This is a genomic window from Streptomyces sp. 2A115, assembly GCF_052245575.1.
Lineage (GTDB): Bacteria > Actinomycetota > Actinomycetes > Streptomycetales > Streptomycetaceae > Streptomyces.
This window is the reverse complement of record NZ_JBQQCG010000086.1, coordinates 1-51,015: the sequence shown is the minus strand read 5'-3', so window position 1 is coordinate 51,015 and position 51,015 is coordinate 1. Positions and strand designations below refer to the sequence as shown.

The 51,015-nt window shown below is 68.3% G+C and carries 47 protein-coding genes and 8 pseudogenes; 24 read left to right on the top strand and 31 right to left on the bottom strand.

All coding sequences use genetic code 11. The features are described from left to right. Window positions 1-136: 136 nt before the first annotated feature. On the top strand, window positions 137-574 hold the full coding sequence (locus ACTWQR_RS45270; protein ID WP_443233146.1) for a winged helix-turn-helix transcriptional regulator: 438 nt from the start codon (window positions 137-139) through the stop codon (window positions 572-574). Window positions 575-1,033: 459 nt separating this feature from the next. Next, the gene (locus ACTWQR_RS45265; RefSeq protein WP_443233145.1) at window positions 1,034-1,489 is read left to right on the top strand and encodes a peptidoglycan-binding domain-containing protein; all 456 of its coding nucleotides are present in this window, start codon (window positions 1,034-1,036) and stop codon (window positions 1,487-1,489) included. 253 nt (window positions 1,490-1,742) lie between these two features. On the opposite strand, the gene ACTWQR_RS45260 is transcribed toward ACTWQR_RS45265, so the two are convergent. Continuing rightward, complete coding sequence (locus ACTWQR_RS45260) at window positions 1,743-2,072, bottom strand: hypothetical protein (protein WP_443233144.1); 330 nt, start codon at window positions 2,070-2,072, stop codon at window positions 1,743-1,745. 43 nt (window positions 2,073-2,115) lie between these two features. On the opposite strand from ACTWQR_RS45260, the gene ACTWQR_RS45255 reads away from it, so the two are divergent. The 4 genes and pseudogenes from ACTWQR_RS45255 to ACTWQR_RS45240 all read left to right on the top strand — a co-directional run bounded on the left by ACTWQR_RS45255 (window position 2,116) and on the right by ACTWQR_RS45240 (window position 4,878). Beyond that, a complete protein-coding gene (locus tag ACTWQR_RS45255; RefSeq protein WP_443233143.1) occupies window positions 2,116-2,379 on the top strand; it encodes a hypothetical protein in 264 nt (87 codons plus the stop codon). A 309-nt stretch (window positions 2,380-2,688) separates the two neighbouring features. Then, window positions 2,689-3,006, top strand: a pseudogene (locus tag ACTWQR_RS45250) (DUF5131 family protein); the annotation flags it as partial. A gap of 79 nt (window positions 3,007-3,085) precedes the next feature. Then, window positions 3,086-4,237 carry a DUF5131 family protein gene (locus ACTWQR_RS45245; protein ID WP_443233142.1) on the top strand — a complete coding sequence of 384 codons (1,152 nt, stop codon included), beginning with the start codon at window positions 3,086-3,088 and terminating at the stop codon, window positions 4,235-4,237. Beyond that, window positions 4,234-4,878 carry a DUF5131 family protein gene (locus ACTWQR_RS45240; protein ID WP_443233149.1) on the top strand — a complete coding sequence of 215 codons (645 nt, stop codon included), beginning with the start codon at window positions 4,234-4,236 and terminating at the stop codon, window positions 4,876-4,878. Before ACTWQR_RS45245 ends, ACTWQR_RS45240 begins: the two co-directional genes overlap by 4 nt. On the opposite strand, the gene ACTWQR_RS45235 is transcribed toward ACTWQR_RS45240, so the two are convergent. After that, the gene (locus ACTWQR_RS45235; RefSeq protein WP_443233141.1) at window positions 4,822-5,922 is read right to left on the bottom strand and encodes an endonuclease/exonuclease/phosphatase family protein; all 1,101 of its coding nucleotides are present in this window, start codon (window positions 5,920-5,922) and stop codon (window positions 4,822-4,824) included. The genes ACTWQR_RS45240 and ACTWQR_RS45235 overlap by 57 nt on opposite strands. 398 nt (window positions 5,923-6,320) lie before the next feature. On the opposite strand from ACTWQR_RS45235, the pseudogene ACTWQR_RS45230 reads away from it, so the two are divergent. Next, window positions 6,321-6,518, top strand: a pseudogene (locus ACTWQR_RS45230) (helix-turn-helix domain-containing protein); the annotation flags it as partial. A 20-nt stretch (window positions 6,519-6,538) separates the two neighbouring features. Here the strand turns inward: ACTWQR_RS45230 and ACTWQR_RS45225 are convergent. Continuing rightward, on the bottom strand, window positions 6,539-7,516 hold the full coding sequence (locus ACTWQR_RS45225) for an aldo/keto reductase (RefSeq protein ID WP_443233140.1): 978 nt from the start codon (window positions 7,514-7,516) through the stop codon (window positions 6,539-6,541). Between the two features lie 98 nt (window positions 7,517-7,614). Here ACTWQR_RS45225 and ACTWQR_RS45220 point away from each other — a divergent pair, with 98 nt between their 5' ends. Further along, window positions 7,615-8,205, top strand: a complete 591-nt coding sequence (locus ACTWQR_RS45220) for a TetR family transcriptional regulator (RefSeq protein ID WP_443233139.1) — start codon at window positions 7,615-7,617, stop codon at window positions 8,203-8,205. A 90-nt stretch (window positions 8,206-8,295) separates the two neighbouring features. Here the strand turns inward: ACTWQR_RS45220 and ACTWQR_RS45215 are convergent, their stop codons facing one another. From ACTWQR_RS45215 to ACTWQR_RS45200, 4 genes are all read right to left on the bottom strand, one after another. Next, window positions 8,296-9,297 carry an alpha/beta hydrolase gene (locus ACTWQR_RS45215; RefSeq protein WP_443233138.1) on the bottom strand — a complete coding sequence of 334 codons (1,002 nt, stop codon included), beginning with the start codon at window positions 9,295-9,297 and terminating at the stop codon, window positions 8,296-8,298. Between the two features lie 150 nt (window positions 9,298-9,447). Next, a complete protein-coding gene (locus ACTWQR_RS45210) occupies window positions 9,448-10,761 on the bottom strand; it encodes a replication-associated recombination protein A (protein ID WP_443233137.1) in 1,314 nt (437 codons plus the stop codon). A gap of 120 nt (window positions 10,762-10,881) precedes the next feature. Next, the gene (locus tag ACTWQR_RS45205) at window positions 10,882-11,250 is read right to left on the bottom strand and encodes an MmcQ/YjbR family DNA-binding protein (protein ID WP_443233136.1); all 369 of its coding nucleotides are present in this window, start codon (window positions 11,248-11,250) and stop codon (window positions 10,882-10,884) included. Beyond that, window positions 11,247-11,642 carry an MmcQ/YjbR family DNA-binding protein gene (locus ACTWQR_RS45200; RefSeq protein ID WP_443233135.1) on the bottom strand — a complete coding sequence of 132 codons (396 nt, stop codon included), beginning with the start codon at window positions 11,640-11,642 and terminating at the stop codon, window positions 11,247-11,249. Before ACTWQR_RS45200 ends, ACTWQR_RS45205 begins: the two co-directional genes overlap by 4 nt. A gap of 127 nt (window positions 11,643-11,769) precedes the next feature. Here ACTWQR_RS45200 and ACTWQR_RS45195 point away from each other — a divergent pair, with 127 nt between their 5' ends. Then, the gene (locus tag ACTWQR_RS45195) at window positions 11,770-12,705 is read left to right on the top strand and encodes a helix-turn-helix domain-containing protein (RefSeq protein ID WP_443233134.1); all 936 of its coding nucleotides are present in this window, start codon (window positions 11,770-11,772) and stop codon (window positions 12,703-12,705) included. A gap of 102 nt (window positions 12,706-12,807) precedes the next feature. Here ACTWQR_RS45195 and ACTWQR_RS45190 read toward each other — a convergent pair whose 3' ends face one another. The 4 genes from ACTWQR_RS45190 to ACTWQR_RS45175 form a co-directional block, all read right to left on the bottom strand. Then, on the bottom strand, window positions 12,808-13,236 hold the full coding sequence (locus ACTWQR_RS45190; RefSeq protein ID WP_443233133.1) for a VOC family protein: 429 nt from the start codon (window positions 13,234-13,236) through the stop codon (window positions 12,808-12,810). A gap of 147 nt (window positions 13,237-13,383) precedes the next feature. Then, entirely contained in the window at window positions 13,384-13,815 is a 432-nt protein-coding gene (locus ACTWQR_RS45185; protein WP_443233132.1) for a YybH family protein, read from the bottom strand. 68 nt (window positions 13,816-13,883) lie between these two features. Next, on the bottom strand, window positions 13,884-14,906 hold the full coding sequence (locus ACTWQR_RS45180) for an alcohol dehydrogenase catalytic domain-containing protein (RefSeq protein ID WP_443233131.1): 1,023 nt from the start codon (window positions 14,904-14,906) through the stop codon (window positions 13,884-13,886). 129 nt (window positions 14,907-15,035) lie between these two features. After that, window positions 15,036-16,472 carry a carboxylesterase family protein gene (locus ACTWQR_RS45175; RefSeq protein WP_443233130.1) on the bottom strand — a complete coding sequence of 479 codons (1,437 nt, stop codon included), beginning with the start codon at window positions 16,470-16,472 and terminating at the stop codon, window positions 15,036-15,038. A gap of 775 nt (window positions 16,473-17,247) precedes the next feature. On the opposite strand from ACTWQR_RS45175, the gene ACTWQR_RS45170 reads away from it, so the two are divergent. Together ACTWQR_RS45170 and ACTWQR_RS45165 are read left to right on the top strand one after the other, a co-directional pair. Continuing rightward, window positions 17,248-17,502, top strand: a complete 255-nt coding sequence (locus ACTWQR_RS45170; protein ID WP_443233129.1) for a hypothetical protein — start codon at window positions 17,248-17,250, stop codon at window positions 17,500-17,502. A gap of 174 nt (window positions 17,503-17,676) precedes the next feature. Further along, a complete protein-coding gene (locus ACTWQR_RS45165) occupies window positions 17,677-18,024 on the top strand; it encodes a hypothetical protein (protein ID WP_443233128.1) in 348 nt (115 codons plus the stop codon). Between the two features lie 173 nt (window positions 18,025-18,197). Here the strand turns inward: ACTWQR_RS45165 and ACTWQR_RS45160 are convergent, their stop codons facing one another. Next, window positions 18,198-18,563 carry a WD40 repeat domain-containing protein gene (locus ACTWQR_RS45160; protein WP_443233148.1) on the bottom strand — a complete coding sequence of 122 codons (366 nt, stop codon included), beginning with the start codon at window positions 18,561-18,563 and terminating at the stop codon, window positions 18,198-18,200. 931 nt (window positions 18,564-19,494) lie between these two features. Between ACTWQR_RS45160 and ACTWQR_RS45155 the strand changes: the two genes are divergently transcribed. Beyond that, window positions 19,495-20,007 (top strand): hypothetical protein, encoded by a 513-nt coding sequence (locus ACTWQR_RS45155; RefSeq protein WP_443233127.1) that lies wholly within the window; start codon window positions 19,495-19,497, stop codon window positions 20,005-20,007. A gap of 8 nt (window positions 20,008-20,015) precedes the next feature. Here the strand turns inward: ACTWQR_RS45155 and ACTWQR_RS45150 are convergent. From ACTWQR_RS45150 to ACTWQR_RS45125, 6 genes and pseudogenes are all read right to left on the bottom strand, one after another. Continuing rightward, window positions 20,016-20,669: pseudogene (locus ACTWQR_RS45150) on the bottom strand (hypothetical protein); the annotation flags it as partial. A 351-nt stretch (window positions 20,670-21,020) separates the two neighbouring features. Next, complete coding sequence (locus ACTWQR_RS45145; protein WP_443233126.1) at window positions 21,021-22,247, bottom strand: transposase; 1,227 nt, start codon at window positions 22,245-22,247, stop codon at window positions 21,021-21,023. A gap of 163 nt (window positions 22,248-22,410) precedes the next feature. Further along, window positions 22,411-22,668 (bottom strand): transposase domain-containing protein, encoded by a 258-nt coding sequence (locus ACTWQR_RS45140; protein ID WP_443233125.1) that lies wholly within the window; start codon window positions 22,666-22,668, stop codon window positions 22,411-22,413. Window positions 22,669-22,988: 320 nt separating this feature from the next. Next, window positions 22,989-23,576: a hypothetical protein gene (locus tag ACTWQR_RS45135; protein ID WP_443233124.1), complete on the bottom strand. Its 588-nt coding sequence runs from the start codon at window positions 23,574-23,576 to the stop codon at window positions 22,989-22,991. A 37-nt stretch (window positions 23,577-23,613) separates the two neighbouring features. Beyond that, window positions 23,614-26,607 carry an ATP-binding protein gene (locus ACTWQR_RS45130; protein ID WP_443233123.1) on the bottom strand — a complete coding sequence of 998 codons (2,994 nt, stop codon included), beginning with the start codon at window positions 26,605-26,607 and terminating at the stop codon, window positions 23,614-23,616. Window positions 26,608-27,064: 457 nt separating this feature from the next. Beyond that, window positions 27,065-27,397 carry a hypothetical protein gene (locus tag ACTWQR_RS45125; protein WP_443233122.1) on the bottom strand — a complete coding sequence of 111 codons (333 nt, stop codon included), beginning with the start codon at window positions 27,395-27,397 and terminating at the stop codon, window positions 27,065-27,067. Between the two features lie 528 nt (window positions 27,398-27,925). On the opposite strand from ACTWQR_RS45125, the gene ACTWQR_RS45120 reads away from it, so the two are divergent. Further along, window positions 27,926-28,078 carry a hypothetical protein gene (locus ACTWQR_RS45120; protein ID WP_443233121.1) on the top strand — a complete coding sequence of 51 codons (153 nt, stop codon included), beginning with the start codon at window positions 27,926-27,928 and terminating at the stop codon, window positions 28,076-28,078. A gap of 130 nt (window positions 28,079-28,208) precedes the next feature. Here ACTWQR_RS45120 and ACTWQR_RS45115 read toward each other — a convergent pair. Beyond that, window positions 28,209-28,457 (bottom strand): annotated as a pseudogene (locus tag ACTWQR_RS45115) (DUF6207 family protein). A gap of 241 nt (window positions 28,458-28,698) precedes the next feature. Between ACTWQR_RS45115 and ACTWQR_RS45110 the strand changes: the two are divergent. Then, entirely contained in the window at window positions 28,699-28,902 is a 204-nt protein-coding gene (locus ACTWQR_RS45110) for a hypothetical protein (RefSeq protein ID WP_443233120.1), read from the top strand. A gap of 117 nt (window positions 28,903-29,019) precedes the next feature. Here ACTWQR_RS45110 and ACTWQR_RS45105 read toward each other — a convergent pair whose 3' ends face one another. The 3 genes from ACTWQR_RS45105 to ACTWQR_RS45095 form a co-directional block, all read right to left on the bottom strand. Then, window positions 29,020-30,258, bottom strand: a complete 1,239-nt coding sequence (locus ACTWQR_RS45105) for an RNA-guided endonuclease InsQ/TnpB family protein (RefSeq protein WP_443233119.1) — start codon at window positions 30,256-30,258, stop codon at window positions 29,020-29,022. 74 nt (window positions 30,259-30,332) lie between these two features. Continuing rightward, window positions 30,333-31,388, bottom strand: coding sequence for a DNA polymerase Y family protein (locus ACTWQR_RS45100; protein ID WP_443233118.1), 1,056 nt, complete (start codon window positions 31,386-31,388; stop codon window positions 30,333-30,335). 4 nt (window positions 31,389-31,392) lie between these two features. Further along, on the bottom strand, window positions 31,393-34,845 hold the full coding sequence (locus ACTWQR_RS45095; protein WP_443233117.1) for a DNA polymerase III subunit alpha: 3,453 nt from the start codon (window positions 34,843-34,845) through the stop codon (window positions 31,393-31,395). A 201-nt stretch (window positions 34,846-35,046) separates the two neighbouring features. Here ACTWQR_RS45095 and ACTWQR_RS45090 point away from each other — a divergent pair, with 201 nt between their 5' ends. The 4 genes from ACTWQR_RS45090 (at window position 35,047) to ACTWQR_RS45075 (ending at window position 38,424) form a co-directional block, all read left to right on the top strand. Next, a complete protein-coding gene (locus ACTWQR_RS45090; RefSeq protein ID WP_443233116.1) occupies window positions 35,047-35,259 on the top strand; it encodes a hypothetical protein in 213 nt (70 codons plus the stop codon). Continuing rightward, window positions 35,247-36,182, top strand: a complete 936-nt coding sequence (locus ACTWQR_RS45085) for a hypothetical protein (protein WP_443233115.1) — start codon at window positions 35,247-35,249, stop codon at window positions 36,180-36,182. The genes ACTWQR_RS45090 and ACTWQR_RS45085 overlap by 13 nt, the downstream gene beginning before the upstream one ends. Window positions 36,183-36,353: 171 nt before the next feature. Next, on the top strand, window positions 36,354-37,436 hold the full coding sequence (gene ku / locus ACTWQR_RS45080; protein ID WP_443233114.1) for a non-homologous end joining protein Ku: 1,083 nt from the start codon (window positions 36,354-36,356) through the stop codon (window positions 37,434-37,436). 22 nt (window positions 37,437-37,458) lie between these two features. Next, window positions 37,459-38,424, top strand: coding sequence for an ATP-dependent DNA ligase (locus tag ACTWQR_RS45075; protein ID WP_443233113.1), 966 nt, complete (start codon window positions 37,459-37,461; stop codon window positions 38,422-38,424). Here the strand turns inward: ACTWQR_RS45075 and ACTWQR_RS45070 are convergent. Together ACTWQR_RS45070 and ACTWQR_RS45065 are read right to left on the bottom strand one after the other, a co-directional pair. After that, the gene (locus tag ACTWQR_RS45070) at window positions 38,414-38,653 is read right to left on the bottom strand and encodes a hypothetical protein (protein ID WP_443233112.1); all 240 of its coding nucleotides are present in this window, start codon (window positions 38,651-38,653) and stop codon (window positions 38,414-38,416) included. The genes ACTWQR_RS45075 and ACTWQR_RS45070 overlap by 11 nt on opposite strands. A gap of 15 nt (window positions 38,654-38,668) precedes the next feature. Further along, window positions 38,669-39,064: a hypothetical protein gene (locus ACTWQR_RS45065; RefSeq protein ID WP_443233111.1), complete on the bottom strand. Its 396-nt coding sequence runs from the start codon at window positions 39,062-39,064 to the stop codon at window positions 38,669-38,671. A 397-nt stretch (window positions 39,065-39,461) separates the two neighbouring features. On the opposite strand from ACTWQR_RS45065, the gene ACTWQR_RS45060 reads away from it, so the two are divergent. Next, window positions 39,462-39,713: a hypothetical protein gene (locus ACTWQR_RS45060; protein WP_443233110.1), complete on the top strand. Its 252-nt coding sequence runs from the start codon at window positions 39,462-39,464 to the stop codon at window positions 39,711-39,713. Window positions 39,714-40,276: 563 nt separating this feature from the next. Here the strand turns inward: ACTWQR_RS45060 and ACTWQR_RS45055 are convergent. From ACTWQR_RS45055 to ACTWQR_RS45035, 5 genes and pseudogenes are all read right to left on the bottom strand, one after another. Beyond that, window positions 40,277-40,840, bottom strand: a pseudogene (locus ACTWQR_RS45055) (transposase); the annotation flags it as partial. 166 nt (window positions 40,841-41,006) lie between these two features. Then, window positions 41,007-43,865 carry an FG-GAP-like repeat-containing protein gene (locus ACTWQR_RS45050; protein ID WP_443233109.1) on the bottom strand — a complete coding sequence of 953 codons (2,859 nt, stop codon included), beginning with the start codon at window positions 43,863-43,865 and terminating at the stop codon, window positions 41,007-41,009. Between the two features lie 285 nt (window positions 43,866-44,150). Then, window positions 44,151-44,372: pseudogene (locus ACTWQR_RS45045) on the bottom strand (transposase); the annotation flags it as partial. Window positions 44,373-44,394: 22 nt separating this feature from the next. Beyond that, window positions 44,395-45,039: an IS3 family transposase gene (locus ACTWQR_RS45040; RefSeq protein WP_443233108.1), complete on the bottom strand. Its 645-nt coding sequence runs from the start codon at window positions 45,037-45,039 to the stop codon at window positions 44,395-44,397. 131 nt (window positions 45,040-45,170) lie between these two features. Beyond that, complete coding sequence (locus tag ACTWQR_RS45035) at window positions 45,171-45,971, bottom strand: maleylpyruvate isomerase family mycothiol-dependent enzyme (protein WP_443233107.1); 801 nt, start codon at window positions 45,969-45,971, stop codon at window positions 45,171-45,173. Between the two features lie 522 nt (window positions 45,972-46,493). On the opposite strand from ACTWQR_RS45035, the gene ACTWQR_RS45030 reads away from it, so the two are divergent. Then, window positions 46,494-46,949, top strand: a complete 456-nt coding sequence (locus tag ACTWQR_RS45030; protein WP_443233106.1) for an SUKH-3 domain-containing protein — start codon at window positions 46,494-46,496, stop codon at window positions 46,947-46,949. Between the two features lie 12 nt (window positions 46,950-46,961). Further along, window positions 46,962-47,733: pseudogene (locus ACTWQR_RS45025) on the top strand (transposase). 55 nt (window positions 47,734-47,788) lie between these two features. On the opposite strand, the gene ACTWQR_RS45020 reads toward ACTWQR_RS45025, so the two are convergent. Further along, window positions 47,789-48,043, bottom strand: coding sequence for a DUF7677 family protein (locus ACTWQR_RS45020; protein WP_443233147.1), 255 nt, complete (start codon window positions 48,041-48,043; stop codon window positions 47,789-47,791). 1 nt (window position 48,044) lies between these two features. Here ACTWQR_RS45020 and ACTWQR_RS45015 point away from each other — a divergent pair. The 3 genes and pseudogenes from ACTWQR_RS45015 to ACTWQR_RS45005 form a co-directional block, all read left to right on the top strand. Beyond that, window positions 48,045-48,317, top strand: a pseudogene (locus ACTWQR_RS45015) (ISAzo13-like element transposase-related protein); the annotation flags it as partial. 448 nt (window positions 48,318-48,765) lie between these two features. After that, window positions 48,766-49,035, top strand: coding sequence for a hypothetical protein (locus tag ACTWQR_RS45010; protein ID WP_443233105.1), 270 nt, complete (start codon window positions 48,766-48,768; stop codon window positions 49,033-49,035). Beyond that, the gene (locus ACTWQR_RS45005; protein WP_443233104.1) at window positions 49,032-49,985 is read left to right on the top strand and encodes a hypothetical protein; all 954 of its coding nucleotides are present in this window, start codon (window positions 49,032-49,034) and stop codon (window positions 49,983-49,985) included. Before ACTWQR_RS45010 ends, ACTWQR_RS45005 begins: the two co-directional genes overlap by 4 nt. Window positions 49,986-50,006: 21 nt before the next feature. Here ACTWQR_RS45005 and ACTWQR_RS45000 read toward each other — a convergent pair whose 3' ends face one another. Continuing rightward, window positions 50,007-50,294: a hypothetical protein gene (locus tag ACTWQR_RS45000; protein WP_443233103.1), complete on the bottom strand. Its 288-nt coding sequence runs from the start codon at window positions 50,292-50,294 to the stop codon at window positions 50,007-50,009. Window positions 50,295-51,015 lie beyond the last annotated feature (721 nt).

The following is a 51,015-nucleotide window of genomic DNA, read 5'->3' as shown; positions in this document are numbered from 1 at the left end:
GAACCCGCGAGAACGCCCACGCCAGACGATCTCGTGCTAACGATCAGGCCACCTATCAGCGTGAGTACCTCACCGGCGCATCACACCAGCCCCACTGAACTGCGGAAACGAGCTTGGCGCAGCCTCAGTGACGACGATGAAGGCGGCCCAGAAGAGGGCTCAGGCGAAGGTGGAGTACAACGCGTTCCTGGCAGGGTGCCCCAGCCGGCAGCTGCTCGACCGAATCTCGGACAAGTGGGTCGTCCTGATCCTGTGTGCGCTGGGCGGCGACAACAGCCCCGGCCGGCCCGGTGCAGCACACGCAGAGGCTCCGAAGGCGATGCGTTACTCCGAGATCTCTCGTCTTCTGGCCGGGGTCAGCCAGAAGATGCTGACCCAGACGCTACGGTCGCTGGAGCACGATGGTCTGCTCACCCGTACCGTGACGCCAACCGTCCCTGTCACCGTCTCCTACGAGCTGACCGACCTCGGCCTCTCGCTCCACCACATGACGCGCGGGCTCAGAAACTGGGCGCAGGCGCACATGGCCGAGGTCCTCGCAAACCGCGAGAACTACGACGCTCGCACCTCCTGACGGCCTCACATCCAACCGGCCAACAGCTCTTTTGAGCTCAACAAGGTCGCGGCTGTGAACCAGAGGCGGTCTCGACCGCCGCCTTTCCCGTATTCCGGTGTGCGCGGCGGCTGTTCCTTGTGGGGCAAACGACCGGCACACTCAGCGACCGGGCCGGGCTACTGTGCCCGTCGTACGGGGCGGCACCGGCCGTGGCGGTCTCGCATGGCCTCACCCGCAGGGCGACCCTCGCCTGATGCAGCGTCAGCTTGAGGCGGTGCACGACTGACAACGTTCCCTGCACGGATGACAAAGTCCGAAGCCCACGATGATCCTAAAGTCCGTGGATGAGGCCAGCGAAGGGGGGAGCTGGCGGACGTCCCGGCGGTCGGTCTCCTACGGGGTCATGCGTCTGACCACAATTAAGGACTGCGTGGTGTCGATCCTCGCCCCTGTCAGTTACCTACGAACTGGAGAACCGTGAACAGAAACCGTTTCAAGGTCGGCGCCATCAGTGCCATCACCGGCGTGATCTCGACGCTGCTGGTTGGTTTGACCGCGAGCCCTGCCTCTGCCGCCACCCCCGAGTGCAACACCGCCAGGATCTCGACGCTCGCCGCAGACACCCCCGGGCGGTATTTCTACCTGCCTGCGTTCTACCTCGGAGGGGGCGCCAACTACTACTGCTGGATGGCCAAAGGATCCGACAGCTCCGGAGTCAGAGCGCTTCAGGCGGCGATCAACCATTGCTACAACCACATCCCTAATCTTGTGCCCGATGGCATCTACGGGGACGCCACCAAGGCAGCGGTACGCGCTGTTCAGACGCAGCACCGAATCCACGTAGACGGCGAGTACGGCCCCGACACCTACTCCGCCATGCTGCTTCCGTTGTATCGGACTGTCGACAATAGGTTCTCCGGCGCCTGCAAATAGGATCTATGCGGATATCGCCAGCGTTGGCTGAAGGACCCTCCTGCGCGCACCATCGGGCGCGAAGCTTCGCCCGTGTGGGTGATGCCGTTCATGGAGAGTCCGCGGGACGCTCCGCAGAAAGCCTTGAAGACCAGAAGACCACTGGAGAGCCCGGTTCGCGTTGCGCGGCCGGGCTCGCGTCGTGAGGCGGCGCGGTCGCCTCCAAGGCAACCGCGCCGCCCCGGCCCGGCCAGCAGTGCCTCCCAGCGCTCTGTCAGTGTGGGGTGAAGGCGTCGGCTGTCAGGGCGCCGTCGTCGTCCATGCGGACCCGGTCGGCGAGTTGGGCGAGGATCTGCTCCGGGCCAAGGCCGGTGCGGGCGGCAATCACGCGCAGCCGGCGGCTGGTGTCCGCCGGCAGCCACACCTGCGCCTTCAGCTCATCGCGGGCGTCCTGCCGCTCCTTTTCCCATGCGGCACGGCGGGCGATGGTCTCCTCCCGCTGCGCGTCGCGCTCCTGTGCCCACGTGCTGCCCTGGACGTCCCGTTCCGGGGCATAGACCGGCCAGTCATGGGCGCCCATCAGGGCCCGGATCTTGCAGGCCATCCGCAAGCCCGGCAACAGGGGGAAACCGTCACGGGAACCGCTGGTGTGGCCCAGGGCTCTGCGGGAGGGCGTCGCCGAAGACGAGCACTTCCGCAACACCCCCCAGTACCCCGTCGACGACGGCGGACTGGACGATGCCGACTGGCACCGGCAGCAACAGGAGGCCGACATCGTGCACCGCCTCCTCGGCCTGGTCGGCTACGCCGCGAACCCGAGGAACATCGACCTGTCCGACCTTACGGACCTGGCCGCCGCGATCTCGGATCTCCAGAGCGAGTCACAGCAGGCGGCAAAGATCCGCCGTTGATCAATAGGGAGGGTAAGGAGAAGATCGCGTTGGTCACGTTGGAGCTGCCGAAGAGGTCGAACAGCGGCGAGCCGTCGACGCAGCCGGTGAGCCGCAAGCGCCGATGGCACGGCACTGATCGAAAGCGCCCGGACGGACCGAGCCGCTCGGCGACCTTGGCCAGGGTGAGGAGCCGGCGGAGTTCCAGCACGGCCTGCTGCCGCATGGCCTTGGTCTGGGGGAGGGGCCGCGGTTGATGGCAGGTCCAGCGCAAAAGAGTTGGCCGGTTTGCAGCACGCGCACTAGCGCAGGAAGGGGAACGCATGTTCGATGTTCAAAGTAGTGAGTACGGCGCGTGCGTCGGATGGTTGGATGCCAGTACCGGTGGTGCGGCGGTTCGTTGGGCATACAGCGGGCCGCGGCTGCGCCGTCGGGGATGAGGCTCGGTTCGAGGGGATGGAGGGCCGGCCGGTGAGTGACCGCAGCGCGATCGAGTGGACCGAGGCGACATGGAACCCGACCACGGGATGCGACCGCGTCTCGCCGGGGTGCGACAACTGCTACGCGTTGACGCTGTCGAAACGACTGAAGGCCATGGGCTCACCGAAGTACCAGGCCGATGGCGACCCGAGAACCTCCGGGCCGGGCTTCGGCCTGACGGTGCATCCGGATGCCCTGCAGGTGCCGTACGGGTGGAAGAGGCCCACGGACGGTATTCGTGAACTCCATGAGCGACCTCTTCCACGCGCGCGTGCCGCTCGACTACGTGCGCCGCGTGTTCGACGTGATCGCGGACACCCCGCAGCACACCTACCAGGTCCTCACCAAGCGGGCGCGGCGGCTGCGGCAGGTCGCCGACCGGCTGGAGTGGCCGGCAAATCTGTGGATGGGCGTGTCCGTGGAGAGCGCGAAGGAACTGCCGCGCGTCGATGACCTGCGGCAGGTTCCTGCGGCGGTGAAGTTCCTGTCGTGCGAGCCGCTGCTGGGACCGCTGGACGGCCTGGAACTGACCGGCATCGACTGGGTCATCGCCGGCGGCGAGCCGGGCCCCGGGCACCGGCCGCTGGACGAGGCGTGGGTGACGCAGATCCGGGACACCTGCCAGCAGGCCGGGGTGTCGTTCTTCTTCAAGCTTCTCTGCACCAGCAGGGCGCATACCAAGGAGATCGTGAGGGACCATCGCTCGAAATTGCCGAGGGTCAGGACCGTCACTGTGCGAACAGGCCGGTCACAACTGCGTCCAGCCAGTTGCGTCCTGCGACATCGGGGAGAGCCCGAGCTCTCGGCGTGTGGCGGCCAGGAAGTCCCGCTCAGCAGCCCAGAGTGCCTGAAACTCCTCCGGCGGTATGTTGCCTGCGTCGTGTGTGGCACGGGCTGCGGCGATCCTGCGCGCACGATGTACGAGCTGGTCGGCGGCGTTCACGGTCGCGGGCCGCTCGGACACGAGACGGGTAGACGTCTTCGTGGCTTCCATCCGCTCCATGTACGGGCGCCCGAGTTCATCGAAAAACGGCATCATGGCTCCGGGACGCGTCGGGTGCGGGACGGCCGAGATGTTGGCGGCAGGGTCCCGAGTGAAGCCCACGTATTCGCGATACGCCGTAAGGAAGTCGCGGTAGACAGCGAGTCGAATGTCCCTCCACTGACGTGCATGCTCACGCTGCCAAAGTCGATCTTGGTTTCGGGTGGACAGCCAGCCACCGAGGATCACGGCGAGCAACGTGACCATGGCCGTGATCCCGTTGCTAACGAGGTTCACCGGCTTGAGTCTCCTTTCGCGAGCGGGCGTTGGTATCCGAGAACGCTCGGTTGCCGTTGGACAAGGTGGTGCAGCTTGTCAGGTTCATCAAGTCGCCACAATCCGTGGAGTACCCGATGAGCTCTGTTACGAGGATCGAGTGGACCGAGGTCACGTGGAATCCGACGACGGGATGTGACCGGATTTCGCCCGGGTGCGACCACTGCTATGCGCTGACACTGGCCAAGCGGCTGAAGGCGATGGGGCAGGCCAAGTACCAGTGCGATGGTGATCCGCGGACCAGCGGTCCAGGGTTCGCGCTCACGGTTCACGAGGACGCCCTGTTCGAGCCGCTGCGGTGGCGTCGGCCACGCAAAGTGTTCGTGAACTCCATGAGCGACATCGGCCATGCCCGGGTTCCCACGGCGTTCGTGGCCCGGGTCTTCGCGACGATGGCGATGGGACCACAGCACCAGTTCCAGGTGCTCACGAAGAGGCCCCGGCTTCTGCGCCGCCTGCTGGAGTCGCAGAAGTTCGTGGATGTGGTCTGGGCGGAGATGGAGCGGTTGTCGTCTGACGACACCGTTCCGCTGGCCAGGTCGGGTCACGTGCCATCCGGGTTGCCGCGGTGTGCCGAAGATCGTGCAGCGTCCAGTTCGTGCCCAGCTGCTCGCCGGCGCGCTGGAGATCTCGCGCCGCGAGCTCGAGGCCTGCGCGGGCGTCACTCAGCGCAGCTGGAGCACGCTCCGGACGCCGGCGTGGTCGGAGGGCCACAGGCCTGAGGGGGTGCGGTCGGCCTGTGTGTCGCCCACCCGGTTGCTCGTCAGTGCGGTGACGCTGCCGCGGAAGAGCACGTAGTCGATGCGCTGGGCGAGCTTGGAGGTGGGGTTGCGCAGGTCGGCGGCCTGGCAGCAGGTGAAGCCGGGATTGCGGCCGCGGGTGGCGGTCCAGGCGTCGGTGAAGCCGGAGGCCAGCAGGTGGTTGTAGGTCTGAGTGTCGGTCCCTGGTTGGGCGCCGACTCCGCCGGCGGCCGAGTTGAGGTCACCGAGAAGGACGGCAGGAAGTCCCGTGTCCAGCGGGCCGGCGAGCAGTTCGCCCGCCTGCGCCTCCTGGACGGTGCGGGAGAGGGGGTCCAGATGGGTGGTGACCACCCGAGTGGTGCGCCCGCGCACGGTGGCATCGGCAGCGACCCAGCCGCTCAGGAACCGGAGGGGGGCATTGGGCGGGCAGCCCAGCACCGGGCGGCAGATGGGCACGTGGTTCTGGAACTGCGCCGACTGCGCGTTGGCCACGGAGAAGACATGCGCAGGCAGGTCGGTGCGGGCCAGGAGTACGTCGCGGTCGGTGAGGCGGATGTCCTGCAGGCCAACGGGTGTGGACCGCGGTGCCTCGAAGTCGCTGAGGTCGACCGTGGCCACGGCCGCGTAGTGCTTGCCCCGGGTGGAGAGCTTGTCGAGGAGGATCTGCAGGAAGTCGTACTCGATGTGGGTGGCGCTGCCCGGTCCGGCGAGGGTCTGGCTGCGCCAGAGCACGGCTTCCTGCAGGCCCACGAGGTGGGGGTCGCTGTCGGCGATCTCGTCGGCCAGGGCCTCGGCGCGCTCGGGAAAGTTTGTCGCCTGGACGTTCGCGTACGCCGCGGTCACCGCGGCGACGAGCGCCTGTGGGCTGGTGGCGGCGAGGACGGGCGCGAGATCGGCCCCCTGGTAGAGGTTGCGGGTCATGACCCGCAACGTGGCCGGGGACTCGGAGGCCGAGGCCGCGGTGGGTGACCCGGGTGCGAGAAGCAGGATCGCGCACAGAGCGGATGTGAACCAACGGCGAGTCATGCAGGCAGACCTTTCGACGAAGAGCGAGCGAAAGCGCGCATCTTCGGCGAAATCTAAGGCGGTCAGCGGGACGTGGCGATCCAGGTATAGGCCGTCCGGCCGATGCACTTCGCAGGCGAATCGGGTGAGTGTTCAACGGCGACCCCCGGCCACACACACCTCACTTGCGTGCAATTCGAACTCACCGGCCCCCGCCTGATCCTGCTCGCCGGATCCGCCCGCTTCACGCTGCCCACCCTGCCGATCGAGGAATACCCGCAGCTCCCCGAGCCCGGACCCGCTTCCGGCACCCTGTCCGGCGAGATGTTCGCCGAAGCCGTCAGCCAGGTCGCCAGCGCGGTCGGCAACGACACCGCCCTCCCGACCCTCGCCGGTATTTCCCTCGCACACGACCAGCAGGCAAGCCAATACGTGAGCTCATCGACGACCGGCGCCTCCTCGAAGCCCGACGCCTGCTGGGAGGCGCCCGATGGGACGTCCGATCCGTCGCCGCCCACCTCGGCTTCGCCGACTCCGCGAACTTCGGCCGCTTCTTCCGCGACCGCACCGGCCTCACCCCGGCCGCGTTCGCAGTCCGGGACGCAACGCGCGGGTAGGTCTACCAACTGGTCTGGGGTCACACCCAGTTGGGGATGTGCTCTTCGGCGTAGCGGGCGCCGAATCCACCGTTCGGGAGGATCTCGTGGATTGCGGCGAGATCGGCCTCGGTGAGGGTGACGTCGGCGGCGTGGGCGTTTTCCTCCATGCGGGCGGCGCTTCGGGTGCCCGGGATCGGGACGATCTGCTCGCCCTGGGCGAGCAGCCAGGCCAGCGCGAGCTGGGAGACGGTGATGCCCTTGGCCGTGGCCAGCTGGCCAAGTCGCTCCACGGCTTCGACGTTCTTCTCGAAGTTGCCGGGCTGCCAGCGCGGATTGGTCTTGCGGAAGTCGGTGGCGTCGTACTCTGCCGCGGGCTTCGCGGTACTGGTGATGAAGCCGCGGCCGAGGGGCGAATAGGGGACGAAGCCGATGCCGAGCTCCTCAAGGACCGGGAAGAGCTGCTCGACGTCGCGCTCGAAGAGCGAGTACTCGGTCTGCAGGACCGAGACCGGCTGGACGGCGTGTGCCTTGCGGATGGTCTGCGGGCCGGCCTCGCTGAGGCCGAAGTACTTGACCTTGCCCGCGTCGATCAGTTCCTTGACGGTGCCCGCGACATCCTCGATCGGCACGTCCGGGTCGACGCGGTGCTGATAAAGGACGTCGATCTGGTCGACACCGAGGTGGCGCAGGCTGTTGTCGGTGACCTTGCGGATGTTGTCCGGGCGGCTGTTGAGGCCCAGGCCCTGCTCGGTCTGCGCGAAGCCGAACTTGGTGGCCAGGACCACCTCGTCGCGGAAGTCGCTCACCGCCTTGCCGAGCAGAACCTCGTTGTTGCTCGAACCCCAGCCGTAGACCTCGGCGGTGTCGAAGAAGGTGACGCCCAGGTCGTGGGCGCGGCGGATGGCGGCAACGCCCGCCTCCTCGTCACTGGAGCCGTAGCCCTGGGTCAGGCCCATTGCGCCGTAGCCGATCGCCGAGACGGTCAGGCCCTGGGTGCCGAGTGTCCTGTGCTGCATGCCAATCTCCTCATGTCAAACCAAACGGTTCTGTTTGGAGCGTACGCTGATCGTTTTCCAGTGGCAAACCAAACGGTTTGGTCGGGTAGCGTGGAGGCATGAGCCCTTCCACCCGCGCAGACTCGGTCCGCGACCGCATCGTGAGCGCCGCCAAGGCCGAGTTCTCCCAGCACGGGATCGCCGGGGCGCGGATCGACCGGATCGCCAAGGCCGCCAGGACCAGCAAGGAACGCGTCTACGCCTACTTCTCCAGCAAGTTGGCCCTCTACCGGTTCGTCTCCGCGCAGGAGCTGGCGGCCGTGGCCGAAGCGACCCGTATGGACCCCACCGATCTGCCCGGTTATGCCGGCCGTCTCCATGACTACTTCACCGGTCACCCCGACCGCTTCCGGCTCATGAGCTGGGGGCAGTTCGAACTCGACGCCGGTGACTCCCTGCCCCACGACCCCTTCCGGGAATCGGTGGCCCGCAAGATCGAGCAGATCCGCGAGGCCCAGGAAGCCGGCCAGCTGGACGCCCGCTGGGACCCGGTCGACATCCTGGTCCTCGTCCACCAGATCGCCACCGCCTGGGCTGCACAGCCTGACCTGCTGCCTCCGTCCGGCGATGACCGCGCTGTGTTCCTGGTGGCGCGGCGAGCTGCCATCGTCGCGGCTGTCGAGCGCCTGTTTCCCGCGATTGTGAACTGAGAGGTTCCGCGAGTTCTTGAAGCGGCGCCACACGGGATCGAGGCTCGGGCGAGTAATCGAGCTCTGTCGCATCTCGCGTTGTCGCACCGCTCACCGGTCAAGAGCCCGCCGGATGAACTCCTCGCGGGTCGCGTTGGAGGCACGCGACACAGCCGCATCACCCACCGACATGTCGGACCCGTGGAAGCCTCCGCCCCACATGTGGAAATCGACGCTCACGCCCGCCTCGGACAAGCGGCCGGCGTAGATCAGGATCTCGTCGCGGAACCCCTCCGCCGAGCCGGTGTCGATGTACGTGCGCGGCAGCCGGCTGAGGTCCTCGGCGCGGGCCGGCGCGGCGTACTGCGACACCTCCGGGCCGCCGCGCCGCTCGCCCAGTACGGAGGTCCACGCGTACAGGTTGCTGTAGCGGTCCCATACGCCCTCGCGGTCCACCATGCGACTGCTGTGCGTCTCGAAACGGTCGTCGAGCATGGGGCAGATCAGAACCTGGTGGCTGAGCTGGGGAAAGGCGCGGTCGCGGGCGAGCAGCGCGGTGCCCGCCGCGAGGCCGCCGCCACTGACTCCGGCGATCAGGAGCCGCTCGGGGTCGATACCGAGCTCGGCCGCGTTCTTCGCCATCCACACCAGCCCCGCGTAGCAGTCCTCGACCGGCGCGGGATCGGGGTGATCCGGCGCCAGCCGGTACTCGACCGACACGATGACCGCACTCCCATCGATCACATGGGGAAGGAGATGACTCACGTGGTCCCGGCGTCCCCCCATGATCATCCCGCCACCGTGGAGGCTGAGGATGCCTCCCTTGGGACCTCGGTCCTCGACGGGGCTGAGAATCAGCACAGTGATGTCCGGCGCGCCGTCCGGCCCGGGTACCTGGCGCTCCTCCACCCGCACTCTGCCGCCCGCCGTCAGAGCCTCCGAGTCCAGCCCAGGGGAACCCGCGGTGATCTGCCCTCGGATCTCTGCCAGGGTCGCGTCCGACAGGGCCGGAAAAACAGCTCCCCGCGCCTCCTCGACGGGCGCGAGGTCCGGGTCCAATGGGGGCCGGGTGGTCAGGGCACCGAAAAAGTTTGCTGCTGTCTGGTCTGCCATCTGTTCTCTCCTTCGGGGGAAAAACGACGGGGAGTAGGTGAACCTCATCCTCGGATGCGGCGCAAGCTCGGGTGAGTGCACGTCACGGACAACTCGGGCGCGCTGTCTTCACTCCTCCGGCCGTGATGATTCTTCGTGGGCGTCGGCCGGTCAGCCGCGTTGCCGGCGGGCACGCAGAGCGGCCCAGTGGCGCAGGCGCTCGGTGATCTGGGCTTCGTAGCCGTTGCGGGTGGGCTGGTAGTACGTCTCGCGGTCCATGCCGTCGGGGAAGTAGTCGTCACCGGAGAAGCCGTCGGCTGTGTCCGGGTCGTACTGGTAGTCCTTGCCGTAGCCGAGGTCTTTCATCAGTCGGGTCGGGGCGTTGAGGATGCGGGCGGGTGGCATGAGCGAGCCGGTGTGACGGGCTGATCGGTGTGCGGCGTTGAAGCCGCGGTAGACGGCGATGGACTTGGGGGCGGTGGCGAGGTAGACGACGGCCTGGGCGATCGCCAACTCGCCCTCGGGGGAGCCGAGTCGCTCGTACACGTCCCAGGCGGCGAGCGTCTGCTGGATAGCGTGTGGGTCGGCCATGCCGATGTCCTCGTTCGCGAAGCGGACCAGGCGGCGGGCTACGAACAGGGGGTCCTCGCCGCCGTCGAGCATGCGGGCGAGCCAGTAGAGGGCTGCGTCCGGGTCGGAGCCGCGCATCGACTTGTGCAGCGCGGAGATCAGGTTGTAGTGGCCCTCCTGCATCTTGTCGTACAGCGGGGCCCGCTGCTGGATGTGACGGGCGAGCCCGGCGGTGTCCAGGGTGGTTTCGGTGTCCGGGAGAGCTTGGAGCTGTTCGGCCATGTTGAGGAGGTAGCGGCCGTCGCCGTCGGCCATGGCGATCAGGGCGCGGCGGGCGTCGTCGTCCAGGGGCAGATGGTGGCCGGTGAGCTGCTCGGCGCGGTCGAGGAGCGCGGTCAGTGCGGCTTCGTCGAGGCGTTTGAGGACGAGGACCTGGGTGCGGGAGAGGAGGGCGCCGTTGAGTTCGAAGCTCGGGTTCTCCGTGGTGGCGCCGATCAGGGTGACGGTGCCGTCCTCGACGTAGGGCAGGAAGCTGTCCTGCTGGGCACGGTTGAAGCGGTGGATCTCGTCGACGAACAGCAGGGTGCCCTGGCCGATGCCGCGCCTGTTTCGTGCGGCGGCGAAGACCTTGCGCAGATCGGCTACGCCGGAGAAGGTGGCCGACACCGGTTCGAAGGCCAGGTTGCCGGCGTCCGCGAGGAGCCGGGCGATGGTCGTCTTCCCGACGCCGGGCGGGCCCCACAGGATGGCGGAGCTGAGGCGCTGCTGGGCGACCATGCGGCCCAGCGGGGCGTCCGGGGCCAGGAGGTGGTCCTGCCCGACGACCTCTTCCAACTGAGTGGGGCGCAGGCGGTCGGCGAGGGGCCGGGCGGGCTCCTCGCCGAAGAGCGGCAGGGTCGCGTCGGTCGGTTCCATCGGTCTCTCGGGTCGCAGGCGGACGGGTGCGGACGTGTGCGGACGTGTGCGGACGTGGCGAGCCGTGCACAGGGCGCTGACAGGCGTCGGCTCAGCCGCTCGTGGGGAAGCTCGCGGCGTTCATCGGACACCGGGGCGGTCGCGTCGCGGCAGCCGCTCGGCGACCAGGTCGTAGGAATCCTCGACCGCGTCGGTGACCAGTCGCTCGGTGATGCCGGGGCCAGGCCCGAGCGAGATCCAGTGGCGTTTGTCGAGATAGCGGCCCGGTGTGATGGAGGCGTAGCCGTGTACGTGCGCGCGGGCGTGTTCGGGTTCGCACTTGACCGTGATGATCTGATCGTCCGGGTCGTCGGTGACGATCAGGAACACCTTGCCCGCGACCTTGTACACGTCGAGGCCGGGGGTGAAGGGGTAGCCGTGGTTGACGTCGGGGAGGGCCAGCGCCGCCTGGCGGGCGGTGTCCTGGAGCCGGTCACCGGCCGCGCTCACCGGGCCGCCCGCGTGCCGGTGCCGTAGGTGTGCGGGTCGACGGGCCGCTCGGCCCTGGGCAGGTGGGCGACCACGAGCCGGTAGGAGTCGGTGACGAGCTCCCTGACGAGCTCCTCGTCGACGCCCTCCCCGCCCTCCAGGGTGATCCAGTGCTTCTTTTTCATGTGGTAGCCGGGGGTGATGTGGCTGAACTGCTGCCGCAGGGCGTGGGCCTCGCCGGGGTCCGCCTTGAGGATCACGACAGGACGCCCGGGGACCTCGGTCATCAGCATGAACACCTTGCCGCGTACCTTGAAGACCTCCCAGTCGTCACCGAAGGGATGCTCAAGCTGGGCTCCGGGAAGCTCCTCGGCGCAGGCGGCGGCGGTCTTGTGCAGGGTCGTTCCGTTCATGAACGTTTCCTTCATCGGGTGAGCGCGGGCTGGGCACCCCATGACGCGAGTGGCGCGCCGCGCGGTCGTGGCGGCACCTCCCACTCTCTCCCCGAAACCGATAGAAGGTGCAGTAGACTGCGGACACATGATGGTCGATAAGCGACAGCCCAGCCCGAGCGGACAGGCTGAACCGGCCGCGGTTCCGCTGTACGGTTTCCAGCCCCCGGTCGGCACTCCGTACGGCCTGGAGGTGAACACCATCGAGGACTTCTTCGTCCAGCACGACGACTGGCCGTGGAACCCGCCCCGCCCGGTCCGCGCCACCTTCCACTACCTCATCGCCGTCACCGAGGGCGAGCTGCGGCACGACGTCGACCACGTCACGCGGACCGTCGCCCCCGGCCAGTGGCTCTGGGTGCGTCCCGGACACACGCTGCGCTGGCATCCACCCGGCTCCACCCGCGGCCCGTTCATCCTGTTCGAACCGGATGTACTGCGGCCCGACATCGCCCGTCTGCTGTCCCCGCTCACCGCGCACGACGCCCCGGCCGTGCTGAGCCCGCAAGCCGATGACGCCGCCTGGCTCCAGCAGACGGCGCTCCAGCTCCTGGACGAACACCGCGCACTCGGGCGCCGCCCCCTCGACATCCACCACGCCCTGCGCCGCAGCCTGCTCGAATCGCTGCTGCTGCGCCTGACCAACGTCCCAGGCATCGCCCCCACCGGTACGGCCACGGCCGGCACGGGCCGCACCGACAGGTACGGACGCTTCCTGGACGCCCTGGAACTGCACTTCCGGGAGCTGCACCAAGCCGCGGACTACGCCGAGCTGCTCGGCTGCTCGGTCCGCACCCTCAGCCGCGCCGCCCGGGACGCCACCGGCAAGGGAGTACGTGAACTCATCGACGAACGCCGCCTCCTCGAAGCCCGGCGCCTGCTGGGAGGTGCCCGATGGGACGCCCGGGCCGTGGCCGCCCACCTCGGCTTCACCGACCCCGCGAACTTCGGCCGCTTCTTCCGCGACCGCACCGGACTCACCCCGGCCGCCTTCGCCACCCGCGAGGCGAGGACCGGCGCGTGACGCAAACCCGGCGCAGGCGCCTTGCCCGTCAGGAGGAGATGGCTGCCTTCGCGGTCTGGGTGAACGCCCAGTAGGAGTGCCCGACGTGCCACTCGCCGTCGATCAGCCGGTACGCCTCGCGCCGGCCGTGCGGAGGTCGCGTTCGCAGACGGCAAGAACGTTGCCGGAGGGGTCGGTGAACCAGGCGAACCAGGGGCCGTTGGCGCGGTAGATCCCGTCCGAGTCGATCTGCACTCCCTCATACTGGTCGAAATCCACGCCCCGTCGGGTGAGGTCCGCGACAGTACCGGGGAGGTCAGGGACGACGAAGTTGAGGATGGTGAATCGTGCCGGTTGGTGGTTGCGGGAGGCGTACGCGACGGTGCTCGCACCGCCGGGGAGGCGGATGGTGAGCATTGCGTCCCGGTCTTCGACTTGCAGCCCGAGTACGTCGTGGTAGAAGGTGCGGGTCGATTCCAGGTCGGTCACGGTGAAGGAGCTGTAGGCGTCGGTTGCGGTGTCCGTGATCATGGGATCCTGACGTTCGGTCATTCGGGTGCGCTGGTGTCGCGAGGCGTGTCTCTGAGCAGATCGGTGCGGCTAAGACGACCACTGGCCGGATGCCAGCGGCACAGGCGGGGCCCCGCTCGCCATGCCGGAGGAACCCGGTCAGGCTGGGGACCACAGGCTGCGCCGCGGTCAGGAGGCGATCCTTTCGGCCACGGTCTGGGAGAACGCCCAGTTGGAGTGCACGATGAGCCACTGGCCGTCGACGAGCCGGTAGCCGTGCGTGGCGTTCCAGGCGCGCCGCTGCTTCTCGTTGCCGTCCTCGTCGAGCACGTAGGTCTTCAGGTTGTAAGCCAGGACGGCGAAGTCGCCGCTGTCGCCGACGTGGACCGTCGGGTTGAGGTACTCGCTGCGCACGATGTGCGGGTTGGAGTAGATGGACGACAGCCACGCGACGGTCTTCTCCTTGCCGACGACGATGTTCTCGAGGATCGGGTCGAAGTAGCTCACCTCGTCCGCGAAGCCGTCCAGGTAGCCGCCCGGGTCGCCGACGCTGAAGCGTTCGTTGTACGACTTCTCCAGCTCGATGATGGTCTTGCTGACTACTTCCTTGTCGACGCCCACGGCGTCCTCCCTCTTCTTTGTGCATGCCCCAGCCGGTGCCTGTCGGCGAACCAGGGGATGTGTCTCTTTCAGTCGTCAAGGACGATGACGTGCTTGCCCGGCGTGGTGCCGGATTCGAGGTCGGCCTGGGCGTCTCGGACTTGTTTCAGGCCGTGGTAGACCTTCGCGACCGGGACGTTGAGGCGTCCGGCGGCGATGGCCTGGAGCTGGTGGGCGAAGACGTCGGCCGGCAGGTCGGCGGCCTGACCGCCGTAGGAGGTCAGGCGTACCCCGAAGGGGATCATGAACGGGGTGAAGTCCGGGATGGACCACTGGCCTGCCAGGGCTCCGGTGAAGCAGACGGTGCCGTGCCGGCGGACGGTGCGGAGGGTGTCGGGGAGGACCGAGCAGCCGACCAGTTCCAGGGCGGCGTCGACGCCGTCCGGGATCAGCTCGAGCACCTGGTCGGCGAGGGTGCCGTTGTCGACGAGGGGATGGTCAACGCCCGCAGCCCGCAGTTCCCCGGCCCGGCCGGGGCTGCGGGTGGTGGAGATGACGGTAGCGCCGAGGTCCTTCGCGATGGTGGCCGCGCTCAGCCCGACCGTGGAGGTGCCGCCGCGGATCAGCAGCGTCTGCCCGGCCTTGAGGTCCAGGCCGCGGGTCAGGGATCCGTAGGCGGTCTGGAACATCTCGGGCAGCGCGCCGACGACGTCCCACGGCAGTCTGGTCTCGAACGGGATGACCTGCCCGGCGGGGACGGTGACGTACTGGGCGTACGCGCCGTCGTACGAGCGGCCCATGCCGCCCATCATCGTGGCCACCTGCTGTCCTGGCCGCAGCCCGCTGTCCTCGTCGGCCTCGTCGACCACGCCGACGCCCTCGATGCCGGGCACGCGCGGGTAGGTGACCACCGCGTCCGACTCGCCCTTGCGGGTGGTGACCTCGGACTCGTTGACGCCGAACGCCTTCACCTTGATCCGCACCCAGCCGGGCTTGCGGACCGGCACCGGTACATCCTTGATCTCCAGTGCGTCGAGGCCGCCGGGCCTGGTGACGACGACGGCCCGCATCGTCGCCGGTACGGCGCCGCCGGCTGCTGTCGATTGGCTCATGCCGAGCTCCTTGTTCTGTTCGTCCCCCGGGAATGTGAAAACGGAGCCGGGGCTCCAGGCACAGGTGCCCGGGTGATCATTCAGTGGTGACCCTGCGCCGTTCTGCATCTCGGGATCGCGCGGTGACCGTCAGGGGCGGTCGATGCCCTCCCACAGGTCGAGGGCCTGCTGGTAGTGAGCGGTGGCCTCGAAGGGCGGATTGCCGACGCTTCCCGAGATGGGCCGGTCCGTGACAGCGGGCCACAGCCGGGTCTGCTCACCGGTGACGAAGTCGAGCACGATGTCGCGGATCCGCGTGTCACGCTCGGCCTGTTCGGCGCTGCGGCCCGGCTGTTCCTGCCCGACGAGGGCGTACATCTCGGTGCCGTGCACCGCGGGCGCACCCTCGGCCGGCCCGATCATCAGCAGATGGGCGTTGCCGCCCGCCGCGGCGTGCGCCAGAGCGCCGCGGGCGGCCGGGAGCGCGAAGAGGTAGTCCGCCATAGCCGCGGCGCGGACCTCGGCCGGGGTACGGCCGCCCTGGTCGTAGGCATCGACGATCTTCTGCGCGCGGGAGCGGGAAATACGCCACCCCGCGACCTCGTCGACGACGCGGTCGAGGGTGTGCGGGTCGAACCGGTCCCGGTCGTTCGCCACCCACCACCCCATGTCGTCACTCGCCATGCTCAGCAGCACGTCGACATCACGGTGCGCGCCCGAGGCCAGGACGTCCATGGGATGGGCATGCACCACCGCGCCGGGCTGCCCGATGTCCAGGACGACGCCGGTGGCCTTGTTGTCCACCCCGCCGCGGACTCCGAGGTCCGTCGGGGCGACCTTGCGCAGGGCGTCCCTCAGAGAGACCGCGTCGAGGTCGAGCAGCTTCTCCGGGTTGTCCGCTGCGCCGAGCTCGGTGACGAACAGGTGCGCGAGCTCCTCGGCCCACCAGGCCGAGACGCTACGAGCGGGCCCGCCGGAGAACCCGGCCAGGCGCCGGTACAGGCCGTCGGCGGAGGAGGCGCCGAGCAGACCGAAGGTGGAGTAGGCACCGGCGCTGTGGCCGTAGACCGTGACCTGGTCGGGGTCGCCGCCGAAGTGGGCGATGTTCCGCTTGACCCAGGTCAGCGCGGCGATGACGTCCTGCAGGAAAAGGTTGCTGGCCTCGGCGAGCCGCCCGCCGTATTGCGAGAGCGAGAGCGCACCCAGGGCGCCGAGCCGGTAGTTGACCGACACACCCACCACGCGCCCCGACGCGGCGAGACCGGCGGCGTTCGAGGTGGTCTGCGTGTTAGCGCCGTACTCGAATCCGCCGCCATGGATGTACACGGCCACCGGGAGCGCCTTGTCGGCCGGCTGCTCGGGGGCCCACACGTTCAGGTTCAGGCAGTCCTCGCCCATCCCGCTGTCCGCTTCGAGCCAGTCGCCGCTGTCGGGCTGGACAGAGACGACGCCCTTGCGGTCATAGGGGAGGCCCGGATCGAAGCCTGCGACCACGGGGCGGCGGTATCGCTCGGCGGTGGCGTACGGGATCCCCCACCAGGACCGCACCCCTGGTGCAGTCGGAGCCTTGGGCGCGGTCGCGGTCATGACGTGTCCTTCCAGCGCGGTTCGGGTGTTTCGCGCGGAGTGTCGGCAGCTGGTTGCGAGCGGTGACGTCTCCCATCGTTTCCTGCGATCCGACAAAGCGCCCGGCGGATGGCGGTCACCTGGTGGTCATCAGCTGACACTTCGGCAACAAGATCTCGGTGCAGGCCGGGAACTTCTCCTACCTGGCAGACGGCCGGATCGTCGGCGAACGGCGTCGGCTCGATCTCCTCGGGGTGATTCAGCACATTGCGCCGTACCGGCGCCGTGAACGTCCTAGCGCCGGTGAGCCTTCTGCCGCGGCATTTCCGCTGCCGGCAAGGGCCCGTACTGCGCGGTGGCAGCGGACGAAGGCCCGCACCGGAGCGCGGGCGTCGGCGCGGGTTCACCGCAAGAGGTCGGTCTCTTCTTCTTGATCCGGCGTCTTCGCGCAGACAGTGCCCGCTGCGGTGAGAGCTGTACGCCTTGTCACCGCGACCGGGTGTGGGAGTGCTCGCCCTCCGCGCGAATACTGCAACCCTCGAATACCGACACTCCACCAGTGGGCGACGTCGGCGACCCGCACCACGTCCGCGTCCTTGCCGAGCCCGCGGCCGCCGCGCACCGCCAGGAGCACAAGGCCGCCCTCGTCACCCGCTGACCAACGTCATTGCGCCCGGTTTCAAGCCGGGGTCTCTTCCCCTGCCTGCGGGCGGCCGTCGACACAGGCTCCGGCCGCCCGCAGCGCCATCTGCGCCCACCGGGCGCTATTACTCCATCACTTGAAGGAGAGCACTTCATGCCGGAAGGCACCATCCCACTCGCCCGCCTGCGCGCACGGATGCTGGCCACCGCGTTCAGCAACGCCGACCTCTGGACCCGCCGCAGCGCTTTCCTCACCGACCAGGCCGTCGCCGGGCTCGCCCCCTGCGACCGGGGCGCAGCCGAAACCCTCGACTGCCCGGCCTGCGACGAAGCCCAGGACCAGTGCCGCTACCACGCGGGCTTCTTCGCCGGCATGGAATACCAGCGCGACCTGATCCAGCGGCCCTGACCGACCACACGGCCATCGACCAACTCCAGCAGCGCCACACCGAATTGGAGGCGAGCGCCCGCCAAGCGGCGGCCGCCGACGCGAGCAGCCCCACCACCCAGTGACCGCCACGGCGGCCGCAGGCCCCCGAAGCCCAGCTGTCCCGGCTCCCCGCCAACTCATGGAAGGACCCACGTGCGTCACCAGAGCGTCAGCACCACTTCCCGCCCGCCGATCGTTGTCCTGTGCGGATCGACCAGGTACTGGGAGCAGTTCGCCGAAGCCACCGTGTACGAGACGGCGGCCGGCCGGATCGTCCTCGCACCCGGCTGCAACCTGAAGCAGCCCCACCCGCTGTGGGCCAACCCCGCCCAAGCCGACCGGCTCAAGCGGGTCCTGGACGACCTGCACCTGCGGAAGATCGACCTCGCCGACGAAGTCCTCGTGGTCAACCCGGGCGGCTACATCGGCGCCAGCACCCGCCGCGAGATCGAGTACGCGCGCTCCCTCGGCAAGCCGGTCCGCTACGCCCACCCCGTCTGACGTCACGACAGCGCCTCGGTCCCGTGACCCAGTCACGGGACCGAGGCGTTTTTTGCTTTCCGGGGCGGACTCACATTGCGCGCAAGATCATTCTTGCCCAATTGGGCAAGCGGGCAGACGTCCCCCGGACGAATCCCAGTTGGGCAGCTCTAGTCCGGTACCGGGAGAGTCGTTCACAGCCGCACCGTCCTGTCGCTGCTGGCGGTGGCGAGGAGGTGGCCGTCGGGGGAGAAGGCCACCGACAAGACCCCGTCGGTGTGGTCGGTGTGGGGTTCGCCGATGGGGGTGTGGGTGGCGGGGTCCCACAGCCGCACCGTCCCGTCGGTGCTGGCGGTGGCGAGGAGGTGGCCGTCGGGGGAGAAGGCCACCGAGTAGACCGGGCCGGTGTGGTCGGTGTGGGGTTCGCCGATGGGGGTGTGGGTGGCGGGGTCCCACAGCCGCACCGTCCTATCGTCGCCGGTGGTGGCGAGGAGGCGTCCGTCGAGGGAGAAAGCCACCGCCCAGACCCGGCCGGTGTGGCCGGTGAGAGGGGCGCCAATGGAGGCATAGGTGGTACTAGAGGTGATTGCCGTGGAAGACGGGACTGAGGAGTGTTCGGTTGGTTCGCTGAGCGATTCGTCAACGGCGGAGCACCACCGTCATCCTGCTCACCGCCGTCGTCATCGGCCTCGTCATCGGTGGCCTGACCGCACTCACCGGCGTCCCCGTAGCAGCCGCTGTCATCGCCGGAATGGCCAGCGCCGGCGGCAGCATCCCCGTCCTGCGCACCCTCATCCGGTGACCACCGCCCACACACCACGACAACGCCTCGGTCCCGTGACTGAGCCACGGGACCCTACCTGACCCGTCAGCCAGCACCCCTTCGTGCTCCCGCCGAAGCTCGTCCGTCTCATCGACGATCAGCTCCGGCACAGCACGCCGCGGCATGGCGCCACGGCCGGGCCTAGGTACCTCTTGCCTGGCCAGAGCCCTGGACGCCCGCGAAACCCCCTCGGCCCGGCCGACACCCTGAGACACCATGGTCTGCCTGCCCGCGCGGCTCGGAACACCGCCATGATGGACGCCCTGGTAGACCTGCCGCCCATGGTCATCGCCGACCTGCTCGGCATCCACCCGAAGACAGTCGAACGCTGGGCCCATGCCGCAGGAGGCCGGCGTTCACACAGCGGGTGCGCAGCTCGTCCGAGCCCGGCGACCCCTCACCCTCGAACCCCTGGGAGTCGCCGTGCTGCGCCTGGCATGACCCTGCAAAGTTTGAGGTACCGCGTCGGTCCCCCACCCCGCACACTTCTGACGTCGCCACCCTTCGGCGGCCGACGCGTCCGTTTGAGGGGGAGACGCGTGAAGGGAAAGGACTTCGACTTGCCCGAGGGCGTCGGAGTCAGCTTCTGGCTCTACGACGGCAGCGGCGAGAGCGACTTTGGCTCCGACAGCAGCATCGCGTAACGATTAGTCAACTGGAGGAACACCGTGAGTTTCAGGACCAAAGCGGCGGGGCTCGCAGCGGGAGTGGTGACGCTGACGACGGCGCTGATCGGCAGTGCGGTGCCCGCGCAGGCATACGTTCCCGATCCAGCTTGGGACAGCATGGCCCGGGACACCGACACCTGTCCGTGCAGCGGCGGGGAGCTCACCGACCCATTCGACAACACCTACTTTCGCTACGACGCAGGCGGCTACGCCCAGAAGGCCGAGATGTATTACGACGGCTGGTTCGTCGGCAAGGTCGAGTTCCATCCGTACCAGCAGAAGCTTTGGATCTATGACACCAAGAACGACAGGGACACGTTCTACGTCCAGGTCTTGGTCGACGACGGCGGCGGCTATGTCAACTACGGCTCCTGGAGCGTGGCCGGCACCGATGCGGTGATGGATTACCGGACGATCACGCTCAACGCCGACGAGGGCGACAAGGTGAAGATGAACGTATATGACGACGCCGATCTCGACGACCTGATCCTCCAGTTGATCGGCACCGCCTGACCGGCTCGGTGAATCCGGCGCCCCTGCCGGTCCGGCATCCCGGACTTGCGCAGGAAGTAGCTGTTCACCTGGTCCGGCCACTCGCGGGCCGAGCGCAGCTGCTCCTCGTAGCGCTCCGTCACCCGTGCGTGCCAGGTGGGTGACACCAGGCCCGCGAGGGAGGACCACACCTCCTTCGCGGCCTCGGCCTCCTCGACTCCCTCGTAGTGTGTGTCGTAGATGTGCTGGATGGGTCTTCCCGCTGTGCAGGACGTGCTTGTACGGCACGTGGTGGAAGAAGAGGAGCAGATCGTCGGGGAAGGTCTGCGGTGACTCGTACGTCTCGGCCCATGGTTTCGCGTACGGGCCCGTGTACCCGGTTCCGGTGGCGCGGCTGCGGTCGACGCCCACGCCGTCCCGGTCGGCGAAGTGGTACGTGCCCGAGGGCTGTACTCGTAGCCGTCGACGCTCGGCCCGTAGTGATGGCCGGGCTGCACCATGAAGCCGACGCTGAGGGGGGCGGTGTACTTCTCGTACGTGGCCCAGGAGTCGCCCAGCACGGTTCGCACCCCGGTGCGCAGCCGGCGCCGGGCGGCGGTGTTCGCTGATTCTGTCCGCCAGGACCTCGCAGCCGTCACCGCCGACCTCAGCCTGTCCTCAGCTCGGGCGCAGCGGAGGGGCACATCAACAGAATCAAAACGATCAAGCGTCAGACGTACGGCCGGGCCTCCTTCACACTTCTGAGAGCCCGCATCCTCATTCAGATGTAGCTGTCACGGAAAGACGGTCACAACCTACTTGTCATCGCTGACGTGACCGGGCCGAACCGCCGACGACACCAGCACCGTGATCGAGCGGGCCTCTCGTGCTGGATGTTGCTTCCATGCAGTTGAGTAAGTGAAGGCCAGCGACTTCACGTCCGTCGCAGACGCCGTGGTCGGGGTAGCTTCCGATGGCGCGCTGTCGGGAGGTCAGAATTTTCTGACCTCTGTTCGGGCCTTGACCCAAGGCCGGGTAGTTAACGTTTTTGCAGGTCACGCAGGGGGTGTTGGGGTCCATGCCGTGGCGGCGTAGAGGCCGGGGCCGAGTTTGTGGATGAGGCCGGTCTCGGCCCATCTGGAGAGCTGCCGATACATGGTCTCCATGGTGATGTCGCCGAAGTGAGAAGCGATGTCACGGGGGCGCCAGAGGCGGGTGGGGTCCTTCTCGAGCAGGGCAAGGATCCGGTGACGGCGGCGGTCGGCGAGGGCGGTGTTCCGGTCGTCGCGGGAGATGGCGGGGAGTTGAGGGTGTGGTTCGCGAGGTTCAAGGACGCTGATGTCGAGGCCGGTGATGGTGCGGCTGGTGTCGGGTCTGCCGTCGTCATGGCGGGTGCTGTAACGGGACATCGGTGACTTGACCTTGCGGGTGCTGACGCGCTGCCGTCGGGGCGGCAGCAGACGGGTCAGGATCCGGTGCCCGATCAGCCCGACGCGACCGACATCGGCGGGGTCGGTGATGACGGCGGCGGCCTGGACGACCTGATCGCGGGCGGTCTGGAGGGCGATGGTGAAACAGCAGCGGTCCGGATCGGTGCCAGGCAGCGACTCGGCGGCCTCGACCATCATGGTGCGTAGGGCCTGGTAGAGGGTGAGCAGGGCCCACATCTCCTGTTCGACGCCGGCCGGGTCGCCCGAGCGCAGGACACGCCCGTTCATGATCGTGTGGCGGAGCGCGTGGTACGCAGATTCGTGTTCCCACCGCTGGTGGTAGAGGCCCACCAGCACGGCTGCCGGGTAGCGGCCGGCGTCGGTCAAGGTGGTGACCAGCCGGTAAGAGCCGGTGAAGACGGTGCCGTCCGCGCAGGTCACCGTGATGTTCGCGTCGATTACACGTACCTTCTGGGCGGCGATCACCGACAGGTATGAGCCGTCGGCGAGACGTGTGAGAACGGGGGTACGCCGGTTGCTGCGGAGTCGACCCAGGAACTGGGCGCGGGTCGCGGTGACGGAGGCGAGGAAGTCGTTGCCGTCGAAGCCCTTGTCCCACAGGACGAGCATGTCCGGCCGCAGCAGATGCAGCAGATGCAGCAGGCGCGAGGCGTAGCTGGTCTCGCCCTCGGCGGTGGGCCCGAACACCGCGCCGAGCAAGGCCCGTGTGCCGGTCTCGACCAGCGTCATCAACTCCAGCGTGGGATAGCCGTGATGGGAGGTTCGCCCCAGCCAGGCCCTGTTTCGCCCGGAGTCGGGTACCTTCTGGGAACTGCAGCCGTCGAATGACACAGTCCGGTACGGCCCGAACCGCACACCGGGTGTCGTCGGCCGGGCCACAGGCCCCGCGAGAACCTCGAATAACCGCGCACCGGCGCGCTGCCCAGTCGTCGGCGCAGATCACGCAGAGCCTTCGGCGTCGGGGAGGCCACCGGCACCTCGGCCAGCCCGGCCGTCAGCTGTCCCAGACGAGCCGGTAGCCGACTTCAGGGAACAGACACATCGAGAGCAGGAAGTAGATCCCGACCCGCGAAGGAAGATCACGCAGCCGTCTCTGCACCGGGCGAGTCTCTGCCAGGACCGCGTCAACCAGCTCGAACGGCACGACGGCCGTCAGCTCGCCCAGATGCCCGGGCGCGAACCGGCCCGCGGCCACTGTGACCGTACGGGTGATGGCCATCACCCGGGCCGGCAGGACATGATGAAACGGCAACGGAGCTCCTCAAGTGCAAGCTGTCTTGGACGACTGCCTGTACCAACGAGCTCCGTTGCTCTGCGTCGGAAATCCTTCAACTGGCTTGCGTGACCTGCAAAAACGTTAACTACCCGGCCTTGGGTCAAGGCCCCTGCCGTGCGTCCCCCACCAGTTCACTCACACTGGGATCAACGACCCAGAACACCTACCGTTTCGGATCAATAACACCTCCACCCCGCTCAAATTCGAGACCCGGAATGTCACGAACGCTGCCGAAGTCCGCGCAGAAGGGCGCGGCGACGGCGATGCAGCAGATCCATATCGCATCCGCCGCAGTGTCATGCCCTGCTGTGCCCCTCCGACCTCTCGGTGTCCGGCGTCCGGCCACCGCTGTCGCCCCCGCCGGCATCCCTGATTCCGAAATCACCGGTTTTGCTGCCGCCGGTGCCTTCCGTCCCGGCATCAGATTCGGCGGTGGCATTTGAATCGCCGGAACCTTCGGCCTGCGAAAAATCGTCATCCTCCCCGAATTTCCCCTCCCCCTTGATTTCTTCTATTTTGTCGCTGCCGGGTACAGTGTCGCCCTTCTGGTCGACGATGGTGGTGTGTCTGGTCCCGTCGCCGTTTCCGTCGACGGTCGTCGTCGTCACGATGGTTTCGCCCGTCTGGTGGTCCGTGACGGACTCGGTTCTGCTGTAGCCCCCACCCTCTTCTGGGCTGTTTTCATGGATTGAGCCATGCGACTCCGAGACAACGTTCCCACTGGAGTCGGTGGTTTTCTCGTCCCAGGTTCTGTCCTCTGAACCGTCACGGTGCTCGACGGTGTGCTCGGTTCTCTCCGTCTCGGTTCCGGACTGCGGGTCAAATGTGCGCTCCTTGCGGTCGGTTGCTATGTCCCCGCCGGGTTCTCCTTGCGGTCCGCCCATGCCGTCTTCCTTCCGTGTTGATCCTCGGCGGGGTCTTTTACTGTTGTTCCTGGTCCTGCTGATTCCAGCCCGCTACGCTGAAGAGTCTGTCCATAACGCTGCGTTCGGTCGCGGGGTGCGCCCATTCCTCGGCCGCCAGCATGCGCTGGGCGAAGCAGAGCGCGGTGCGGCAGGCGATGTCCCTCACCTGAGCGGTCAGGGAAGGGTCCTGGTCATCCGAGGGAAACTCGGTCAGCTGGTAGGCGGCGTCCTGGCAGACCTCCCACACCGCGGGGCGGCCGCCGCTGCCGTCGGCACGGTCGGTGTCCCGAGCTTTGGCCCAGGCTTTGTCGAACCCACCCGCTTCCACCAGCTCGGCAACGGGGCCGGCGCACAGGCACGGCCCGGAGCTGTCCCGCCAGATTCGGGAGCAGCACAAGAAGGGGCCGGGAGAGCCGCCTTGCAGCATGACCAGCAGCTGACGCAGTGACCTGACGTCGTCGCTGGTGTCGCGGCCGTTCACGTGGCCGGACAGTGCGGTATCGATCGCGGCGGCGACGGCGTCGCCCTGTGCGTACGTCCAGCCCTCGCGGGCACCGCGTGTCTCGGCCAGCCGGCGGGCACCGTGCCGGATCAGGCAGTCCACCACGGCATTATCGTCCAACCAGGCCGGTAGTTTGGGCGCCGTCACGGCCAGCAGGTCCGCCCAGCACCGGTGCAGACCGCCGGGTGTCTGCGCGGCCGAGAAGACGACTCGGGAGAACATGCGCATGACCCCCGGGTCTTGGACGAGGGCACGGGCCGCGTCACAGGCCGGGGGAGCGGTCAGACACCTACGGTCGCAATCTGCCGTCGGCGGCGCGCCACCTGGGGCCGGGCCGTGGCGCGCCATGTAGTCCCTGACGACGGTGTCCGTGGGCCAGGTACCGGATCCGCCCTTCATCGGTGGCACTTGGAGAAGCAACGGCGCGTCTTCACCATCGGTGAATACGGCCGCTCTCCCTACCGGCAGTGTGGCGAGGGCGGTTTCCTGTTCGGGCGTCATCGCCATCGTCGCCCCGAGAACTTCGCGGTCGTCGCCGGCGACGATTCTGTGTGCCACCTTGAGGTTGGTGTTCTTCAGAACGTCCAGGGCGATCTTGGTTGGTATCTGATCGACGACCACGACGCCTTGACCGTAGGCTCTGATCTCGGACAGCAGGTTGGTGAACGTCTCCACGGCCTTGCCACGGACGTCGGCCTCGCCCTCCTGGCCGCGGCGCCCCGCCGTATTGGCGAGCAGACGGTGGGCTTCCTCGATGACCAGCAGATGGAGAAGTCCCTCGATATCGCCCTGGGCCCGCCGGTGTTCGGCCAGCCGGATCATCAACAGGCCGATCATAAAAGCCTTGTCGTCGTCATCCCCCATGCCTTCGAGCTCAAGCACAGTCGGGCGTTCCAGTAGGTGCTCGATCGGGAGGGACCGGCGGATATCCAGCATCCGGCCTTTCCCACCCGTGCGCAGACTGTTGACGCGCGTGCGCAGGGCTGCCCGGATATTGCCGGTGACCTCGGCCTCGTAACCTAGTTGAGGGACCACTTCCTCAATCTTGTGCACAAGATCCGTGAGGGTGGGAAATGCGGTCGAGCGATCGGACGCGTCATCGAGGCGCCTGTTGGTGCCGTAGGTCACGTCCCAGCCGCGGTCGGTGTAGACGTCATGCAGACAGACTTCGAGCACCTGCGGAAGCGGCGTCCACATTCCGAAACTAGCGTGGAACACGGAACGCAGCAGATCGAGGTGAACACCGACCTCCGTTCCCTCCGGAACCTCGAAAGGATTCATCCGGAAGGGAGCGACCTGCTCCCGCCCGAGGCTGAAAACCTGGAGTTTGCCAGCCAGTTCGTCATTGTGCATGAGGACCCGATACTCCGTCTTCGCCGGCTCGACGACCAGGAACGGGACATCGGCACGGGTGAGCTGACGCAGCAGCTCGAACACTGTGTTTGTCTTGCCCGAGCCCGTAACTCCGGTGACGAACGCATGGCGCGTCAGCTTGCCGCGCGAGACGCCGTACGGCGTCGTCGTCACCCGCTGTCGCTCGACCACTGAGCCCAAGGCGAGCGTGCCGCTGTCCGCCGGTTGCGCCACGACGTCAAACTCTGGCACCTGTGTGATGCAGAACCCGGCGGTCTCCGCGTTGGGCAGGTGTACGTACGTGGCCAGTTGCGACGATGTCAGGAGGGTCTGGTGCTGGAACGGGTGCCGGTAGCGCCCGGGAGCCAAGGTGTCGCCCACCGGGTCGGGCATCGCCCAGGACGAGGTCAGCGCCGGTACGTCGTCCCGGTCCCAGACCTGGACCGGTTCGGGCAGGGAATGCTGGCCGGAGAAGATGCCGCGCCAAAGGCTTGCCAACGGCCGGTAGCTGCCAGCATCGCCGAGAAGGTACACAGCGGTACGCCAGGCGCCGGTCGCCTGACCGTCGGTGAGCGCCGCGAGTTGGTGGTCGAGCAGGTTGACATAGGTTTCCGCGAGTGGGCTCGGAATGCCTTCGAGTTTGGCCGCGGTCTGTACCGAGCGCTGTTCGTTAATCAATTGCAGGCGAAGATTCCGCACCAGCGACTCGCTAATAGGTTGGGCGAGCACAAGTACAGCCCAGCGCGAGCCCGCGAGTGAGCGGATCAGCCGGTCGAGCGGCAGAACGCCGTCGAAGGCGTCGGGCGGTTTGAAGGTCGGCACACCGACGGCCAGCCCGCCGCGCTCCCAGTGACGACCGAGCACCGCCGCTTCCGGAGTGACATCGACCGCCGAGTACAGCGCTCGCAAGGACAATTCCACGAGCCGCTCGTTCTCCCTCACGGAGTCCGGCGAGCCGCCTGCGGGCAGCCAGGTACCCATATGAATTTCTACGCGGCCCGGTTCCCCGGTGACCATGAATCCGATAGGCACTTTGTACTGGTTGAGACCGACCAGAAGATCTCGGGTCAGCGGGCCTTCCGTCTCTCGCCAGTTCGCATTCCTGGACCATTCGAAAATTTCTGCTTTCCCTCCTCTCCGTCCGATTCCGTTCACCCGGAGAAGCCTGCGGAGGTCGCTCGGGGACTGGGTGAGGCGCGCCTGCGGGTCGGCGGGTGGCGGCCTGAAACCGGTTCGCTGAATGTAGTCGACGTCTTCCGCTGTCAGACCTTCTATCGCCACAGCGGCTCACCCACTTCCCGGGGAGAGCGGCGGGGAGGCTCCGGAGGTCGGCTTAAGCGGCAGTGGAGTTCGCCACGTACGGTCTCAGACGCGCCGTTGTCGCCTGAGGCAGGCTGTGAGGCGCGGAATCCGCTGTTCGAAGAGATGGTCAAGGCGTGCCCTAGCACCGGAAGAAGCGATCCGCCGCCGAGTCGGCCTGGGTGCCGCAACTGGGGTACCCAATCATCGGCGCCACCCCATCGACTGCCCTTTCTGTCCTCCTCTCTCTCCCTCACGACAGCACCGATGGGAGAGGGTAGGTGGTCCAGGCTTGCCGCTGTCAGGTCGTCGCTCACGGGAAGTCCTCGGGAGGCCAGTCGTCAGGCGGACCCGCGGGTTCGCCGGCGAAAATACCTATCCACCCCAAGAGGATGATCGCCACGACGATGCAGATGAAGACACTGGCGAGGATCAATTGCCACTTCGGCGTCCGTGTGGCCCTGACGTCGGCGCCCGTCGTCACGTTGTGAAGGCGCTTCGCATGCAGCGTTCCGGCGCGTATGCGACCGCTCACGCGTGCCCAGTCACCGTCGTGGATCGACCCCTCGAAGCCGATGCCTCGCATCTCGACGGGTACGAGCATCACGCGCTTTCCGGAATTGTCGTAGCGCTCCAGCCGGAACATCCACACGGACTGGGTTTCGCTACGCTGCTCGGTCCTCGTCTGGACGCCTCGCACCATGCCCTCGACGGCCTCGCCGCGACCGATCTCGTGGATCGACCTGTGGGCGCCGGGCTGAGCCGCCTGCCACGGACCCTGCCGGGGATCCTGGGGTGGTGCCGGGGGTGGCTCACGTTGCGATGGCCCGATCGGCGGCTGAGGGGATGGGTCCCACGCGCCGCCGCCGAGGAAGTCGCCATCTGGCGGTGTGGGCGGGACCGGAGGTGATGAGGGCGGGGCAGGAGCAGACCCAGGGGCCTCGGTGCTGCCGTCCGGCCCCCACGCATGGAATGCGTGACCACAGTGGGTACACATGCGGGCGCCGACGGCGGCCTGGCCTCCGCAGTTCTCACAGATCCATGTACTGCCCATGCGGACCTCTCGTGCTATCCGAGCCTGCCGCAGCGCATCCACCCCCTCCAGCACACACCCGTTGCGTTGCACCGGCAAGTTGGCACGCATCACGGGGGCGCTGTACGGGCCCCGAACGCCATGCGAGCAGTGGTCCTGAGCGCCTGCAGAGACGCCACACGGCCCGGCCGGGACGAGGAGTTCGACCAGCTGCAGACCGACTACTTTGCCGTCTGGGACCGATCCCGCGCGTACGCGGCCGCCGTCCTCGCCCTGCTGCGAGCCCGCCTTTAGCGCGCCTGCTCGAACGAAAGTGCGCCATTCCGCGACGACTTCACCCGCAGTCCGCACCCGTCGGGGGACGGGTGCGGCACGGTGGACCTCAGGCTGGTCCGTCACTCCCCCCGTGGTGGCGGACCAGGCCTCATTCCGTGCCGGTGGCCAGCGGCCGCTCCTGCACAGGCGTCTGAGCGAGGACCTGCCGCAGATCGACGTACAGACGCAGCCGCACGCCGGGCTGGCCGACATCCCGGATGGTGCGGTCGTCGTTCGAGGTCGCTCAGGTAGAGGCGATCGCGTTCTGGAAGGCGAACACGGTGGCGTCATCCAAACCAGCCACGTCGACAACCAGCAGGCCGGGCTCGGACAGATGCGTTTCTCGGATCGGGTCCACGTCTGTCAGTACGTGTTCGTGCACGGCGAGGTTCTCCGCAGGCTCCGGATTCACCCGACCGGAGGAATTGTCAGTGGCGGCGACTACCGTCAAGACCTGATCAGTTTGCCGAACTCCCGTGACAACGCGTGGGTGTTGGAGGCCACCATACGGACAGCCGCGGCCGCCGATCCTCAATGGCAGGAGCAGCTGGCAGGCTCCGCCCGGATCGCAACGTACAAGCCGGAAACCCAGATGTGGCATGCCCGCCTCGGAGCGCTCGATGCAGATGCTGCAGTCCCTCTTCGACGCCGCGCGCGTCCACGGCGCCGAGGTGTGCCTCACGCCCGTGGCGGTCCCGGCCTACTGGGACGGCCCCGTCTTCACGCGCGGTCCGGACGTGGCCGCTCTGCTGGCAGCACAGACCGACCGCGGGCGGCCGCTCGATGAGCTGCCTCTGGCCTGAGGAGCCCGCGCTGGGGGAGGACTTCGAGGACGTTGTCGGCGACCTGGAAGCAGTCCGCGCGGGTGCGGGCACTCGTCCGCGATCGCGTCGAAGACATAGTTGGCTTCCTCCCCTCGGCTAATGCCGGGGGATTTCAACCAGCTCGAAGGCCAGTTGGCGCGGTGCACCTCGCGGGACCGCTGGTTCCTGCTTCATGGACCGGCCAGTGCCGAGGTCTCCACAGGCTGGCACCGCATGCCCTGCGGCGCTGAGGATGTTCTTCGCGGCGTTCACGTCAGCGTGATCCCGGTGGCCGCAAGACGTGCACACGAAGACCGCTTGGCTCTTGCGGCTCTTCGCGTCCACGTGCCTGCACCGGTTGCACGTCTGCGACGTGTACGCGGGGTTGACCAATACCACCTCGGTGCCTGTTGACCGGGCTGCGTTGCGGATGGCCAGTTCCATGCGGTGCCATCCCTTGTCGAGGATCGCGCCGTTCAGCCCGGCCTTCTGCCGTACCCAGCTGCCCGGTTGTTCCTTGGTGCCCTTGGCCGACGTCGTCATGTTCTTCGTGCGCAGGTCTTCCAGGGCCACGACGGAGTGCCGGGCAGTGAGGCGGTTCGCCGTCCACGCGGTGAAGTCGGCGCGCCGGTCGGTGACCCGGCCCATGACCCGATTCATCGCGGTGCTGGTCTTGCGCCGGTTCGCCGAGCCCTTCTTCGAGCGAGCGAGGCGCTGCTGTAACCGGCGGTAGCGATTCTTCTCCCCGGCCGTGGCGAACTCTCGGTCGTGGAAACGACCGGTGCTCGTAGTGGCCGCGACGGCAACACCCCGGTCGATGCCGACTGGCGTGCCTGAGTGGTGCTCCGGGGTGAGGACGCCGTCCTCGACGAGGAACGACACGTACCAATGCCCGGCCTTGCGGGAGACCGTGGCCGAGCGGATCTCCCCGCCCGGATACCGAGTCCAGCGAAAGACGACCCACCCCAGCTTGGGCAGTTTGGCCCTGCCCCACCTACGGTTCAGCCGCTCCACTTGGATTTGCTTGGCGTCGGGGAACCGGAACGAGGGGGACCAGCGGGCCTTGGCACGCCAGCGGACCTTGAAGGTGCCATGCGTCCGGCATGCCTTGTCCAGGTCCTTCAGCGTCTGCTGGAGGATGTGCGAGGGCGCAGCTTGCAGCCACTCGTTCTCGCGCTTCGCCTCAGCCAGTTCTGCGCACTGCGGGACGTAGTTCATCCACCCGCCGCGCCGCCGGTACTCCCGCCGCTGTTCGAGGCCGGTGTTCCACACCGCCCGGCAGATGTCCGCAAACTCCTGGCACTGCGCGGCCTGGTCGGTCGTCAGTTCAAGCCGATACCTACGACCGGACAGCATGAGAACACCCTCCCCAAATGGTGTGATCACTCTAGAACGATCCACTGACGACACAGCGAACTTCGCCGCTCGGGTCATACCGGTTCCTCGCCCGCCCTCTGGGAAACCGCCCGGTCCCGGCGTCGGGCTGACGGGGGAGGAGAGCTGATGGCGAGGGCGGCGGGGTAGAGCACCTGGTGCCCGTAGCGGGCGCGGGCGCGATCGGCGACGGCTTCGATCGCGAGGGGCTTGTCGTCACCGCCGTCGAGGGTGAGCTGCCGGGTGGCGCGGTCGTCCGGGCGAAGGGCGTCGGCGCGCAGCGCGATGCTGCGGACCCGGGCGCGCTGGAGTCCGAGGGATTCGTAGACCGCGTACGCCGCGCGGGCGAGGAGCACGGTGTGCTGGCTCGCTTCGGGCAGGGCGCGGCTGCGGCGGGTGGAGCTCTGGTCGGCGTAGTGGATCGTGCAGGTCAAGCCGCTCGCGATCTGGCCGGTGTGACGGAGGCGGGCGCCGAGGTCGTCGGTGAGGGCGAGCAGGGCGCGCCGGTGCTGGGCCGGGTCGAGTTCGTCGCGGGCGAAGTGGTGCTCGGTGCTGATGGTCTTCGGTGCCGGGGCGGGTTCGACGATCGTGGTGTCGCGGCCCTGGGCATGTTCGTGGAGGGCGCGGCCGGCCCGGGCGCCGAGGAGCCGTTGCAGCGTGAGTTGGGGGACATCGGCGACGTCGCCGACGGTGTGCAGGCCGTACTCGCCGAGCGTCGCGGCGATTTTCGCTCCCACGCCGGGCAGCTCCCGGACCGGGCGGGGGTGCAGGAAGGTGGCGATCGCCTCGGGGGAGTCGTCGATGACGGTGCGCTGCACGGGCGGGGTGAGGGCGCAGGCCATCGCGGCGAGCATCCGGTTGGGCGCGCAACCCGCCGAGCTGCGCAGGCCGAAGTGGGCGAGCGCGCGCAACTGGACCACCTCGGTCAAGCCGCGAGCGTCCCGCTTCCAGTACGGGATCGCTCCGGTGAGGTTGAGAGCAGCCGAGTCCGGCTCGATCATCTGCACGCGGGGCGTGATGTCTTCCAGCAACCGGCGCAGCCGCTTGGGGAGGTCGGCGTCGTGGCCGGCCGGGACGTGGAAGCGAAGGTGAAGGATATGGCGGCCGCTCATCGTGTCACCCTGCGCTTCCCTGACTCCGGTGTCCGAGACGGCGCAGGTCTGCCGAACGGGTCCCGGCGGGCTGGAGGTCTGCGTACGGGTGGAGGCGGGCGCCGGCGGTGCCGTCGGCGAGGGTGCGCTGCGGAGCGTCCGGCTCGACCGGAGTGGGGGAGGGGGTGGTGCGGCCGAGGAGGTCGAGGGCGGCCTGGGGGCCGTGGTCGCGGCGTGCTGCGGCTACTTCGTCCAGGTCCCAGGCCATCTCGCCGACCACGGTGCGGCGCGGGCCGCGCGCCTCGACGGTGCCGCGTACCAGCAGCAGGCCGGAGTGGAACACGGTGTGCGCGCACGCGTCGTGGGAGTCCTCGAAGAACGCGATGTCGACCAGGCCGGAGCCGTCCTCAAGGGTGGTGAAGATGATCCGCTTGCCGGACGGGATTGGCGGGGTCTGGGTGGAGGCCCGTACTCCGGCGACGAGGACCTTCTGTCCGAGGACCATGCCCCGCAGGTGGGCGGCGTCGGTCGCGCCGAGCTCGCGCAGCAGCCGGTGGTGGTGCTCCATCAGGTGGTGCGTGACGTCGATGGAGAGGGTGTCGAGTTCGGCGCCGAGCTTGTCGCGGCCGGTCATCTCCGGAAGGCCGCTCGGGGCCGCGGTCACCAGCTCGCCGCCCAGCGGCAACTGTCCGTCGGCGGCGGTGCGGTTGCGGGACTGCCGATGCAACTCGACGGCCTGCAGCAGCAGGTCCCGCCGGGTCAGGCCGGGGGAGAGGACATCGAGAGCGCCGATGCGGATCAGGCGCTGCGCGAGCGGCAGGGACGGGCGGGCGCGCAGCCACACATCCTGCAGGCCGGTGTAGGGCTGGCCAGCCGCCAGGCGGGCGATCTCCGCCTCGCTGATGCCCTTGACCGTGGAGAACGCTAGGCGCACCCGCCAGCCCTGCCCGGTGTCCTCCACACTGTGCTGCCCACGGGAGTGGTTGACGTCGACAGGCAGCACGGCAACGCCGTGGCGGCGGGCGTCGGCGACGATGACCCGGCGCGGCCACATACCCGGATCGTGCTCCAGCAGCCCGGCGTACAGATACGCCGGGAAGTGCGCCTTCAGGTACGCGGACTGCAGCGCGGGGACGGCGAACGCGACCGCGTGGGCGCGGCAAAAGCCATATGCCCCGAAGGAGGAGACGGTTTCCCACACCTCATCCAGTACGTCCTTGGTGTAGCCGCGCTCGCCGGCCGTGCGACGGAACCAGGTCTCGACCCTCGGCAGCCGGTCGGGGTCGGCCAGGGCACGGCGAGCGACGTCGCCGGCGGCACGGTCGCAGCCGGTCATCCGGGACAGTATGGCGATGATCTGCTCATGCCAGATCACCACGCCGTAGGTATCCGACAAGATCGGCTCCAAGTCCGGATGTGCGTACCTCGGTGCCGCGCCGTGACGAGCCGCAATGAAGAGGGCGGGCATGCCCCCGCTGACAGGGCCGGGCCTGAATAGGCTGATGTCCGCGACGACGTCCTGCATGTGCCGCGGCTGTAGACGGCCCACCAAATCCTGCTGACCAGGACTTTCGAGCTGGAAGAGGCCGACGGTGTCCGAGGCCCGGATCATCTCGAAGGCCTGCTGGTCATTGAGGCTGACGTGGTCGGGGTTGTCGAGATCGAGTAGGCGTCCGGTCGTGCGGCGGATCTCGGCGACCGCGTACGCCATGGCGGACTGCATGCGGACGCCCAGGACGTCGAGCTTCAGGAGGCCGAGATCTTCGACGTCCTCCTTGTCGGCCTGCACCATCGGGTAGCCGGCCGGGGTCGGCTGCACCGGAAGCCGGTCCAGCAGCGACGCGTTCGACAGGATCACTCCGCACGGGTGCATGGCGTAGCCGCGGGGCAGCGCGTCCAGACCTTCGGCGAGCTCCCAAAGCGGTCCGAACTTCTCTGCCTGGGAAGCGAGTTGCCGCAGCTCCGGCAGCTCCGCGAGTGCGGCGCAGATGTCCCGGGCCCGGATGTGCGGAAAGCTCTTGGCGATCTCGCCGACGACCTGCGGCGGAATCCCGAGAGCGAGGCCGGTATCCCGCAGGGCGTGCCGGGCCCGGTAGGTCTCGGGCATGCCGGTGACCGCGGTCCGCTCCCGCCCGAACCTCTTGATGATCGCGTCGTACACCTCCAAGCGGCGCTCGGACTCCACGTCGAGGTCAATGTCCGGCAACGACGTACGCCGCTCGCTGAGGAACCGTTCGAACAGGAGCCGGTGTTCGAGCGGGTTGGCGGTGGCGACGAACAGCGCGTGGTTGACCATGGAGCCGGCGCCGGAGCCGCGCGCGGCGACCCGGATCCCCAGTGCCCGGGTGTCCGCGACGACCTGGGCCACGGCCAGGAAGTACCCCTCAAAACCCAGTCGACCGATGACCTCCAGCTCGTAGCGGAGCTGTCGTACCGCAGGCTCGTCGGTGTCCAGGCCGCGGGCGACCATCCCGGTCTCACACCGCTGCCGTAGCAGCCGCATGGCCGAACCTCGCTCGGGGCCGGCGGCGACGACGGCGGGTTCGGGGAAGTGGGGACGCCCGAGTCCGAGACCGGACGGGGTGAGGGTGCAGGACTGGCCGGTGGACTCGGTTTCGGCCAGCAGGCGGACCGCCCGGGCGGGGTCGTCACCGACGGCCTGGGCAATACGGTCGGCGGCCGCCGCCATGGCGGCCGGGTCCTTCAGCCACCGTTCGCCGCCGTCCAGGTGCCGACGGTCGACGGGCCGCAGCAGCCGAGCCGCATCCAGAACGTCGGCCAGCCGGTGCTGGTCCGGGTCGGCGTAGCGGACCGCGTTCGTCAGCACCGTGCGGACGCCGAGCTGGTCGGCCAGGCCCACAGTGCGCGCGGCCAGTCGCAGCGAGTCCGCGCCGGTGCCCTGCCGTCCCAGGTACACGGCTTCCAGCCGCAGCTGCTCTCCGGCCAGCTCTCGCCATGGCGCGAGCAGCTGCTCGGCGACGTCGGGGCGACCGGCGGACAGAGCCCGGACCGGTTCGGAGGCCGGGCCGAGCAACACCACCAGGTCCTGGTCGGCGTACGCGCGCAAGGTGGGCCAGGACACGACCGGCGCCGCGCCGTCTGCCCCGGCGTGCGCAGCGGACACCAGGCGGCATAGCCGTGCCCATCCGGCCGCGTTCTGCGCGAGCAGGGTGATCCGCAGCGGCGGCTCGACCACGTGCGCGCCGCCGCGCACGGGAGTACGCGGCCGTCCGGCGGCCGGGTCGGGTGGGGTGAGCGGGGCGATGGCGACGTCGACACCGAAGACGGAGCGGATACCGGCGGCCGCGGCGGCGGTGGCGAAGCGGACCGTGCCCGCGACGGTGTCCCGGTCGGTCAGCGCGAGCGTCGTCATACCGCGCTCGGCGGCGCGCTGCACGAGGGCACCGGGGAGGGAGGCGCCGTAGCGGGCCGAATAGCCGGAGGCGACGTGCAGATGAGTAAATCCACCGCTGCGCACCTCCTGCCTCTCGTTCGTCCCTCCCCTGACCGGTGTCCCTCCAGATCCTCACCATAACCGAAAGTTTGTTCGAAGTCGTGTGGTGCTGCTCCGTGTGTCGCCCGGGTGGCGCCACTTCCCTTCTGTCCGGGCGCGCGGGGCGAGAACAGAAACTGGCCCGGCTGGGATGCGGGGCGGTGAGGCGCGCGTGAGGCTGGTGCCATGCCGGAGCGCCGCGTGATCGTCTACCCGCCGTCCGGGACGGGTGGCCGCCGGGTGTGCATCGACGATCAGATGCTCGGCACGGCCTACAGCCTCCACGACCTCACCGTGTTCCTGCAGAACGCGGGCCTGCCCGGCTGGGACGAGCTGAATGTCGCCGAGTCGGGATGGATCGAGTGGCACGAGGGCGGGCCGGAGGTGTGGAAACGCTGAACGCGCGCAAAGACCGCCCGGGCGGCGCAGGGCACGACGTGGAATCCGTCCTCGACGAGCTCTACACCACGCCGCCGTCCGACTTCGTCGCCCGACGGGAGACGCTGGCCGCCGCCGCGAAAACAGCCGGCCGGGCGGACGATGCCCGCCGCATTCATGCCGCCCGCCGCCCCACCCTCGCGGCCTGGGCCGCCAACTTCCTGCTGCGCTCCCAGCCGGAAGAGAGCCGGCAGTTCCTGGAACTGGGGCGCGCGCTGCGCGAGGCCTACCACGCCCTGGACGCCGGCGGACTCAAAGATCTCTCCGGGCAGCGCCGCCGTGTCGTCTCCGCCCTGTCCCGGCAGGCCGCCCAGCTCGCCCGCGACGCCGGGCACCGGCTCTCAGAGTCGGTCCAGCGGGACCTCGAAGCGACCCTGCGCGCCGTGCTCGCCGATCCGGACGCAGCCGACCAGTGGGCGGCTGGCCGCCTGGTCAACGCCCTCACCCCGCCATCGGAATTCCGCCCCGGTACCGCACCAGCGGCCCAGAGGCCGGGCACCCGCAGCCGCCCGGCGCCCCCGCCTCCGGCACGGGCCTCCAAGGACGTACTCGCCGAGCGGCGCCGCGCCCGCCAGGAGCAGCTGACCCAGGCCAAGGAGGCGGCCGAAGCGGCCGAACAGCGCCTGCGCGAAGAACGCGCACGGCAAGCGGACGCAGACGCCGAGCTGCAGCGGGCACGCGAACGCACCGAGCAGGCCCGCCGACGGATGTCCGCCATCGAGGAGCAACTGCGGCAGGCGCGCGAGGAGTTCCAGCAAGCCGAGAACGAACAGCAAGAAGCCGAGGAACACAGCCGGTCCGCCGCCGACGCCCTCGCCCGGGCCGAACGGGAGGCACGCGAGAGTGCGCAGCGGGTACGCCGCATGACCGCCGGCACCACATAGGCGGCACCGGATCAGCAGAGCGCAACGCCGGCCCTTCCGCCATGGCCTCCACCTGCGGCTCTTCACGTCGGCGCCCGGCGCGCGCCCTGAGTTCAGGAGTGACACCGTGGTCAGCAGGGCGCACCCTGCCGGGCACGCCACCAGCAGCATCAGGCACAGGAGTGAACGGTCATGGCACGCTCGATCTGGACCGGTGTGATCACCTTCGGATTGGCCAGCCTGCCCGTGGGCCTGTACACGGCGACCGAGGACCACACGGTCCACTTCCACCAGCTACAGCGCAACACCGCCGACCGGATCCGCAACCGGCGCGTCAACGAACGCACTGGCAGGGAAGTCCCGTCCGAGAACATCGTCAAGGGCTACGAGCTCGCCGAGGGGGAGTACATCGTCGTCGAGCCCGACGAGCTGGACCAGATCGCGCCGGGCCGCTCCCAGACCATCGACATCACCGACTTCGTCGACCTGGCCGCCATTGAGCCGGTCTACTTCGACCGCACCTACTACGTCGCGCCCCGCGGCAAGGAGTACACCAAGGTCTACGAGTTGCTGCGCGCGGCGCTCGCGGAGTCGGACAAGGCCGGGATCGCGACGTTCGTCATGCGCGGCAAGCAGTACCTCACCGCGCTGCGCGCCGAGGAGCGGCTGCTGGTGATGCAGACGCTGTACTGGGCGGACGAGGTTCGCGACCCAGGCAAGGAACTGCCCGAACTCCCCTCGCGCCGCGCTGGCAAGGGCAAGGAACTGACACTGGCCATCCAGCTCGTCGACGCCCTGAGCGCGCCCTGGGAACCCGGCCGGTATCACGACACCTACGAGGAGAAGGTCCGTGAGCTGGTTCAGGCGAAGGCTGAGGGCCAGGAGATCGCGGTGGCGGAGGAGGCGCCGCAGGCAACCAGCGTCATCGACTTGACGTCCGTCCTGCAGGGCAGCCTCGACCAGGCCCGCGGCAAGAAGGCGGACGCCGAGGCGCGGCAGACCAAGAAGGCCCCCGCCCGCAAGACCGCACGAAAGCCGGCCGCGAAGGCGGCGAAGAGACCCGCCGCCCGTACAGCGCCGCCCAAGACGGCACGAACCACGTCGAAAGGCCGCCAGCGCAGCGCAGGCAAGGGCGACCTGCGGCAGCTGAGCAAGGCTGAGCTGTACCAGCGGGCCACCGAGCAGGGCATCGAAGGCCGCTCCAAGATGAGCCGTGAGCAGCTCGTCGACGCGCTCACCCGCGCCGGGCGCCGCCGCAAGAAGAGTGCCGCCTGAGGTCCGCCTGAATGCCGCGCCCATGACCTGGACACTGCCCGAGCCGATGCTCGCTGCGGCCGTGAACAGCCCTGACCTGCCGCAGGGGTGGGCGGCTGAGCCGAAGTGGGATGGCTTTCGGGCGCAGGTCTCCGTGGAAGCGGGGCGAGTGGTGCTGCGCTCGCGTCGCGGCACCGATTTCGCAGGGATGTTTCCCGAGATGGTGGTGGCAGCGGCGCAGCTGCCGGACGCGACGGCGCTGGATGGTGAGTTGGTGGTGTGGGAGTCCGGGCGGCTGGCGTTCGAGCGTCTTCAAGGCCGGCTGCGGCGTGGAGCAGGGGCGGTAGAGGCATCTACGACGTGGCCGTCCCACTTCGTTGCTTTCGACGTGCTGCGGCTGGCCGGCACCGAGACGACGGCCTGGCCGTACCGTCGGCGCCGGACCGCGCTGGAGGACCTGTTCGCCGAGCGCCGGCTGTTGGCGCCGTGGGCGCTGTGCCCGTCGACCACCGACCCCGACACTGCGACCGAGTGGCTGTCGTGGACGGCTGTCGGCATGGAGGGCGTCTGCTTCAAGCGACTCGAGGACCCCTACCGGCCGTCGGTACGCGGATGGCGTAAGTACAAGGTGCGTGAAACGCAGGAGGCGATCGTCGGCGCGATCACCGGGTCCCTTGCCGCTCCCCGCAGTCTGCTGTTGGGTAGGCTCGACGCCCGCGGGCTCCTGCAGTACACCGGCCGCACCACCACGCTGACCCGCGCTGCCGGCACGCTCTTGTCCGGGCTGCTCGTCCCGGCCGCGGCCGGACATCCGTGGACAGGGTGGACGTTCTCCGCTGAGTGGGGCACCAGAGAGCCCCTCACCGTCACCCTCGTACAGCCCGAAGTGGTGGTGGAAATCGCCGCCGACGTCGCCCGGGACAGCGTCGGCCGTTTGCGTCACCCGGCCCGGCTGCACCGCGTCCGCACCGACTTGACGCCAGCCGACACGCCCTTGTTCAAAGCCTGATGGCCAGCAGTGGCTGTCGGAGTTCCCCCTGGGCGAGCCCGGTGACGACGTCCTTGAAGTCCAGCATCAACTGTTCGGTGAGCAGCTCGACTTCGCGGAGGCCTCGCCCCCCTCGCGCGGCCCCCTCAGCCTTCAGCGCCTGCCACCTCGCCACCGCGTCCAAATGGGCACCGACCTCGGCAGCCAGGTCCCGCTGCTTGCTCCACAGCCGCCAGGCCGCCCGCACCACCAGCGCCTGTCTCTCTTAATTCGCTTCGTAAACCTGCGGCATTTCTATGTGCCGGACGTTCTTGGTCGTAACGGATTCGGAGAGCGCCTGGGTTGTGATGACCTGTGTGCCCGTAGCTTGAGCGGCTTCTCCCAAGTCCTGCAGCACGGATTTGATGACGCCGGCGTCGATGCCTTGCTGGTAGGGATTGTCGAGCATGAGGAATCCGGGGAAGGCACACTCTTCGTCCAGGTCGTTTGCCAGGAAGAGAGTGGCGTAGCTGTAGGCGAGGAAGAACAGCACGCGTAGTTCTGCGCCGAGGATCTGGTTCCAGGGGCGGGTTCCGACGTAGAAGGTGAGATCGCTGTCGCTGATGGTGATGTTCCCCTTGACCCAGCCGCGTCCTCGGTAGTTCTGCAGGAAGGAATTCATGCGGTCTGCGAAGAGGGCGCACCGGTCGGCGGGTGAAAGGCCGACGGCCTGGTTTGGGGGCGGGGCCGTCGGCGATGCTGTCCAGGGCCTGCTGGGCTGATGCGACAGTCTGGCCGACCTCGACGCGGCGCTGGAGAATCTCTTCGATAGCCGGGAAGGTGGTCATCTTCTGTTCCAGCTGCGCGATATTTCCGGCAAGGTCCTCCAGCGCGGTCATGAAGGGGGCCAGCTGGGCGGCTCGTTCGTTGTTGATGCGCTTGGCCAGTTCGGCTTGTTGCTGTTCCAGGCGGGTGCGGCGTTCATGGGCGGCCTGCAGATCGCTGGCAGTGCGGACGATGACGTCTTGCAGGTCGGCCAGTTCTGATTCCAGGGAGCGGATTTCCACCTGGGCACGGCGTTGGCGCTGGTCGTCGTTGACCGGCTGGTTGCACAGGTAGCAGGCGCCGTCGTCGTGGGGACGGCGTGGATCGACACTCTGTTCGCAGGCGGGGCAGAGCCGGACGGGCAGGGCGTCGAAGAGATCGATGGAGGTGATGAGGCGCTGCATGCGGCCGATTTCCGCAGTGACCGTCTGCGCAGACTGCTTGTGCTCGTCGTGAAGTTGATCGAAGCCGGTCACCTCGTCGAGGGCGCGCTGGAGGCGTCGTGAGGTGTCCTCGTAGTCGGTGGTGAGGGTGGTGTCATAGCCGGCGCCAGAGCTCTCGTTCCCGCCGTGGACCATGCTGTTGATGTCGGCGGTGAGCTGTCGGCGCTGCTCGTAGGCGGTGTCGAACTCGGCGCGGACGGCGTCGCGGACGGCTGCTACTTGCTCCAGTGAGCGGGCCACGGGGATGCTGAGACGCTCAGAGATGGCAGTGACGGCCTGGAGGGTGCTCTCCTGCACTTCTCGTTCGACGGCCTGGGCCTCGGCCAGGCGTTTCTTGGCCTGGGCGATATGGAAGTCCTTGTTGGAGTATTTGACGCGAGCGAATCCGAGGAGCTGGCTCACGACGCCGCGCCGGATAAACTCGGCTTCCTTGTTGGCGAAATCCGTCCAGGAGTCTTCGTTGCGGTAAATGTGACGCAGGGTGTTGCGGAAGGACAAGGGAGTGAGCTGGTTGGCCGATTCGGCGACGATTCCCTTGGGGATCTGCAGGTCGGGCCAGTTGAGCTCGCGCAGGATCCAGCCGGAGAAGACGTCGACGTTCAGGCCGTCTCCGTCGATGTAGACCGCCCGCGGAAGCCTTCACGCCAGGTGACCTCGGTGAATGCCTGTCGTCCGTGACCAGCGGCCGAAACGGCCACCGAGGACGGCTTGCCCCGGTAACGGGCCTGCGGCCTGCAGCCGTTCCCGGACCACGCCGGGGTGGTGGGCCGCACGTCGTGCGAGTGCACGGTCACGTCCGAACGGACCGCCACGACATAGCCGATGCCCCGCTCACTCAGGCCGTCGCGGAGGTCGGCGTTCTGCCCGTAGCCGGCGTCGGCCACCACCACCGGCGGCACCAGCGCCACCCGGCCGGCTCGTCGAAGGTGTCCAGGGCCAGGCGCCACTGAAGCGGGACGGAGGCGGCATCTGTGACCGCGTGCACGCTGACCGCCACCTGACGGTTCGCCTGCTTGCCCAAGGCCCCGCAGTACTGGTGCGCGACGGCGACCGACGTCTTCCCGTCCTTCGGGAAGGACACGTCGTCGACGACCAAAGGCATCCGGGCCGATCAGTGGCACCATCCGCTGGGCGATACGCCGCCGCACCGGCACCGGATCCCAGGTGGACCGGTTCACGAACTGCTGCAGCCACGAACAACGCCAACTTCACCCGAGCACGGTTCACTTCATGTGCGTCCACACAACCACCATGCCGCTGAACACCACCAAGCCTCCTGGGCGGCGGCCCGGCCCCCACCCCGAGGTGGGGGTGGGGGCCGGGGCCGGAGCAGATCGTGTGGCGGGAACGGGCAGGTCAGAAGGTGTAGACGCCTCCGCTCAAGAGGGCAGGGGTTGTCCCGACGACAGGGGAGAGGACGGTGAGCGTGTTGGCGGTGGTGGAAACGTGGCCGGTGCCGTCGCCGGGCCACCAGCGGGCGACTCCGGAGGAGTTGACGGCCGCGAAGTCGGTGTGGCCGTCGGAGTTCACGTCGCCCGTGAAGAAGCGGCTGTACGCGGCGAAGGACGTGCCGGACGCCAGCTGCTGGGCGGTGGCGGCCAGGCCGCCATTGCCGTCGCCCTTCCACCACCAGAGGGTGCCGTTGGAGTCGACGGCGGCGACATCGGTGTTGCCGTCGTCGTCGAAGTCACCGGTGGGGACGCCGGAGTAGGCGGAGAAAGACGTGCCGGATAGGTTCTGGCGGGCGCCGAAGGTGCGGTCGCCGTTTCCGGGCCACCACCACAGGCTGCCGTCGAAGCCGAGGCCGACGATGTCGGTGAGGCCGTCGGCGTTGAAGTCGCCGCCGGAGACCGCCTTGACGGTGCTGAAGGAGGTGCCGGACATCAGGACCGTGGGGGAGGACAGGATGCCGTCTCCCTGTCCCAGCCAGAAGTTCAGCTGGCCCTGGTCGTTGATGGCGATGAGGTCGCCGATGCCGTCGTTGTTGAAGTCGCCGCGGGCCGGGTGGAAGGTCGAGCCGAAGGTGCCGCCGATCAGGGTGGCGTTCTCCAGGTGCCGTTCACCGGTGGTGGCGTCGCCGAAGCCCGCGAAGTACCAGATCCTGCCGTCGCTCAGGCGGTTGAAGACGTCCATCTGGCCGTCGCCGTCGGTGTCGTCCCAGGAGCGGGTGTCGGCCTCGCCGGTGTTGAAGGGCAGGCGGAGCAGCATGTCGGTACCGGAGTACGTGTCAGCGGTCGCCGCGGAGGAGATCTCCTGGGCGCTCAGCGCCCGGCCGTAGAGCATCACGCGGTCGATCGAACCCGAGAAGGGCTGCGCGCCGTCCAGCCGGTTGCCGACCTCAAGCGGCTGGGGGCGGGCCGGCGAGACCGCGCCGCTCGGCGCGATGTCGGTGTCGACCTTGGTGCCGTCGATCCACAGGCTCAGCTCTTGGCCGGCGCGTACCAGGGCCACTTGGTGCCAGGCGTTGTCGTTGTAGCTCGACGTGGATTCCACCGTCTTGCTGCCGGATGCCGTGGTGATGTTGGCCACGATCCGGTTCTGCTCGGGTTCCCCCCGGATCCACACCTGCGGCAGCCCCGGGCCGACGCCGAAGCCCCAGAGGATGGCCCGCAGCCCGGTGGTGGAGTTGTACTTGAAGTCGGCGGCGGCCGTGAAGTCCCCGCTGAGCTTGGTGGCGTACGCGGGGCTCGGTGCGACGTCGACGAAGCCGGCGGAGGTTTCCGGGGCCAGCGTCAGCGCGCGGCCGAACCTGCCGGCGGTCAGCCGGGCACGGCCGCGCAGGGTGGCCGCGTCGCCCCCGGCGGTGTTCGGGGTACGGGCGCCGGTCACCGGTCCGGTGAGAACGGTCTGGCCGGCGGAGACGATGGTGAAGCGGACCGAGGTGAGGTCGTACGTGCCGTTGGGGTTGTCCTTCGGGGCGGGCCCGGCCTCGTAGAGCACTCCGAGACCGCCGGACTCGGTGCGGGTGAGGTCGGAGTAGCCGGCGCCCGCCTTGGCGATGGTCAGGCCCTGGGCGGGCGTCTGCCAGGTGGCGCCGTTGTCGAAGGAGGAACGGAGCTTGAGGGTGCCGTGCCGCTGCGGAAAAGCGGAGTCGTGGTAGACGGGCTCGGTGATCACCAGCTGGTTGAAACTGTCACCGCGCGGGACGCTGTTGAGGGACAGTACCGGGGCGAAGATCCGCGAGCCGGGCAGGTCGGCCGAGGTCGCCGGGCCCCAGGTCTTGCCGCCGTCGGTGCTGATGGCCTTGTTCCGGTTGGTGCCCGAGGTGGCGCCGGTGTCGCCGGTGATGGCCTTCGTGTTGTTGCGGGAGGTCATGTAGAGCGTGTCGTTGGCCAGTTGCGTGATGCTGGCCTCGCCCGACCACAAGGTCTCGGTGTTGGTGGTGAAGGCGCCGCGTTGCCAGTTCTCTCCGTGGTCGTCGGTGTAGATGGCGGAGGCGTGGTGGCCGTCGTCAATCCACGTTCCATCGTCGGGATTTATCTGGCCGTTCTGGTACGCGGGCGCCACCAGCCGGTTCCCGTTGGTGCCACCTGGACGCAACTGGATGCCGTGTCCCGGGCCGGGCTGGAGGAAGCGCACGCCCTGCTGCTCGCTGGCGGACTGTTTGGGGTGTTTGGGGTTCACCTGGCTGGTGATGTCAGTCCGGTCGACCCAGGTCTGGCCGTCGTCACGGCTGTACATGGCGAACGTCTGGATACGGTTCGGCGTTCCGTCCGGGCCTTCGAAGCCCCCGTTGGTGAGCAGCCGCACGCTGTAGAGCAGTACCACCTGGCCCTGGACGGCCGGGTTCGGGTTCTCGAATGTGGCGTCGACGATCGGTGTGGGCTGGGCGTTGATCGCCGGCACGCCCAGGTTTGCGGGGTCGCTGGACAGACTGCGGGCGATGATCTTCGGCGCGCTCCAGGTGGCGCCGCCGTCGGTCGACGCCCGGCTCACGATGTCCATCTCTTTTTTGTCATCGCACTCGCTGCCCAGTCGGGCTTCGGCGAAGGCAAGCAGCGTGTTGTTGGCGGTGCGGACCACCGAGGGGATCCGGAAACATCCGTAGGTGCGGCCGCCGATGGTCGTGTTCGAGGTGAACAGGGTCGACTGGCTGGGTAGTTGCGGTGGCTGCGCGGTGATGACGGGCGCTGCTGTCGCGGGTGCCGGGGACACCAGTGCGGCGCCAGCGACCAGCGGCAGCAGCAGAGCCCTGACGACGGCGGAGAGATTCATGTGAGGAAACTATGTCGATCTCCTGTGACGATTCAACAAAATACCGTCGGGTCAGGGGGTAAACGGTGGTTTCCTCTACGCTGGCGGACTTGCCGGTCGGCCAACCGGCCACCGGCAGCCGGCAGATCGTGTTGGAGCCCAACGCCGCGTTCGCGGCCGCGGCGTGGGCCAGTTCCTCGTCGTCGAGGAGTACTGCTCGGCCGGGGCTGCGGAAGAAGGGTCGCGTCCGGCCAGAGCCCGGACCTCGGGGTCCTCGTGGTCGGAAGGCGGAGAGTCCATCATGAACACGCGGCGCTCGGCGGGGACGGGGTCCGCGCGGTGCGCGATCAGGCCCCGTATCAGCCGTTCCGCCATCGGCTGGATCGACTTCCGTCGTCCGTCCAGCACCAGTCCCCGCAGACAGCAGTCGCCCTTCGACCGCTGATCCTTGCGCGGCACCGACGCGAACACATCAGCCACGAACAACGCCAACGTCGCCCGAGCACGGTTCACTCCACGTGTGTCAATCCCCTCGCAGCGTGGAGACGGTCTATGCGGCCAGTCCCTCGGCGAGGGTGGCCCGGTAGTCGCGTTCGTAGTCGATCGGGCTTTTGAATCCGCACACGCTGTGTAGCCGCCTGGTGTTGTAGAAGTCGGTGATCCAGGTGGCGATCTTGATGCGGGCCTCGGTGCGGGTGCGGAAGGTGTGCCGGTGGACGTACTCGACCTTGAGCACGCTGTTGAACGCCTCGCTCACGGCGTTGTCGAAGCAAGATCCGACTCTGCCCATGGACTGCACGATGCCCAGCTTGCGGCAGGCCCTATTGAACTTCCGGGAGCAGTATTCGCTGCCCCTGTCGGTGTGCATGATCACGCCGCGGACGTCGCCGCCCCGGGTGGCCGCGGCCGTGTTGAGTGAGGCCACCACCAGCGACGCGTCGTGCCGGGCGCCCATCGCATAGCCGAGCAGCCGACGGGAGAACAGATCGATCACCGTTGCCAGGTAGAGCTTGCCCTCGACGGTGTCGATCTCGGTCATGTCGCCCACCCAGACGAGGTCCGGTTCCTCGGCGGTGAAGTCCCGGCGGACGAAGTCCGGGGCGGCCGGCCGCCTGCCCGGCCTGGTCAGAGATCGGGACGACGGCAGTCGCGTCGCTTCTCGTGATCGCTGGGACGGACAAATTCGCACTGCCATCCAGGTAGACGGTCGGCTTGGTGACGCCCCGAGGCCGCCTCGCGGGTTTGAGCCCGGTGCCGCGACTGACGAACCTGGCGAAGAGTCGTGTCTTACCGGCTCGAGGCGCGGCCAACCGCGCCCGCTACGTCCTACTTCTCCTCCGGCTCCCAGGCGCGGAGCAGGTCGAGCAGCCCTGCGTCTCCGTCAACGTGCAAGGAGTCGGCCTGGATCCGGTCGTACAGGTAGAGGACCAGCTCACTGGCCGTGCCGTGGACGGAGGCGCCGGCTGCGTCCGAGTCTTCGCCGGTCGCGGCAGTGGGCGCGGGGATGCGGGTGGTGCGTGCGCCGTCGCCGTCGACGGTGAGGCGCCAGGAGCGGCCCTCGGCGGCGTGGAAGTCGAAGGCCGTGGGCTTGTGCGGCCAGGCACTCGGTGTTGCGCAGACGGTGAACAGGAACTCCTCCACACCGTCGAGTGCCAGCTCGTCCGGCAGCGGCTGCGGGGCGCCCCCGGCGAGCTGGGCGTCGTAGGTGTGCACCGCGGTCTCCTGGACCCGGTGCCGGGCGGTGCCGCTGGCGGTCTGCGGTGACTGCGACGCGGGCCACCACGTCCAGCAACCGCTCTCCGGTCCCGCCGCGCGCAGGGCGCCCAGCAGAAGCTGCGTCGACGCGTCCAGCCAGGCCAGCAGGGCCTCACGCTCCTGCGGCACTTCCAGCGCGGCGCGCGCGGCGACGGCCTCGGCCGGGGGAGCGTCGGCAGACCCCGCGCCGACGATGGCGGCCCAGAAACGGTCTCCCCCACCCAGGTGCTTCACCAGATCGAACAGCGTCCACCCGGGGCAGGTCGGCACCTGCGCGTCGAGACCGGGCGCGGCGGCGACCACGGCGCGGAAGGCGGTCGACCGTTCATCGATCAGTCGCAACAGGTCAGGGAACTCAAGATTCTTTTCCACGCCGGATGTCTATCACCGTGCTCCGGTGATCGGACAGCGATTTTCACAGTCGCCGCCGGTTGGCCATTGCGGAAGTCCTAGCCTCCCACCCCTCGGGTGACAAGCTACGCACTGCTGCGAGGACGCTGGTGGTGGCGGTACGCCAGGCGTCGTGCCTGTGGGTGCTCTGGCCTCGCCGTGCGGCCGGGCACCTCGGCGACGTGACGTCCACCCGGTGCGCGCGGTCATGCTGGCGCTCGATGTGATGGACGCGGAGGTCACGACGGCGGGGGAGGACCGGTCGGGTCGGGAGTTCAGGTGACTCCCGTTCGACCAGCACTCCTCAAGTTCGGAACAACAACAGCCACTTTTAAGAGCGTCCTGCGCTGGTTAAGGGTTGTCCCGTAAACGATCTCCGTGTCCCTCGTGACCAATGGCCCTGTCCGTCGGTCGGGATGTGCGGCAGACTGGGGCAACAGACACGATCAAGTGGGAGGGCGCATAGAACACATTGGTGAGTCAATGACGGCTTGCAGTCCGTCGGTGCTGGACGCGCTGGGTGCTGCTGGGTGGACAGCAGGTCGCAAGATCTCCATCACAGGCTGGACACGTCAACTGACGGGTGCCGGGTTCGAACTCAACGACGTGGCGTTAGCGGTCTGGGCCGAGTTCGGCGAGCTGACGATCAGGAGCTCCCCGAGCCGTGTCCCCGGTTCGATACTGCACATGGACCCCGTTGACGCCTGCATCGACGCCGCTGAGGAAGCGTCCACGCTGAGGCGGCACTACGGAGAGAACTACAGCCCTCTGGGCATGTGGTCGAACCAGTTCCTTGCGTACATCTCAGCCAGCGGTCGCGTCATCGCCGTGGGGCCGAACTGCCTCTGGCCGCTGGGGTCTACCTTCATGGAGGCGTTGGCCGACGTGGTGGACGGCGATGGCGGCGTCAGTCGTGCGGAGCAGGCGGACTGGCTCGCCAACTGCCTGCCCGGCAGGTGAGACGATCTTGCCGTGGCTGGTGTGATTACGGCGTCAGAGCCCTCGTGGATAGCCCCGTTTACCGGGCTGAGCCCACGGCAGTTCGCCAAGTTGCTCACCACGTTGCGGCGCGAGGGCGCAGACCCGGTCCTCCAGCGGCAGACCCTGGAGCCTGCGGCTGGAGGACCGGGTACTGCTGGTCACCGCATATTGGCGCACGAACCTGACGCTGCGGCAGCTGGCGCTACTGTTCGGCGTCTCGAAGTCCGCGGCCGACCGCATCATCAACCACCTGGGTCCGGCGCTCGCGGTGCAGCCCCGTAAGCGGTTCCGTCAGGACACTGTGCTGATCGTGGACGTCACTCTGGTGCCCACGCGTGACCATAGGGTCGCCGAGCAGTCCAAGAACTATCGGTACTCGACGAACCACCAGGTCGTCATCGACGCCGACACCCGGCTCGTCGTCGCGGTCGGCCGGCCCCTGCCAGGCAATCGCAACGACTGCAAGGCGTGGGAGTTGTCCGGAGCGAAGGACGCCGTCGGCACCACCACCGTGATCGCCGACGGCGGCTACCGGGGCACCGGCCTGGTCATTCCGCACCGCCGCGAACCCGGCCAGACCGAACTCCCGGCCTGGAAAGTGGAACACAATACGTCCCACCGCAAGGTCCGCGCCCGCGTCGAGCACGCCTTCGCCCGGATGAAGACCGGGAAGATCCTGCGCGACTGCCGTCTCAAGGGCGACGGCGTGCACCACGCGATGCTCGGCATCGGCCGCCTGCACAACCTCGCCCTCCCCGGATAGCCTCACCGTGCAGGGGATCGAGGGCGTGGCTGCCTTACTCGAATGACGTCACACGTCAACAGTCAATGAAGTTGGCATTCCCACGGCTCGATGTCCGGCTCCCCGGAGGCAGCTCACCGGTGCAGTATCGGTAGAGCCAGGCTGCAGCCCGGCGCTCCGCATACTTCTCGTTGACCGGTTCTCCCTGCTCATCCAGTTCGAGGACGTTGGCGAAGATGGCGACGCAGATCTCCATCTGGGAGGGCGACTCGCGCGGCTCCTCCCAGTAGTCGATCCCTTCCCGCATCGGGCGGCCTACCGACACCCCGATCGCCATCCCGTACGGCATCTACGATCTGGGGTGCGACAGCGGCTGGGTGAACGTGGGAACCGATCGCAACACCGCCGCCTTCGCGGTGGAGTCCCTGCGTCGCTGGTGGAAGGTCCGAGGGCGCCTCGACTACCCCGGCGCCGGCCGCTTGCTGGTCACCGCCGATGCCGGAGGAGCCAACTCTGCTGACTCCCGCCTGTTCAAGATGGGCCTGGCCGACTTCGCCGACGAGTGCGGACTGAGCATCACCGTCATGCACTTCCCACCCGGTACTCAATGCCGTTGCTTGAGCAGGGCAAGCAGTTCGCGGTGACGTTGCAAGAGCGCGGTCGTTGGACCGGCATGCATCCGTGGGTAGGGCTGTCCGATCATGTGCGGCTGGGGGTGGTGACCCGATGGGTGAGTCCGGAGCTCGTCGCCGAGGTGCTGGAGAAGTGCGGAGTTCTCGGCTGTCTCATTCAGGAGCCACGGCATTCTGTCTCACGATCTTGTCCCGTGGGTTCGTTTCATCCCCTGCTTCCAGATCGGCCAGGAACGGTGCAAGACCGGGGAAATTGTCGACGCAGACCGGGTAGCCGGTTCCAGCGCGCGGGCGCGGTTGCTCCATCTGCAGTCCCGCGCTTGTGCCGATGCCCCTCAGGCCCCGGGCGGTTCCCGCGATTCTGCGTCACCGCGCCTCGATATTCAGTATCTCCACCGGAGTTCGGGGGGACGGAGGACACATGGACAGGGAGTCGCAGAGAGCCGACCGGACTGTCTGGATCGACTGGGCCGACGCGGACCTGGTGGCGGCCAACGCCGAGGGTCGGGTGACGCCTGCTCAGCGGGCGATGATCATCGGCAACTCCCGTGTCCCGCACGTCTGGTGGCCTCTGCTGATCGTGGCCGGGTGGGTATTGATCATCGCGGGCTGCGGGCTGCGGGCTGCGGGCTGCGGGCTGCGGGCTGCGGGCTGCGGGCTGCGGGCTGCGTGCTGGCGGTGCTGGCCGTGAACGCCATGGACCACGCCGGCGACCCCGGCTTCCTCGCCTCCGTCTTCGAATTGGCCTTCGTCGTCATCTGCGTGCTCCTCCTTCCGGCGCTGGTGACGGCGCAGGGGGTGTGGCTGGTGGCCGAGGGCGGGAAGCGGTGCGGGAAGCGCCGTGAACACCGTCGGTGGTGCCGACGCAGGGCCGCCGCCCTGGCCGCTCCGCGGATCGGCGGTGCGATGGGCCGGATCGTCCAGGTGGCGGAGCAGGCCGATGAGCGGCGCGAGGCGCGGGTGGGCGAGCAGCCGGTGCCGGTGGCCGAGGGGGCGCCGCCGCTGCCGCCGCCGGGACCCTACCGGCTCTACTGGCTGGAATCGATCAGGCGCGGCGCGGGGCCGCTGCTGCTGTCGGCGGAGCCGGTCGACAGCGAAGAAGCGGAGCGCGTCACCGAGCAGGGTGCCTCGCCCGGTATCCGGCTGGCCGAGGCGCTCGGCTTCACCCCGCAGGACCTGGCGGCCAACCGGGCGGGCCGCCTGTCGCTCCGGCAGCGCCGCCGGGAACGCGTCGGCGTCGGCCGTGGCACCGCGTTCTACGGTCTCCCCTACCTCCTGGTGGCGGCGGTGCTCCTGTGGACCGGTTCCCTGGTGCGCGTCGGCGACCAGGCGTGGGTGTGGTGGTGCCTGGGCTGCCTCGCCTGGGCCCTGCTCTGTGCCTGGCTGGGGTGTCGGCTGCGCGCCACCTGGCGTACGGAGCCTTTGGTGGAACGCGCGGTGGGCGAGGTGGCGCTCAGGCCGCCGCGGCTCGGCACCTGGACGGAGTGGGAGGTATCGGCCGGCGAGTTCCGCGTATGGGCGGACCCGACCGTGGCGCAAGCCTTCCTTCCCGCGCCCGGCCGGTACGCGCTTTACCACCGGTCCGGGATCGTGCTGTCCGCCGAACCGGCGGACCGAACCGGCCACCTCGCACGCCTCTGACTCCCGCCGGGTGGACGGACATCAGGCCGGGGCGTCGGCACCACGTGATGCCGCGTCGCCGGCGCTCTCCACGGGCTCGGCCGACAGCAGCGGGTCCGGCCGCGGCAGGTAGTGCAGCGCGTACCGGCCCGGCGCGAGCAGGGAGCTCGGTGATCGTGTCCGCCACCGGGGAGCTAAAGAAGGCCGTTGACACGACGGAAAGTCCCGGACCGGCGCGATGTCCTCGAAGGCCACATCCGCCGCGTACCCCAACGGCTTGTGTACCTCGCCGCCACGCTCCAGCCAGGCCAGATCAAAATCCGAGACCACCGGCGGAGTCCCACCCCGCAGGACCTGTACCCCACCCGTGACTCGACCATCACGGATGCCATGTGACAAGCCACATGGAACGGGACGACAGTCACCCGAGTGGGTGACCCCGTCCTCGACAACAGCCACTGAAGGTGAGATTGGAGGCCGACCCGCCCGTATCAGTGAGACTCATCCACGCTCAGAAAGACAAGACACGACGGGACAGAAGTTCGTCTCACTGCCCTGTCCCTTGGGCCAGAAAAAGGCCACCGTCAACGAGAAAGGGACATCGGAAATGCGAGCCTACACGTGCATGTAGGACCGCATTCGGAATGTCCCGCTCCGTTGTGGTGACCTGCCGGTTCTCGCTCTGTCTCATCTCCGGCCCACTGCATCGTGTCTCACGATCTTGGCCTCTTACGGCTGAGCGGAATCTCGGCCAGATCTTCGCGGATGATGGCATGGCCTCACTACCAGGGGACTTCAACGAGCGCGAGTGCCCTCGGCGGCGATGAGTGTGGTGGGCCATGGCCCTCAGGAGCGCAGGGCGGCCTGGGCCAGCACGAGGAATTCGGCGTGGGCCTGCGGGAAGTGGTGTGGGGCGGTGGCCAGTGAGCGGTGTGCATCGTGAAATCGCAGGTCGCGGGTCTGGTGTGAATGACGAGTGGGGTACTCGCGCCGGTCGGCGGCCGATGACCTTGGTGTAGATCATTGGGTGGTCCGGTTCCGGTGGGATGCC

Excerpts from the sequence above, each read along its gene's own strand:
- ACTWQR_RS45215 (WP_443233138.1), bottom strand. The coding sequence starts at position 9,297 with ATGGCAGACCAGACAGCAGCAAACTTTTTCGGTGCCCTGACCACCCGG.
- ACTWQR_RS45125 (WP_443233122.1), bottom strand. The coding sequence starts at position 27,397 with ATGTTCCGGCTGGAGCGCTACGACAATTCCGGAAAGCGCGTGATGCTC.
- ku (WP_443233114.1), top strand. The coding sequence starts at position 36,354 with ATGGCACGCTCGATCTGGACCGGTGTGATCACCTTCGGATTGGCCAGC.
- ACTWQR_RS45120 (WP_443233121.1), top strand. The coding sequence starts at position 27,926 with ATGCGAGCAGTGGTCCTGAGCGCCTGCAGAGACGCCACACGGCCCGGC.
- ACTWQR_RS45180 (WP_443233131.1), bottom strand. The coding sequence starts at position 14,906 with ATGAGCCAATCGACAGCAGCCGGCGGCGCCGTACCGGCGACGATGCGG.
- ACTWQR_RS45170 (WP_443233129.1), top strand. The coding sequence starts at position 17,248 with ATGCCGGAAGGCACCATCCCACTCGCCCGCCTGCGCGCACGGATGCTG.
- ACTWQR_RS45075 (WP_443233113.1), top strand. The coding sequence starts at position 37,459 with ATGACCTGGACACTGCCCGAGCCGATGCTCGCTGCGGCCGTGAACAGC.
- ACTWQR_RS45195 (WP_443233134.1), top strand. The coding sequence starts at position 11,770 with ATGATGGTCGATAAGCGACAGCCCAGCCCGAGCGGACAGGCTGAACCG.
- ACTWQR_RS45010 (WP_443233105.1), top strand. The coding sequence starts at position 48,766 with ATGGACAGGGAGTCGCAGAGAGCCGACCGGACTGTCTGGATCGACTGG.
- ACTWQR_RS45100 (WP_443233118.1), bottom strand. The coding sequence starts at position 31,388 with ATGAGCGGCCGCCATATCCTTCACCTTCGCTTCCACGTCCCGGCCGGC.
- ACTWQR_RS45040 (WP_443233108.1), bottom strand. The coding sequence starts at position 45,039 with ATGGCAGTGCGAATTTGTCCGTCCCAGCGATCACGAGAAGCGACGCGA.
- ACTWQR_RS45260 (WP_443233144.1), bottom strand. The coding sequence starts at position 2,072 with ATGGCCTGCAAGATCCGGGCCCTGATGGGCGCCCATGACTGGCCGGTC.
- ACTWQR_RS45110 (WP_443233120.1), top strand. The coding sequence starts at position 28,699 with ATGCCCGCCTCGGAGCGCTCGATGCAGATGCTGCAGTCCCTCTTCGAC.
- ACTWQR_RS45105 (WP_443233119.1), bottom strand. The coding sequence starts at position 30,258 with ATGCTGTCCGGTCGTAGGTATCGGCTTGAACTGACGACCGACCAGGCC.
- ACTWQR_RS45220 (WP_443233139.1), top strand. The coding sequence starts at position 7,615 with ATGAGCCCTTCCACCCGCGCAGACTCGGTCCGCGACCGCATCGTGAGC.
- ACTWQR_RS45270 (WP_443233146.1), top strand. The coding sequence starts at position 137 with ATGAAGGCGGCCCAGAAGAGGGCTCAGGCGAAGGTGGAGTACAACGCG.
- ACTWQR_RS45210 (WP_443233137.1), bottom strand. The coding sequence starts at position 10,761 with ATGGAACCGACCGACGCGACCCTGCCGCTCTTCGGCGAGGAGCCCGCC.
- ACTWQR_RS45225 (WP_443233140.1), bottom strand. The coding sequence starts at position 7,516 with ATGCAGCACAGGACACTCGGCACCCAGGGCCTGACCGTCTCGGCGATC.
- ACTWQR_RS45190 (WP_443233133.1), bottom strand. The coding sequence starts at position 13,236 with ATGACCGAACGTCAGGATCCCATGATCACGGACACCGCAACCGACGCC.
- ACTWQR_RS45065 (WP_443233111.1), bottom strand. The coding sequence starts at position 39,064 with ATGAATTCCTTCCTGCAGAACTACCGAGGACGCGGCTGGGTCAAGGGG.
- ACTWQR_RS45200 (WP_443233135.1), bottom strand. The coding sequence starts at position 11,642 with ATGAACGGAACGACCCTGCACAAGACCGCCGCCGCCTGCGCCGAGGAG.
- ACTWQR_RS45175 (WP_443233130.1), bottom strand. The coding sequence starts at position 16,472 with ATGACCGCGACCGCGCCCAAGGCTCCGACTGCACCAGGGGTGCGGTCC.
- ACTWQR_RS45240 (WP_443233149.1), top strand. The coding sequence starts at position 4,234 with ATGAGCTCTGTTACGAGGATCGAGTGGACCGAGGTCACGTGGAATCCG.
- ACTWQR_RS45135 (WP_443233124.1), bottom strand. The coding sequence starts at position 23,576 with ATGGGCGGACCGCAAGGAGAACCCGGCGGGGACATAGCAACCGACCGC.
- ACTWQR_RS45050 (WP_443233109.1), bottom strand. The coding sequence starts at position 43,865 with ATGAATCTCTCCGCCGTCGTCAGGGCTCTGCTGCTGCCGCTGGTCGCT.
- ACTWQR_RS45245 (WP_443233142.1), top strand. The coding sequence starts at position 3,086 with ATGAGCGACCTCTTCCACGCGCGCGTGCCGCTCGACTACGTGCGCCGC.
- ACTWQR_RS45235 (WP_443233141.1), bottom strand. The coding sequence starts at position 5,922 with ATGACTCGCCGTTGGTTCACATCCGCTCTGTGCGCGATCCTGCTTCTC.
- ACTWQR_RS45090 (WP_443233116.1), top strand. The coding sequence starts at position 35,047 with ATGCCGGAGCGCCGCGTGATCGTCTACCCGCCGTCCGGGACGGGTGGC.